56 protein-coding genes and 1 tRNA gene (2 of these 57 running past the window's edge) are annotated in these 57,671 nt (G+C 32.2%); 46 read left to right on the top strand and 11 right to left on the bottom strand.

From position 1 onward, the window contains the following. The 8 genes from ffh to rplS form a co-directional block, all read left to right on the top strand. Nucleotides 1-183: the 3' end of a signal recognition particle protein gene (gene ffh, locus FC55_RS01140; RefSeq protein ID WP_035149716.1), read on the top strand. It extends 1,257 nt beyond the left edge of the window; only the last 183 of its 1,440 coding nucleotides appear in the window; the start codon falls outside the window, past its left edge; the stop codon is at nucleotides 181-183. A gap of 94 nt (nucleotides 184-277) precedes the next feature. Continuing rightward, nucleotides 278-553 (top strand): 30S ribosomal protein S16, encoded by a 276-nt coding sequence (gene rpsP, locus FC55_RS01135; RefSeq protein ID WP_003699989.1) that lies wholly within the window; start codon nucleotides 278-280, stop codon nucleotides 551-553. Between the two features lie 9 nt (nucleotides 554-562). After that, nucleotides 563-808: a KH domain-containing protein gene (locus FC55_RS01130; RefSeq protein ID WP_003699990.1), complete on the top strand. Its 246-nt coding sequence runs from the start codon at nucleotides 563-565 to the stop codon at nucleotides 806-808. A gap of 84 nt (nucleotides 809-892) precedes the next feature. Then, nucleotides 893-1,399: a ribosome maturation factor RimM gene (gene rimM, locus FC55_RS01125; RefSeq protein WP_003699991.1), complete on the top strand. Its 507-nt coding sequence runs from the start codon at nucleotides 893-895 to the stop codon at nucleotides 1,397-1,399. 2 nt (nucleotides 1,400-1,401) lie between these two features. Continuing rightward, nucleotides 1,402-2,154, top strand: a complete 753-nt coding sequence (gene trmD / locus FC55_RS01120; RefSeq protein WP_003699993.1) for a tRNA (guanosine(37)-N1)-methyltransferase TrmD — start codon at nucleotides 1,402-1,404, stop codon at nucleotides 2,152-2,154. Beyond that, nucleotides 2,141-2,737 (top strand): GNAT family N-acetyltransferase, encoded by a 597-nt coding sequence (locus FC55_RS01115; RefSeq protein WP_003699994.1) that lies wholly within the window; start codon nucleotides 2,141-2,143, stop codon nucleotides 2,735-2,737. Before trmD ends, FC55_RS01115 begins: the two co-directional genes overlap by 14 nt. Continuing rightward, nucleotides 2,734-4,164: an APC family permease gene (locus FC55_RS01110; protein ID WP_003699996.1), complete on the top strand. Its 1,431-nt coding sequence runs from the start codon at nucleotides 2,734-2,736 to the stop codon at nucleotides 4,162-4,164. The genes FC55_RS01115 and FC55_RS01110 overlap by 4 nt, the downstream gene beginning before the upstream one ends. Before the next feature lie 116 nt (nucleotides 4,165-4,280). Beyond that, nucleotides 4,281-4,637 carry a 50S ribosomal protein L19 gene (gene rplS, locus FC55_RS01105; RefSeq protein ID WP_003701743.1) on the top strand — a complete coding sequence of 119 codons (357 nt, stop codon included), beginning with the start codon at nucleotides 4,281-4,283 and terminating at the stop codon, nucleotides 4,635-4,637. Nucleotides 4,638-4,973: 336 nt separating this feature from the next. Here rplS and rpsT read toward each other — a convergent pair whose 3' ends face one another. Further along, nucleotides 4,974-5,228, bottom strand: coding sequence for a 30S ribosomal protein S20 (gene rpsT / locus FC55_RS01100; protein ID WP_003699999.1), 255 nt, complete (start codon nucleotides 5,226-5,228; stop codon nucleotides 4,974-4,976). A 303-nt stretch (nucleotides 5,229-5,531) separates the two neighbouring features. Here rpsT and rpsO point away from each other — a divergent pair, with 303 nt between their 5' ends. From rpsO to gndA, 8 genes are all read left to right on the top strand, one after another. Further along, nucleotides 5,532-5,801 carry a 30S ribosomal protein S15 gene (gene rpsO, locus FC55_RS01095; RefSeq protein ID WP_003701713.1) on the top strand — a complete coding sequence of 90 codons (270 nt, stop codon included), beginning with the start codon at nucleotides 5,532-5,534 and terminating at the stop codon, nucleotides 5,799-5,801. Between the two features lie 139 nt (nucleotides 5,802-5,940). After that, nucleotides 5,941-6,813 (top strand): 4-hydroxy-tetrahydrodipicolinate synthase, encoded by an 873-nt coding sequence (gene dapA, locus FC55_RS01090; RefSeq protein WP_003700003.1) that lies wholly within the window; start codon nucleotides 5,941-5,943, stop codon nucleotides 6,811-6,813. A gap of 18 nt (nucleotides 6,814-6,831) precedes the next feature. After that, complete coding sequence (locus FC55_RS01085) at nucleotides 6,832-8,529, top strand: ribonuclease J (protein ID WP_003700005.1); 1,698 nt, start codon at nucleotides 6,832-6,834, stop codon at nucleotides 8,527-8,529. 51 nt (nucleotides 8,530-8,580) lie between these two features. Further along, a complete protein-coding gene (locus FC55_RS01080) occupies nucleotides 8,581-9,468 on the top strand; it encodes an outer membrane protein assembly factor BamD (protein ID WP_003700006.1) in 888 nt (295 codons plus the stop codon). 347 nt (nucleotides 9,469-9,815) lie between these two features. Further along, entirely contained in the window at nucleotides 9,816-11,003 is a 1,188-nt protein-coding gene (gene tuf / locus FC55_RS01075) for an elongation factor Tu (protein ID WP_003700007.1), read from the top strand. Between the two features lie 199 nt (nucleotides 11,004-11,202). Continuing rightward, nucleotides 11,203-12,513: a trigger factor gene (gene tig, locus FC55_RS01070; protein WP_003700008.1), complete on the top strand. Its 1,311-nt coding sequence runs from the start codon at nucleotides 11,203-11,205 to the stop codon at nucleotides 12,511-12,513. A 214-nt stretch (nucleotides 12,514-12,727) separates the two neighbouring features. Next, entirely contained in the window at nucleotides 12,728-13,954 is a 1,227-nt protein-coding gene (gene clpX, locus FC55_RS01065; RefSeq protein WP_003700010.1) for an ATP-dependent Clp protease ATP-binding subunit ClpX, read from the top strand. A 108-nt stretch (nucleotides 13,955-14,062) separates the two neighbouring features. Next, nucleotides 14,063-15,484 (top strand): NADP-dependent phosphogluconate dehydrogenase, encoded by a 1,422-nt coding sequence (gene gndA / locus FC55_RS01060; protein WP_003700011.1) that lies wholly within the window; start codon nucleotides 14,063-14,065, stop codon nucleotides 15,482-15,484. A 78-nt stretch (nucleotides 15,485-15,562) separates the two neighbouring features. Here gndA and rnjA read toward each other — a convergent pair whose 3' ends face one another. Together rnjA and FC55_RS01050 are read right to left on the bottom strand one after the other, a co-directional pair. Further along, nucleotides 15,563-17,239, bottom strand: coding sequence for a ribonuclease J1 (rnjA, locus tag FC55_RS01055; RefSeq protein ID WP_003700012.1), 1,677 nt, complete (start codon nucleotides 17,237-17,239; stop codon nucleotides 15,563-15,565). A 4-nt stretch (nucleotides 17,240-17,243) separates the two neighbouring features. After that, complete coding sequence (locus FC55_RS01050; protein WP_003700013.1) at nucleotides 17,244-17,459, bottom strand: DNA-directed RNA polymerase subunit epsilon; 216 nt, start codon at nucleotides 17,457-17,459, stop codon at nucleotides 17,244-17,246. A gap of 206 nt (nucleotides 17,460-17,665) precedes the next feature. Between FC55_RS01050 and FC55_RS01045 the strand changes: the two genes are divergently transcribed. Beyond that, the gene (locus FC55_RS01045; protein WP_003700014.1) at nucleotides 17,666-18,169 is read left to right on the top strand and encodes a hypothetical protein; all 504 of its coding nucleotides are present in this window, start codon (nucleotides 17,666-17,668) and stop codon (nucleotides 18,167-18,169) included. 105 nt (nucleotides 18,170-18,274) lie between these two features. On the opposite strand, the gene def is transcribed toward FC55_RS01045, so the two are convergent. Continuing rightward, entirely contained in the window at nucleotides 18,275-18,835 is a 561-nt protein-coding gene (gene def, locus FC55_RS01040; RefSeq protein WP_003700015.1) for a peptide deformylase, read from the bottom strand. A gap of 155 nt (nucleotides 18,836-18,990) precedes the next feature. Here def and FC55_RS01035 point away from each other — a divergent pair, with 155 nt between their 5' ends. The 23 genes from FC55_RS01035 to FC55_RS00925 all read left to right on the top strand — a co-directional run bounded on the left by FC55_RS01035 (nucleotide 18,991) and on the right by FC55_RS00925 (nucleotide 44,884). After that, nucleotides 18,991-19,875: a Rossmann-fold NAD(P)-binding domain-containing protein gene (locus FC55_RS01035; protein WP_003700017.1), complete on the top strand. Its 885-nt coding sequence runs from the start codon at nucleotides 18,991-18,993 to the stop codon at nucleotides 19,873-19,875. Nucleotides 19,876-19,885: 10 nt separating this feature from the next. Continuing rightward, nucleotides 19,886-20,161: a UPF0223 family protein gene (locus FC55_RS01030; protein WP_003700018.1), complete on the top strand. Its 276-nt coding sequence runs from the start codon at nucleotides 19,886-19,888 to the stop codon at nucleotides 20,159-20,161. A 9-nt stretch (nucleotides 20,162-20,170) separates the two neighbouring features. Beyond that, the gene (locus FC55_RS01025; RefSeq protein WP_003700019.1) at nucleotides 20,171-20,950 is read left to right on the top strand and encodes an inositol monophosphatase family protein; all 780 of its coding nucleotides are present in this window, start codon (nucleotides 20,171-20,173) and stop codon (nucleotides 20,948-20,950) included. 126 nt (nucleotides 20,951-21,076) lie between these two features. Then, a complete protein-coding gene (gene typA, locus FC55_RS01020; protein ID WP_003700020.1) occupies nucleotides 21,077-22,918 on the top strand; it encodes a translational GTPase TypA in 1,842 nt (613 codons plus the stop codon). A 403-nt stretch (nucleotides 22,919-23,321) separates the two neighbouring features. Then, nucleotides 23,322-24,314, top strand: a complete 993-nt coding sequence (locus FC55_RS01015) for a mannose/fructose/sorbose PTS transporter subunit IIB (protein WP_003702191.1) — start codon at nucleotides 23,322-23,324, stop codon at nucleotides 24,312-24,314. Between the two features lie 20 nt (nucleotides 24,315-24,334). Further along, the gene (locus FC55_RS01010; RefSeq protein WP_003702189.1) at nucleotides 24,335-25,135 is read left to right on the top strand and encodes a PTS mannose/fructose/sorbose transporter subunit IIC; all 801 of its coding nucleotides are present in this window, start codon (nucleotides 24,335-24,337) and stop codon (nucleotides 25,133-25,135) included. 20 nt (nucleotides 25,136-25,155) lie between these two features. Next, on the top strand, nucleotides 25,156-26,076 hold the full coding sequence (locus FC55_RS01005; protein ID WP_003700025.1) for a PTS system mannose/fructose/sorbose family transporter subunit IID: 921 nt from the start codon (nucleotides 25,156-25,158) through the stop codon (nucleotides 26,074-26,076). Between the two features lie 298 nt (nucleotides 26,077-26,374). Continuing rightward, the gene (locus tag FC55_RS01000; RefSeq protein ID WP_003700026.1) at nucleotides 26,375-27,574 is read left to right on the top strand and encodes an FtsW/RodA/SpoVE family cell cycle protein; all 1,200 of its coding nucleotides are present in this window, start codon (nucleotides 26,375-26,377) and stop codon (nucleotides 27,572-27,574) included. A 30-nt stretch (nucleotides 27,575-27,604) separates the two neighbouring features. After that, complete coding sequence (locus FC55_RS00995) at nucleotides 27,605-31,030, top strand: pyruvate carboxylase (protein WP_003700028.1); 3,426 nt, start codon at nucleotides 27,605-27,607, stop codon at nucleotides 31,028-31,030. A 159-nt stretch (nucleotides 31,031-31,189) separates the two neighbouring features. After that, entirely contained in the window at nucleotides 31,190-31,468 is a 279-nt protein-coding gene (locus tag FC55_RS00990; RefSeq protein ID WP_003700030.1) for a YlbG family protein, read from the top strand. 10 nt (nucleotides 31,469-31,478) lie between these two features. Then, nucleotides 31,479-32,039, top strand: coding sequence for a 16S rRNA (guanine(966)-N(2))-methyltransferase RsmD (rsmD, locus tag FC55_RS00985; RefSeq protein ID WP_003700032.1), 561 nt, complete (start codon nucleotides 31,479-31,481; stop codon nucleotides 32,037-32,039). Between the two features lie 2 nt (nucleotides 32,040-32,041). Continuing rightward, complete coding sequence (gene coaD / locus FC55_RS00980) at nucleotides 32,042-32,524, top strand: pantetheine-phosphate adenylyltransferase (protein WP_003700034.1); 483 nt, start codon at nucleotides 32,042-32,044, stop codon at nucleotides 32,522-32,524. Then, nucleotides 32,521-33,555: a SepM family pheromone-processing serine protease gene (locus FC55_RS00975; protein WP_003700035.1), complete on the top strand. Its 1,035-nt coding sequence runs from the start codon at nucleotides 32,521-32,523 to the stop codon at nucleotides 33,553-33,555. The genes coaD and FC55_RS00975 overlap by 4 nt, the downstream gene beginning before the upstream one ends. 312 nt (nucleotides 33,556-33,867) lie before the next feature. Further along, nucleotides 33,868-34,581, top strand: coding sequence for a phosphoribosylaminoimidazolesuccinocarboxamide synthase (purC, locus tag FC55_RS00970; RefSeq protein WP_003700037.1), 714 nt, complete (start codon nucleotides 33,868-33,870; stop codon nucleotides 34,579-34,581). 18 nt (nucleotides 34,582-34,599) lie between these two features. Then, nucleotides 34,600-34,848, top strand: coding sequence for a phosphoribosylformylglycinamidine synthase subunit PurS (purS, locus tag FC55_RS00965; RefSeq protein ID WP_003700038.1), 249 nt, complete (start codon nucleotides 34,600-34,602; stop codon nucleotides 34,846-34,848). Continuing rightward, nucleotides 34,848-35,522 (top strand): phosphoribosylformylglycinamidine synthase subunit PurQ, encoded by a 675-nt coding sequence (gene purQ, locus FC55_RS00960; protein ID WP_003700039.1) that lies wholly within the window; start codon nucleotides 34,848-34,850, stop codon nucleotides 35,520-35,522. The genes purS and purQ overlap by 1 nt, the downstream gene beginning before the upstream one ends. A 1-nt stretch (nucleotide 35,523) precedes the next feature. After that, nucleotides 35,524-37,749, top strand: coding sequence for a phosphoribosylformylglycinamidine synthase subunit PurL (gene purL, locus FC55_RS00955; protein ID WP_003700040.1), 2,226 nt, complete (start codon nucleotides 35,524-35,526; stop codon nucleotides 37,747-37,749). Beyond that, complete coding sequence (gene purF, locus FC55_RS00950) at nucleotides 37,725-39,176, top strand: amidophosphoribosyltransferase (RefSeq protein WP_003700042.1); 1,452 nt, start codon at nucleotides 37,725-37,727, stop codon at nucleotides 39,174-39,176. The genes purL and purF overlap by 25 nt, the downstream gene beginning before the upstream one ends. Further along, on the top strand, nucleotides 39,177-40,214 hold the full coding sequence (gene purM / locus FC55_RS00945) for a phosphoribosylformylglycinamidine cyclo-ligase (RefSeq protein WP_003700044.1): 1,038 nt from the start codon (nucleotides 39,177-39,179) through the stop codon (nucleotides 40,212-40,214). A gap of 12 nt (nucleotides 40,215-40,226) precedes the next feature. Beyond that, a complete protein-coding gene (purN, locus tag FC55_RS00940; protein ID WP_003700046.1) occupies nucleotides 40,227-40,814 on the top strand; it encodes a phosphoribosylglycinamide formyltransferase in 588 nt (195 codons plus the stop codon). An 11-nt stretch (nucleotides 40,815-40,825) separates the two neighbouring features. Then, nucleotides 40,826-42,364 carry a bifunctional phosphoribosylaminoimidazolecarboxamide formyltransferase/IMP cyclohydrolase gene (purH, locus tag FC55_RS00935; RefSeq protein ID WP_003700048.1) on the top strand — a complete coding sequence of 513 codons (1,539 nt, stop codon included), beginning with the start codon at nucleotides 40,826-40,828 and terminating at the stop codon, nucleotides 42,362-42,364. Nucleotides 42,365-42,380: 16 nt separating this feature from the next. Further along, a complete protein-coding gene (purD, locus tag FC55_RS00930; protein ID WP_003700050.1) occupies nucleotides 42,381-43,637 on the top strand; it encodes a phosphoribosylamine--glycine ligase in 1,257 nt (418 codons plus the stop codon). Nucleotides 43,638-43,810: 173 nt separating this feature from the next. After that, nucleotides 43,811-44,884, top strand: coding sequence for an acyltransferase family protein (locus FC55_RS00925; protein ID WP_035149721.1), 1,074 nt, complete (start codon nucleotides 43,811-43,813; stop codon nucleotides 44,882-44,884). 66 nt (nucleotides 44,885-44,950) lie between these two features. Here the strand turns inward: FC55_RS00925 and cls are convergent, their stop codons facing one another. Further along, nucleotides 44,951-46,444: a cardiolipin synthase gene (gene cls, locus FC55_RS00920; RefSeq protein ID WP_003700053.1), complete on the bottom strand. Its 1,494-nt coding sequence runs from the start codon at nucleotides 46,442-46,444 to the stop codon at nucleotides 44,951-44,953. Between the two features lie 112 nt (nucleotides 46,445-46,556). Here cls and FC55_RS00915 point away from each other — a divergent pair, with 112 nt between their 5' ends. Beyond that, nucleotides 46,557-47,444 carry a LysR family transcriptional regulator gene (locus FC55_RS00915; protein ID WP_003700054.1) on the top strand — a complete coding sequence of 296 codons (888 nt, stop codon included), beginning with the start codon at nucleotides 46,557-46,559 and terminating at the stop codon, nucleotides 47,442-47,444. Between the two features lie 134 nt (nucleotides 47,445-47,578). On the opposite strand, the gene FC55_RS00910 is transcribed toward FC55_RS00915, so the two are convergent. The 3 genes from FC55_RS00910 to FC55_RS00900 form a co-directional block, all read right to left on the bottom strand. Next, nucleotides 47,579-47,649 (bottom strand) — tRNA-Gly (locus FC55_RS00910). 47 nt (nucleotides 47,650-47,696) lie between these two features. Then, entirely contained in the window at nucleotides 47,697-47,906 is a 210-nt protein-coding gene (locus tag FC55_RS00905; RefSeq protein ID WP_003700056.1) for a hypothetical protein, read from the bottom strand. A 67-nt stretch (nucleotides 47,907-47,973) separates the two neighbouring features. After that, nucleotides 47,974-48,663, bottom strand: a complete 690-nt coding sequence (locus FC55_RS00900) for a YjjG family noncanonical pyrimidine nucleotidase (protein WP_003700058.1) — start codon at nucleotides 48,661-48,663, stop codon at nucleotides 47,974-47,976. A gap of 388 nt (nucleotides 48,664-49,051) precedes the next feature. Between FC55_RS00900 and argS the strand changes: the two genes are divergently transcribed. The 5 genes from argS (at nucleotide 49,052) to holA (ending at nucleotide 55,370) form a co-directional block, all read left to right on the top strand. Next, nucleotides 49,052-50,743: an arginine--tRNA ligase gene (gene argS, locus FC55_RS00895; protein ID WP_035149723.1), complete on the top strand. Its 1,692-nt coding sequence runs from the start codon at nucleotides 49,052-49,054 to the stop codon at nucleotides 50,741-50,743. A gap of 111 nt (nucleotides 50,744-50,854) precedes the next feature. Then, a complete protein-coding gene (locus tag FC55_RS00890; RefSeq protein ID WP_003700061.1) occupies nucleotides 50,855-51,544 on the top strand; it encodes a helix-hairpin-helix domain-containing protein in 690 nt (229 codons plus the stop codon). Nucleotides 51,545-51,587: 43 nt separating this feature from the next. Then, nucleotides 51,588-52,064 (top strand): ComE operon protein 2, encoded by a 477-nt coding sequence (locus tag FC55_RS00885; protein ID WP_003706127.1) that lies wholly within the window; start codon nucleotides 51,588-51,590, stop codon nucleotides 52,062-52,064. Nucleotides 52,065-52,115: 51 nt separating this feature from the next. After that, nucleotides 52,116-54,338, top strand: coding sequence for a DNA internalization-related competence protein ComEC/Rec2 (locus FC55_RS00880; protein WP_003700065.1), 2,223 nt, complete (start codon nucleotides 52,116-52,118; stop codon nucleotides 54,336-54,338). A 9-nt stretch (nucleotides 54,339-54,347) separates the two neighbouring features. Beyond that, nucleotides 54,348-55,370, top strand: a complete 1,023-nt coding sequence (holA, locus tag FC55_RS00875) for a DNA polymerase III subunit delta (RefSeq protein ID WP_003700067.1) — start codon at nucleotides 54,348-54,350, stop codon at nucleotides 55,368-55,370. 18 nt (nucleotides 55,371-55,388) lie between these two features. Here holA and fni read toward each other — a convergent pair whose 3' ends face one another. The 3 genes in view from fni to mvaD are tightly spaced (at most 24 nt apart) and all read right to left on the bottom strand, a layout consistent with a single transcriptional unit that may run on beyond the window. Beyond that, complete coding sequence (gene fni / locus FC55_RS00870) at nucleotides 55,389-56,435, bottom strand: type 2 isopentenyl-diphosphate Delta-isomerase (protein ID WP_003700069.1); 1,047 nt, start codon at nucleotides 56,433-56,435, stop codon at nucleotides 55,389-55,391. A gap of 15 nt (nucleotides 56,436-56,450) precedes the next feature. Then, nucleotides 56,451-57,518, bottom strand: coding sequence for a phosphomevalonate kinase (locus FC55_RS00865; protein ID WP_003700070.1), 1,068 nt, complete (start codon nucleotides 57,516-57,518; stop codon nucleotides 56,451-56,453). A 24-nt stretch (nucleotides 57,519-57,542) separates the two neighbouring features. Next, on the bottom strand, nucleotides 57,543-57,671 hold the end of the coding sequence (gene mvaD / locus FC55_RS00860) for a diphosphomevalonate decarboxylase (RefSeq protein WP_003700072.1). Its footprint extends 840 nt past the window's final position; 129 of the gene's 969 nt are visible here — the last part of the coding sequence; the start codon falls outside the window, past its right edge — the gene reads right to left on this strand; its stop codon occupies nucleotides 57,543-57,545.

Raw genomic sequence — 57,671 nt, 5'->3', positions numbered from 1 at the left:
TTTAAGCAAATGCAAGATATGATGAAAAAGATGTCAAATGGTAACTTCTCAGGTATGGAAGGCCTTTTAGGTAGAGGTATGCAAGGTAAGTTGGCTAAGATGTCAATGAATAGAATGATTAGAAAAAATAAGAAATTAAAGCAAAAGAAGCTGAAAAAACTACTTAAAAGAAAAGGAAAATAAAAAAATTTAGTCTGTCAAGAAATTTTCCTTTACACCAGACAAAATAACTGGTATATTATTAAACGTTGAGATAATAATAGGAGGTGGAAATTTAATGTCAGTAAAGATTCGTTTAAAGCGTATGGGTTCTAAGAAGCGTCCTTTCTACCGTATCGTTGTGGCAGACTCACGTTCTCCACGTGATGGTCGTTTCATCGAAACAGTTGGTACTTACAACCCATTAACAGATCCAGAAACAGTTACTCTTAAAGAAGAAAAGGTTATGAACTGGTTAAACAATGGTGCTCAACCATCTGATACAGTACGTAACATTCTTTCACGTAACGGTGTTATGAAGAAATTCCATGAAGCTAAATTTTCTAAGAAATAAGGTTAAGAAATGACAGAAACAGATGTTAAACAATTAATTCTAACGATTGTTCAACCTTTAGTTGCTGAGCCTGATGAGGTTAAAATAGAAACTGAGCAGGATGATTATTTTTTAAACTTTAATTTAAGTGTTTCAAAAGAAGATGTTGGTCGTGTGATTGGTAAACATGGAAGAATAGCTCAGGCTATTAGAAATATTGTTTACGGCATTAGACTTGATAATAATCTTAAAGTACGCTTAAATATCGTGGATTGATTAGTATAAAGTTAAGAAACCTCAAAATAAGGAGTGTACATACCTTGTTTTGAGGTTTTTATTAATTTTTAAGGAGATGAGTTAATGAATTATTATGAAGTTGGAAAAATTGTAAATACACATGGTATTAAAGGTGAACTAAAAATTATTAGTAAGACGGACTTCCCTGAAGACAGATTTAAGCCAGGAAACATATTATACATTAGAGACAATGGAAAGATTAATAGTTATGAAATTAAAAGTCATAGAACCCATAAACAATTTGAAATGATAACTTTTAAAGGGTTGGAAAATATTAATCTAGTAGAAAATTTAAAGGGAAAGATACTAGAAATCTCTGAAGAACAGCAAGAAAATTTATCTGATGGTAATTATTATCATCATCAAATCATAGGTTTAGATGTCTTTAGTGAGGATAATAACTATATAGGGGTAATAAAAGAAATAATGTCTCCTGGAGCTAATGATGTTTGGGTAGTCAAACGTAAAGGCTCAAGTGATCTTTTATTACCAGCTATTAAAGATGTAATTAAAAAAATTGATTTAGAACAAAATAAAGTGATTATTGAATTATTAGATGGGTTGGATTAAAAATGAAGATAGATATTTTAAGTTTATTTCCAGAAATGTTTGGCCCTTTGACAGAATCAATTGTTGGTAAGGCAGTAGAAAAAGATATTTTAGACATAGAGGTAACAAATTTTAGGGATTTTACTACTAATAAACAAAATCATGTAGATGATTATCCATACGGTGGAGGAGCTGGAATGCTGTTGCAAGCACAGCCAATCTACGATGCTTTAGATAATATTGAAGAGAAAAATGGTAACTTAGGTAGAGTTATTTTACTTGATCCAGCTGGAAGAAAATTTGATCAGAGTGTTGCTGAAGAGCTATCTAAAGAAGATCATTTAACTTTTATATGTGGGCATTATGAAGGATATGATGAGAGAATACGAGCAAAGGTTACAGATGAAATTTCATTAGGTGATTTTGTCCTTACTGGTGGCGAACTCGGTGCAATGGTAGTTATTGATGCTACCGTAAGATTGTTACCAGATGTCTTGGGAAACAATGAATCGGCTTCAGGTGATTCTTTTTCAATGGGATTGTTGGAATATCCTCAATATACAAGACCATCTAATTTTAGAGGAATGGAAGTCCCAGAAGTTTTATTGAGTGGGAATCATCAAAAGATTGCTGAATGGAGAAAAAAAGAATCTTTAAGAAGAACTTATCAAAGAAGGCCGGATTTGCTGGAAGAGTATGAATTTTCTGATAAGGAAAAAGAATGGTTAAGAGAATTTGAACGGGATAAGGATGTGAAAATTCATGGAAAAGGCTAAAATTAGATTGGTTAATTTAAATGATGCTGAAAGAATTTTGCAAATTTATCGCCCATATGTGGAAAATACAGCTATTACTTTTGAATATACGGTGCCAACATTAGAAGAGTTTAAAAATAGGATAGCTAGTATAGTAAAAAAGTATCCTTATATAGTAGCAGAAATAGATGGTAAAATTATGGGATATGCCTATGCTAACACTTTTAAAAATAGAGAAGCGTATGATTGGTCCGTAGAAACATCTATATATGTTGATGAAAATAGTAGAGGTAAAGGGTTAGGTTTGCAATTATATAGAGCTTTGGAGAATCTTTTAAAGAAGCAAGGTATTTTAAATGTAAATGCTTGTATAACTAATCCAAGTAAAGAAAGCAAGTATGTAACCAAAGGAAGTATCTTATTTCATGAAAAATTAGGCTACAGACATGTAGGAACCTTCCATAACAGTGGATATAAATTTGATGAATGGTTTGATATGAGTTGGATGGAAAAATCTTTAGGAGAACATAATCTTAAACCTGGAAAAGTGATAGAAATTTCTAAATTATTGGAAAAATTTACTTTTGAGGAGTTAATGTCTTGAATAAGAAAACATTTTGGAAAAAAATAACGCAAAAGCAAAATCCTAAACTATATGCAGCGAAAGATTCAAAATTAATTCCTAGTTTAAGAACTCTAGATTTAATTGGTCTGGGAACTGGAATGGTAGTAGGCACTGCTATATTCACTTTACCAGGTATCGTGGCTGCTGAATATACAGGTCCTGCTGTCCCGTTGGCATTTATTATAGGAGCAATAGGTGCTGGACTTTCGGCACTTGCTTATGCCGAGATGGCTTCTGTTTTGCCGTTTGCTGGATCTGCTTTTTCATGGATAAGCGTACTCTTTGGGGAATTCTTTGGCTGGATTGCAGGCTGGGCGTTATTAGCAGAATATTTTATTTCTGTAGCGTTTGTTGCTTCAGGTTGGTCTGCATATATGCAAGGATTTTTAAAAAGTATGGGTATTTATTTGCCAGTAGCTCTTAGTGGGGGTTTTAATCCTAATACTGGACAGATTTTTGACGCTTTGGCGGCTTTTGCAATTTTGTTAGTTACTGTCTTATTGTCAAAAGGTGTAAAGCAAGTTGCCAGGATAGAAAATGGAATAGTAATGTTAAAATTAATAGTAATTATTATTTTTATTGCAGTGGGAGCAACGGCTATTCATCCTGATAATTATGTTCCATTTATTCCTGCTCATAAAGCTGGAACTCATTTTGGTGGCTTAACGGGTATTTTAGCAGGTGCATCACAAATATTCATTGCTTATGTTGGTTTTGATGCTATTGCAGCAAATACAGCTGAAACTATTAATCCACAGAAAACAATGCCTAAGGGATTATTAGGGACTCTATTTTTAGGAACAGGATTTTTTGTACTAGTTTCCCTAGTATTAGTCGGAATGTTTAAATATAGTATTTATGCTGGTAATGCTGAACCAGCAGCTTTTGCATTAAGAAAAGCAGGACATTATTTTACAGCAAATTTATTATCTTTAGTAGCTATAATAGGTATATTTTCTGCTTTAATAGGTATTTTATTGGCTTCATCTAGGTTGATTTATTCATTTGGTAGAGACGGGCTTTTATCCTCAAAATTAGGGAAAATTAATACTAAACATGTTCCTAAAAATGCTTTATGGTCAATTTCATTAGGTGCATTAATATTAGCCTCCTTTTTTTCATTCGATTTTCTTGCAACATTAGTATCAGCGGGAACTTTAGTGGCATTTATTTTTGTTTCAATAGGGATTTATGCTCTGAGAAAGAGAGAAGGAATTGACCTACCTGAAGCTAAATTTAAAATGCCAGGATATCCTTTGTTACCAGCTATTTCAGCATTAGTGTCAATTATAATATTTTGGAATTTAAATATTGATGCAAAACTACTAATGTTGGTTTGGTTTATAATAGGTATTGTTATTTATTTTGTATATGGGATGCATCATTCAAATTTGAATAAAAAATAAAATTTATTCTTTACTTTTATAGTAAATTATGGTATTTTATTAATTGGCTTATTTGCCATATAATAACGATATTCCGCTGCAACTGGACATGAATGTCGGTGAAAGGAAAGATTTTAATGTCAGTAAATCCATTAATCGCAAAGATTACGGAATCTCAATTACGTAATGATATTCCAGATTTCCGTGCTGGTGATTCAGTACGTGTTCATGCTCGAATCGTTGAAGGTTCACGTGAACGTATCCAAATTTTTGAAGGTGTAGTTATTAAGCGTCGTGGTGAAGGTATCAGTGAAACATATACTGTTCGTAAGATTAGTAACGGTATTGGTGTTGAACGTACTTTCCCATTACATACACCACGTGTTGATAAAATTGAAGTTACTCGTCACGGTCGTGTACGTCGTGCTAAATTATACTACTTACGTGCATTACACGGTAAGGCAGCTCGTATTCCAGAACGTCGTCGTGGCTAAAAACGTTAGAAACCTTGCTGTTGCAGGGTTTCTTTTTTTATTCTTTAATATAATGAATGGTAAAATTATTAAAAAATAAGCGAAAGGGGGGGTAATTTGGGGGCAAACTATAAAAAATCAAGTTTACTTTCAAGTTGTTTTTTGCTTTTTGGGTCACATGCAAATAAATTTGTCCTAACATCTTAGAGTCTTCATGACCAACAATAATGTAAGAAAATGATTTGATAATAAAACTAAAAATATCAGTAATAGAATTACTAAGATTAACATTTACAATTTTCTAAAAGAAAAAAACTGGCGAACCAAAAAATTCGGTTCGCCAGTTTTTTAAGTCAATTATTTAGCTAAACGAGCAGCCATACGTGACTTATCACGAGCAGCTTTGTTTGCTTTAATTAAACCTTTAGATTGTGCTTTGTCGATAGCAGAAACTGCTTCGTTGAAAAGTTGTTCAACGTTGTCAGCACCAGCAGTTTTAGCTTTTTCAAATTTCTTAACAGCAGTACGCATCTTACTTAATTGAGATGAGTTCTTTGCATTAGCTTTTTCAGTTGTTTTAACACGTTTAATAGCAGATTTGATAATTGGCATGAATTTTTCACCTCCGATTTATAGCTTCTAATAAAGACAAGCTAATTTTTCAACATTTATCATTATACAAGAGCGTTCAAAACAATGCAATAAAAAAATACGTAGATGTCAAGAAAAATTCCTTGACATGCTAATATAATAAATAATTTTTTAGAAGATAGCTTATAAGTATTGCATTTTTAATAAATATCTTGTAAACTATTCTAGTATGTTGAATACAAATATGACCTTTTTACTGAGTTTGGCGGGTCACCGTCGTCTTATCTCGGATTAAGGCAACTATTATGAAAGGTGGGAAATACATTGGCTATTTCACAAGAAAAGAAAAACGAAATTATGAAGAAGTATGCTCGTCATGAAGGAGATACAGGTTCTGCAGAAGTACAAATTGCAGTTTTAACAGCTGATATTAACGAATTGAACGATCATATCAAAGCTCACAAGAAGGATTATGCTTCTTACCGTGGTTTGATGAAGAAGATTGGTCATCGTCGTAACCTTTTAGCATACTTACGTAACACAGATGTACAACGTTACCGTGAACTTGTTAAGAGTTTAGGCTTACGTCGTTAATTTTTGAAAGTAATTGCATACTCTATAGAGCTAGTAGTTTTATACTAGCTCTTTTTTTATACGTCACGATATATAAAGTATGCTATAATTAACTATTAGAATATTAAAGAACGAATGAAAATTGGAGTGAGATTTTATCATGAATTTTAGAAATGCTCATATTTTGACTGCGATGGTTACACCTTTTGATGATGAAGGTAACTATAGTTCTAAAAGAACAAAAAATCTTATTAATTACTTACTTGATAATGGTACAGAAGGTCTTCTTGTTTCAGGAACAACTGGTGAAGCACCAACTTTAAGTGAAGACGAAAAATTACAATTGATAAAAGATTCTGTGAAATTTATTGATGGTAGAGTACCATTAATGGTGGGGACTGGATCAAATAATACACAACAAACAATAGATTATACTAATAAAGTGGCTGATATTGATGGTGTTGATGCTGCTTTAGTTGTGGTACCTTATTATAATAAACCTAATCAAAAGGGTATGATTGCTCATTTTAGAAAAGTCGCGGACTATAGTAATTTACCTATTATAATCTATAACATTCCTGGAAGAACAGGAGTAACCATGGAAGTTGATACTATTATTGAACTTGCTCAACATGATAACATCATAGGTATTAAAGATTGTACGGGTGTCGAAAATATAGCTAAAATAGTAGAAAATGTTCCAGAAGATTTTCTAGTTTATTCAGGAGAAGATGCTGAAGCACTATCTGCTAGAGTTTTAGGTGGGCAAGGTATTATTTCAGTTGCTAGTCATATCTATGGTGATAATATGAAGACAATGTATTCTAGTTTAGAATCTGGAGACGTATCCATGGCTGGAAAAATTATGAGAGATTTAATACCAAAGGCTGAAGCACTTTTTTCTTATCCTTCACCTAGTCCAGTTAAAGCTGCTTTGAATAAAATTGGTTATAACGTTGGAGGATGCCGTTTACCTATTGTTTCACTTGATAAGAACGAAGAAAATGAGTTATTTAAAAAATTAAAAATTTAATAATTAAGAGGTGGAAATATGAGTGATATAAAAATCATCTCGCTAGGTGGGGTACGTGAAAATGCAAAAAACATGTATGCTGTCGAAGTTGATGATGAAATATTTATTTTAGACTGTGGATTAAAATATCCAGAAAATGAATTATTAGGTATAGATTTTGTTATTCCTGATTTTTCATATTTAAGAGAGAATTCACGTAAAATAGTGGGTGTTTTCTTAACACACGGTCATGCAGATGCCATAGGAGCGCTACCGTATTTTGTTAGTGAATTTGATGTGCCAGTTTTTGGATCAGAATTAACAATTGAACTAGCTAAAATTGCATGTGAAAATGAAGAAGATGCTAGAAAATTCGATGATTTTCATGTAATTGATGAGAGTACAGAAATAGATTTTGAAAATGCAACGATATCATTTTTTCAAACTACACATTCTATTCCAGAGTCTTTGGGTGTGGTTATTAAAACAGAAAATGGAAATGTTGTTTATACTGGAGACTTTAAATTTGATCAGTCTGCAGAAAAAGGTTATCGAACAGATTATGCAAGATTAACTGAAATTGGTCGTGAAGGTGTGCTAGCTTTATTAAGTGAGTCAGCCAATGCTGAAAATCCTAGAGAAACAGTTAATGAGCGAGCAATATATGATTTTATTAGTGAAAATTTTGAATATCGTAAAGGAAGAATTATTGTAGCCTGCGTAGCTTCAAATATTTTACGAGTACAACAAATTTTTAATGCAGCTGCAGCTAATAATAGAAAAGTGGCTCTTACTGGACATGATGTAGAAAAAGTTGTTAAAACTGCAATGCGTTTAAATAAATTAGTATTGCCGGAAGAGGATTTACTCATACCTATTAAAAAAATTAACGACTACAATGATGATGAAATTGTAATTCTTGAAACTGGACGTTCTGGAGAACCATTAAAATCATTGCAAAAAATGGCTATGGGTAGACATAGATTTGTCAATCTACATGAAGGAGATTTGGTATTTATTACAACTACTCCATCTCATGCTATGGAAACTAAGGTTGCAAGAACTAGAGACATGATATATCGCTCAGGAGCAGACGTTAAAGCTATTTTTGATGAATTAAATTCTTCAGGTCATGCAAGTAAGAATGATTTGCAGTTAATGATGAACTTGGTAAAACCACGTTACGTCATTCCTGTTCAAGGTGAATATAGAATGTTGTCTGCGCATGCAGAATTAGCTAGAGAACTAGGGATTCCTAGTGAAAATATCTTTTTACTCAAAAAAGGTGATGTCTTAGAATATAAGAAAGATGAGATGACAATTTCATCAAGTGTAGAAGTAGGCAACACTATGATTGATGGAACTGGCGTTGGGGATATTGGAAATATTGTTTTGAGAGATAGAAAAATCCTATCAGAAGATGGAATTTTTATTGCTGTGGTTACTATTGATCGTAAAAAGAGGAAGATTGTTGATACTCCTAAAATAACATCTCGTGGTTTCGTATATATTAAAACAAGTAAAGATTTGATGGTTGAAAGTAGGGATATTGTAGCTAAGATTGTTCAAAGAGATTTGGATAATAAGGAATTTGACTGGAGCCAATTAAAACAAGATATTCGAGAAAATTTGAATAATTTCTTGTATGAGCAAACAAAGCGTCATCCAGTTATTTTACCAGTAATTATGGAAATAAATCAAAATAATCATTTTTCTAAGAAGAAAAAGAAAGGTTAATATTAAAAGTCGTTGAACAAATTTTCAACGACTTTTTTATAAGGTGATAATTTGAGTGAATTATATTTTCAAGCTGAAGAAGCATATAAAAATAAAGATTATACAAAAGCAAGAAAATTACTAGAAAAAGAGTATCTAGAAAAGAAAACATTTAGGACAAATTATTTTTTATTTTTAGTATTTCTTAAAATAGAGGACTATATTGCTGCATATGAAACAGCAAACGAATATATAAGACAGTATATTATTGACAATGAGAAATTCAAGAAGTATCAAAAAGCAGCAATTTTTGCAGGGATGAATGTAAAATTGCAAGAGTTATCAAATAATATATTTGAATATACAACAGAAAGTGAACAAAAAGAATTTGATAAGAATCAGCAAACACTATTAACAGATTACTTAAATAAGAATTCAAAACTTGAGCTAATGAAACAGCTAAGTTATCTAGGTATTTTTCCTTTATTTCAACAAAGAAAAATACTGAAAGATGCCTATGGATTAAGTGTAGATGATTTCTTCATAAATACTAAAAAAATATTAATAGATTCCAACATACATCCACTTTTAAAAAGTAACATACTAGATGATTATAGAAAATTAAATTTAGAAGAAACAGTACAATATACAGATTATAAAAATACTGTCAAAACATTAGATGTAAAAAAATTGAAAGAAATAAAAGAATATAAAATTTATAAAAAAATCTATAAAGAGTTTAAACAATTACCAATGAATGACTTTGAGAAAGATTTGAAATGGAAGGAGATAGTTTTAAAGTTAATGGTGTTGTATCCATTCAATGATATTGAACAGAATTTAGAACAAAACTTAATATATATATTACTATGTAATGATGAGTTTAAAGTTCTAAATGAACAGGAACTGGCTTTTTCGAAGAAATTAGAAGACTACATCGAACAATGGAATAATCTGTGAATCAACTAATTATGTATACATTATCAAAATAGATGAAAATAAAGTATGCAAAAAGATTGCATATTTTATTGTGTGATGATAAACTCATAACGTTTGATAAGTATGACTGAAAGTTTTTTAGGAATAGTAATAATACTTATCGAATGCTGGAGTTTGTAACAATGAATTATTTTCAAAAAAATTATAATTTTTTTGTTTACAAAATCATTCTATATATATATAATATTTAGAGAATTCTTCTTTAATAGATATCACACTTGGTTTTCTTTTAGAGAAGTAGTATAATAAAAACAAAGGTTTATCGTATTATACGATATTTCTTGCAAATTTTTAGGAGGTTTTCTTTAATGGCTAAAGAACATTACGAAAGAACAAAACCCCATGTAAACATCGGTACAATCGGACACGTTGACCATGGGAAAACAACTTTAACAGCAGCAATTACAAAGGTTTTAGCTGAAAAAGGTTTGGCTGAAGCTTCTGACTACGCTTCTATCGACGCTGCTCCAGAAGAACGTGAACGTGGTATTACAATCAACACAGCTCACGTTGAATATGAAACAGAAAAGCGTCACTATGCACATATCGATGCTCCAGGACATGCTGACTACGTTAAGAACATGATCACTGGTGCTGCACAAATGGATGGTGCTATCTTAGTTGTTGCTGCTACTGATGGTCCTATGCCACAAACTCGTGAACACATCTTACTTGCTCGTCAAGTTGGTGTTGAATACATTGTTGTATTCTTAAACAAGTGCGACTTGGTTGACGATGACGAATTACTTGACTTAGTTGAAATGGAAGTTCGTGATTTATTATCTGAATACGACTTCCCTGGTGACGATATTCCTGTTATTCGTGGTTCCGCTTTGAAGGCTCTTGAAGGCGACAAAGATGCTGAAGCACAAATCATGGAATTAATGGACACAGTTGACGAATACATTCCAACTCCACAACGTCCTACAGACAAGCCATTCTTAATGCCTGTTGAAGATGTATTTACAATCACAGGTCGTGGTACTGTTGCTTCTGGTCGTATCGATCGTGGTACAGTTAAAGTTGGTGACGAAGTTGAAATCGTTGGTTTGAAGGATGACGTTGTTAAGACAACTGTTACTGGTGTTGAAATGTTCCGTAAGACACTTGACGAAGGTGAAGCTGGCGATAACATCGGTGCTTTACTTCGTGGTGTTGACCGTACACAAGTTGAACGTGGACAAGTTTTGGCTAAGCCAGGTTCAATCCAAACTCACAAGAAATTCAAAGGTGAAGTTTACGTATTGACAAAGGACGAAGGTGGTCGTCATACACCATTCTTCTCTAACTATCGTCCACAATTCTACTTCCACACAACAGACGTTACTGGTGTTATCGAATTACCAGAAGGTGTAGAAATGGTTATGCCTGGTGATAACGTAACATTTACAGTAGAATTGATTGCTCCAGTTGCTATTGAAAAAGGTCTTAAGTTCACAGTTCGTGAAGGTGGCCGTACAGTTGGTGCTGGTGTGGTTTCTGAAATCGACGACTAATAAGATTTCACGTAATGTTGACATTTTGTTAACTTTCAAGAAAGAGGGTTGGTTTTCCAACCTTCTTTTTTTGTGTAAAAAGATGTATTTACTAACTTTTTTACACTCTAAACATTTACAATTTTGATTATCTACGTTAAAATTAATAGGTATGCAATTACTAAGTAATTATTAAAAATAATTATTCGGAGGGAATAAGATGTCTATAAAGTGGGAAAAGAAAGACGGAACAAACGAAGGTAAATTAACTTTTGAAATTGCTCCAGAAAAAATTAAAGAAGGCTTGAATTCTGCTTTCAATCGTGTAAAGAAATCTTTAAATGTACCTGGATTTAGAAAGGGTAAAGTTCCTCGCCAAATCTTCAACAAGATGTATGGTGAAGAAGCATTATATCAAGAAGCTTTAAATGATTTATTACCTGAAGCATATTCAAATGCTGTTAAAGAAGCAGATATCAATCCAGTTGATCAACCACAAATTGATGTTGAATCAATGGAATCAGATGCTGCATGGGTATTAACTGCAAAAGTTACTGTTGAACCTGAAGTTGAATTAGGTCAATATAAAGATTTAGAAGTTACAAAGCACCCAACACGTGTTTTGAAAGCTGATATTGAAAATGAATTGAATAGATTACAACAACAAGAAGCAGAATTAGTTCTTAAAGAAGATGAACCAGCAGAACAAGGTGACACTGTTGTTATTGATTTTGAAGGTAAGATCGATGGAGAAGCTTTTGATGGTGGAAAAGGTGAAAACCATTCTCTTGAATTAGGTTCTGGTCAATTTATTCCAGGTTTTGAAGATCAATTAGTAGGTCACAAAGCTGGTGAAGAAGTTGCTGTAACTGTAACATTCCCAGAAGATTATCAAGCAAAAGATCTAGCTGGTAAAGAAGCTGTTTTTGATACAAAGATTCATGAAGTAAAGACAAAAGAATTACCAGAACTAGATGATGAATTTGCAAAAGATGTTGATGAAGATGTTGCAACTCTTGAAGAATTAAAGGCAAAAATTAAAGATCGTTTGAAAGATCAAAAAGTTGCTGAAGCTAAAGCTGCAATTCAAGAAGAAGCACTTGATATTGCTGTAGAAAATGCAACAATTGGTGAAATTCCAGCTGTTATGATTGAGGACGACGTACATCGTCAAATGGATAACTTCTTAGCAGGTATGCAAAATCAAGGTATCAGTGCTGATATGTATTACCAATTAACAGGTACATCAGCAGATGATTTGCACAAACAATTTGAAGAAGGTGCTGAAAAGCGCGTTAAAACAAATCTTGTTCTTGAAGCAATTGTTAAGGCTGAAAAGATTGAACCATCTGAAGATGAAATCAATGCTGAAATTAAGAGTTTAGCTGAACAATATCAAATGGATGAAGCAGCAGTTCGTTCTGCTTTATCTGATGATATGCTGAAGCATGATATTGCAGTTAGAAAAGTAGTTGATGAAATTGCTGATTCTGCAAAGCAAACTCGTGATGCTAAAAAGGATGAAGAATAATTAAGACTTCCTTAGTGATTTTCTGTAGGTGAAAGTATAACTTTTACAGAACTAATTAGTTATAGAAGTGCTGATGGATGAAAATCTATTGGCACTTTTTTTATTAATAAATTAAGATAAGTAGCTTTTAAGTCATGTTAATGGCGTTTAGCACTATTGTTTGCTAAAATAAAGGCAGTCTTATGAAATAAAAAACACGTAGGGAGATTTTTAGATGTTTGAAAATGAAGATAATAAGACTCCTGCGACATGTTCTTTTTGTGGAAAAACAGAAGATCAAGTTAAAAGTATGATTTCTGGACCAGGAGTGTATATATGTAATGAATGTGTAGAATTAGCACAATCAATTATTGATACAGAAACAAAAGCAGAAGCACAAAAAGATTTTACTAATGTTCCTACTCCTCATGAAATTGTTGATACTTTAAATCAATACGTTGTTGGACAGGAAGAAGCTAAGAAAACATTAGCAGTTGCTGTATATAATCACTACAAACGTGTTAATGCTTCATTGTCAGATGATGATGGAACAGAATTACAAAAGAGTAATATTTGTCTTGTTGGACCAACAGGTTCTGGTAAAACATTCTTAGCTCAGAATTTAGCTAGAATTTTGAACGTACCATTTGCAATTGCAGATGCAACAACTTTAACAGAAGCAGGTTATGTTGGTGAAGACGTTGAAAATATTTTATTGAAACTTTTACAAAATGCTGATTATGATGTAGAAAGAGCTCAAAGAGGCATTATTTATATAGATGAAATTGATAAAATTGCTAAGAAATCTGAAAATGTATCAATTACGCGTGATGTTTCTGGTGAAGGTGTACAACAAGCGTTACTTAAGATTCTTGAAGGTACAATAGCTAATGTTCCTCCTCAAGGTGGCCGTAAGCACCCACAACAAGAATTTATACAAATTGATACTACAAATATTCTATTTATTGTTGGTGGAGCTTTTGATGGTATTGAAACAATGGTAAAAAATCGTTTAGGAGACAAAACAATAGGTTTTGGTGTAGATTCTAAGCAGGAATATGATCCTGATAAGAGTTTAATGCAACAAATCATTCCTGAAGATCTATTAAAGTTTGGATTAATCCCTGAATTTATTGGTCGTTTGCCAATTCTTACAGCACTTGAAAAACTTACTGAAGAAGATTTAGTGAGAATTTTAACAGAACCTAAGAATGCATTAATTAAGCAATATCAAAAATTAGTATCGTTTGATGATGTATCATTAAAATTTGAAGATGATGCTGTTAAGGAAATTGCGCATTTAGCTATTGAAAGAAACACAGGTGCCAGAGGTTTGAGATCCATTGTTGAAGCTACTATGAGAGATATTATGTTTGACATTCCTAGCGAAGATAATATTAAAGAGGTAGTTATTACAAAAGATACTGTTGATGGTAAGAGTAAACCTGAAATAGTAAAATAAGCATTTTTATGTATATTTAATTAATTGCACCATGATATGATATTTGTTAGAATACTATTGTAATTTACATGTTGAAATTGTATATGATAATTTAGGAGGATATTTATTATGAGCAAACCACAAATTGGTGTTGTTGGTATGGCTGTTATGGGTAAAAACCTAGCCTTAAACATTGAAAGTCGTGGATACAGTGTTGCTATCTATAACAGAACAGGATCAAAAACTGAAAAGGTAGTTGCTGATCATCCTGATAAGAATTTAGTACCTAGTTATACGATTGAAGATTTTGTTAATTCTTTAGAAACACCTCGTCGAATTATTTTGATGGTTAAAGCGGGTGCTCCAACAGATGCAACAATTAAGTCATTATTGCCTCATTTAGATAAAGGTGATGTTTTAATTGATGGTGGAAATACATTCTTCCAAGAAACTATGCGTCGCAATGAAGAACTAGATAATTCTGGTATTAACTTTATCGGTATGGGTGTATCTGGGGGAGAAAAAGGTGCGTTAGAAGGACCTTCTTTAATGCCAGGTGGACAAAAAGAAGCATATGATTTAGTAGAACCAATTTTGAAGAAAATAGCTGCTAAGGCTGAAGATGGTGAAGCCTGTGTAACTTACGTTGGACCTAACGGAGCAGGTCACTATGTTAAGATGGTTCATAACGGTATTGAATACGGTGATATGGAACTTATTGCTGAAAGCTATAACTTGATGCGTAACTTACTAGGTTTATCAAATGATGAAATTTCTGACGTATTTAATGAATGGAAAGATGGCGAGCTGAAGAGTTATTTAATTGATATAACTGCCGATATTTTAACTCGTAAAGATGATTTGGGTACGGGTAAACCAATTGTAGATGTTATTTTAGATCGTGCTGGCAACAAGGGTACTGGTAAGTGGAGTTCTCAAAGTGCTTTAGAATTAGGAGTACCTCAATCATTAATTACAGAATCTGTATATGCTCGTTATATTTCAGCAATGAAAGATGAACGTGTGGCTGCTAGTCAAGTTTTACCTAATCCGGAATTTGATTTAGGTGACGTAAATAAGAAAGAATTAGTAGAAAAAATTCGTCGTGCATTATACTTTAGTAAGATTATGAGTTATGCTCAAGGTTTTGAACAATTAAGAGTAGCATCTGAAAATTATGACTGGAACCTAAATTATGGCGATATGGCTAAGATTTGGCGTGAAGGTTGCATTATTCGTGCTCAATTCTTACAAAAGATTACTGATGCATATGAAAAGAATCCTGAATTAAAGAATTTGATGTTAGACGATTACTTCAAGAAAATCGTTGAAGAATATCAAAATGATGTCCGTGATATTGCTGCTTTAGCAATTAAAGCAGGTGTTGCTTGCCCAGGATTTTCTAGTGCTATCACATATTATGATCAATATAGATCTGCACATCTTCCTGCAAATATTATTCAAGCACAACGTGACTACTTTGGGGCACATACTTATGAACGTACTGATCGTGAAGGTATTTACCATTACGAATGGTATCATGAAGAATAATTATTAAGATGTATAGTATAAAATAACGGTATAAGGACTATTAACAATAGTTCTTATACCGTTTTTAATATATCTAAATTATATTGTAACAAGCATTGGTAAAATCATAGGATGTCTTTCTGTTTGTTCAAATAAAAATTCTTGCAGATCAGAGATAATAGTATTTTTAATTTGAGCTTCAGAAACTTTATCATTTTTAAGTTCTCTCTTAATAGAACGATAAAGATGACGACGACCTTGATTAATTAAATCGCCAGATTCACGCATGTAGATAAAACCTCGTGATAATAAATCTGGGCCGGCAATAATTTGGCGCTTTTGCATATCTATGGTTGCTACAACAACTACTAGACCTTCTTCTGAAAGTAAACGACGATCTCGAAGTACAACATTTCCAATATCTCCAACGCCAGAACCGTCAACATAGACATCACCAGCATTAAAGTGGCCTGCATATCTTGCTGAATCCTTTGTAAGTGCTAAAACATCTCCATTTTTTAGAATAAATGAATTTTCTTTAGGAACATCACACTTCTCAGCTAACTCAGTATGAATTTTTAACATTCTGTATTCACCATGGACAGGCATGAAGTACTTAGGTTTCATCAAGCGAAGCATAAGTTTTTGTTCTTCTTGACCACCATGTCCAGAGGCGTGAATATTATTAACTTTACCATGAATAACAGTAGCTCCAGCTTCTTCTAACTCATTAATAACTTTATTTACACTGGTAGTATTTCCTGGAATAGGAGAACTAGAGAATACTACAGTATCACCGGGTTGAATAGATACTTGACGGTGAGTACCATTAGCTATACGACTCAAAGCTGCCATAGGTTCTCCTTGAGATCCTGTACATAGAATCATAATTTTATTAGCGGGTAAACTACTTATTTCTCTAGCATCAACTAAAGCATCGTCAGGAATATCTAAATAACCAAGTTCTCTACCATTTACAATTGCAGCTTCCATACTACGTCCAAAAACAGCTATTTTACGACCACGAGCAATAGCTGCAGATGTAGCTTGCTGTACACGCGAAATGTTAGAGGCAAAAGTAGCAAATATTATACGGCCTTCGACTTTTTCAAATATACGACGAATAGAACGGCCAACCCAGCGTTCTGACTTAGTAAAGTTAGGAACTTCAGCATTAGTACTATCAGAAAGTAGGCAAAGCACACCTTCATCACCTAATTTTGCCATTTTTTGTAAATTAGGTGGCTGATTTGTAACAGGAGTAAGATCGAACTTATAATCTCCTGTACATACAATTGTTCCAGAAGGTGTTTTGACAGCCACACCTAAAGTATCAGGGATAGAATGTGTTGTTCTAAAAAAAGATACTGTCGTTTTTCTAAATTTTAGAATAGAGTCTTCATCTATTTCATGAAGTTCAGTTGTGCGAAGTAGTCCATGTTCTTCTAGTTTGCTTTTAATCAATGCAAGTGCAAGAGGGCCAGCATAGACAGGTACATTTATTTTTTGTAGTAAATAAGGAATACCGCCAATATGATCCTCATGTCCATGTGTGATAACTAAAGCTTTAATTTTTTGTTGATTTGCAATTAAATATGAGTAGTCAGGTATAACATAATCAATACCTAACAAATCATCTTCTGGAAATTTGATACCAGCATCCACTACGATGATTTCATCTTGAAATTGGATACCGTAAGTATTCTTTCCAATTTCTCCAAGACCACCGATTGCAAAAACAGCAGTCTCATTATTTTTAACATTTAGTTTTTTCATTTAACTAAAACTCCGTGAGTTTGAAGTTAACACTTTGTTTTTCATATTCAAGTGTAGCTTCGTCCAAAGCTTCAATAAATTCAACATTGCATTCTGGAAAATGTGTTTCAACAAGATGACGAGCTTCAACTTCGTCTTTAGCTTCAAAATACATAACATGAGTATTTTCACGCTTTGGATTAGATTTTTTTGATGGTTGATAATATACTTTAAAAGTCATTAAAACTTCTCCTTTAAAATGAATTTACACAATAGTGTATAACAAAAAATTATTTAACCGAACAAAGATTGCTTTACACAATAGTTAAGTACATTTTAGCATAACAAGCAAATTAAGTATAGAACTTAGACAAAACATATAAAAATTAGACAATAGACTGTGATATACTTAAAAATGAGGAAGCTTTGTAGAAAGAGGCTGATGATATGAAATTTTGGTTAGTTATATTAACTGCGATAGTTTTCATTGTAATTATTGTTGTTATACAGTATTACATAAAAAACAAGGAATTGAAAAGATTACAAGCAAGAAGTAGAAAGCTTACTGACGACGCTATGTATAAATCGATAAATGAGATAGATCTAGAATGGTTTAATCAGAATAATCACAAAAATATAAGGGATATAGCAGTAGTATCTGACGTTTGGGGAAAAGATGTGATGGTTTTTGAATATTCAGTAGAATTGATTCAGAATCAAAAATTTTCCAGTGAGAAACTAAATGCTTTGAAGGAATTACTAGAAAAGAAATTATTTGATTATGCAAAACAGAAAAAAATTCAAAATATGGCTAATAAACCTCCATTTATAGTATCAGATATTTGGCAGCTAGAAAATATACTGCATATAGATGTAGCGTATATAATGAATGAGGCAACGTATAAGTATTTAAATGATATTGAAAAGTTAGAGCCTGGTTTTAAGAAATAGTGGAGAATCATCAAGTAAAAAATAAAAGATCGATAAAGATTAAGTTATTAAAACATTAATCTTTATCGATCTTTTGCTTGTATAAAATTATTTTTGAGATTTATTTTATTCTAAAATAATAGTACCTTCTGGAACGGTTAAAGGTTGTTCCTTATTAATATGATCATAGAATAAAATACCATTTAAGTGATCAATTTCATGTTGAACTACAATTGCAGGGTAGTCACGAAGTCTTTCAACATGCTTATTTCCATCTAGGTCATACCAGCGAAGTTTAATACGATCGTGTCGAGGGACATATCCTGGAATATCACGATCAACTGAAAGGCAACCTTCACCTTCACCAAGTGCTGCTAATTGAACGGATTCACTTAAAATTGTAGGATTGATCAGAACATGTTTAAAAATTGGTTCGTCATCATCTTCAATACCTGGAACCAAAACAGCAGTCATTCTTTTAGAAACATCTACTTGAGGAGCTGCTAAACCAACACCCGCACGAAGATGATATTTTTTGGCAATTTCAGGATTTTGACTATTTTCGAGAAACTCCATCATATCGTGTGCTAATTTTTTATCTTCTTCGCTTAATGGAAATTCGATAGCTTTTGCTCTGGCTCTTAGAGTTGGATTTCCATCACGAATAATGTTATCCATTGTAATCAACAGAAAAGACCTCCAATAATATGATTTAATACACTTATGATATCACAATTTTTCTGTAATAGCATATTAATAGTTTTAAGTCAAAAAAAGTTACTATATCTAATTATATGGTAGAATAGTAGTAATAAAATATAAAGAAAGGAGTAAAATGATTAATGCAGAAGATAGTATATTATGGATATAATGAAAGCGTACTGGACTTTCTGAAAATAGGCATAAATAATAACACTAAGTTATATTTTAATTGGCAAATTAATGATACTGATATTCAGGATGAAATAAATAATTTGGTAGAGTGTTCACGTCTGCTATCACCTAATTTTTATTTTTATATAAATGAAACTGTAAATTGGGATGAAATTGACATGATGCTACTTTCAATTGATGTGGATAGAGATAATTTTGCTCAAAAGAATAGTTGGATCCAAAAAGTGGTCACTGAAGCTGTAGCCAATGGATTTAATGGTATAGTTGTATTAGATAGTAATAAGGACTATTTATTGATTAATGAAATTTTAAAATACACAGGGCTTTCATCTAGACAAGTGTTGGGATTAGGAACTTCTATAGAATCAGAAGTTGTAGCTAGAATGGTTGCAAAGAAATTAGGAATTAATAGTAATTATATTCAGACGAGTGTAATTGGAACTAGAGATAAGTCTTTTGTTTTGTGGAGTAAGGGTAGAGTCGCTGAAGCATCACTTATGAGTTTAATAGTGCAAGAAAAAAATATGTTTAGTATAAAAAATATGCAAGAGATATCTAAAGAGTATAAAGGATTAGCTGAAAAGACTCGAAAGTTAATTTTTTCTTCTGTATTAAATAAGATATTAATGGCGATGGATACTTCCGAACAGTTTATAATACCTCTGGTTCATAGTAGGAATGAAGAGATTGAAAGTTATAGTTCACCTGTATTAGTTGGAAAGATGGGAGTTATAGAATTAATAAAAGTGAATTATACAGAAGATGAGCAAGATGCTTTAAATGAGGTAAAAAAAGCTATTAATGATGAGTTAGATAGATATAAATTAAGATGAGGTTTAACAAATGGTAAAAGAAAATTACAGTTATCCGTTACTACCTGATTGGAGTACGGAGGAAATTATAATTGCTTGTGAATTTTATGCAGAAGTTGAAAAATATAATACTAATGGGGTGAATAGGGAGAAATTTCTGGAGAAATATCAAGATTTTTTGAAAGTAGCCCCATCTAAAATGCTTCAAAAAAGTCTAGATAGAGAATATGAAAAACTTTCGGGTTATAGTATTTATCAATCAGTAAAGAAAGTTAAAGAAAACGAGAAAAAATTTGTAAAAGGATAGTGGAATTTTATGAGAGATTTTCAAGGCATTGATGCTAACGTTAAAGATTGGCTAAGAAAAGCTCGGGAAATAATATTAGATAGTTTCAATTTAAGCTTGGATGTTGAAACGAAAAGTGGACCGACAGATTTAGTGACGAATGTTGATAAAGAGGTTGAGAGATTTTATATTCAACAAATACAAAATGCATACCCAGAAGCTAAGATTTTAGGAGAGGAAACTTCAAAAATACATCCGCTTACAAATATGGAAGGGCTAGTTTTTATTTTAGATCCAATTGACGGTACGATGAATTTTGTTAAGCAAAAGCGTAATTTTGCAAGTATGATTGCCGTATATTATAATAACCGTCCGCTTTTAGGATATATATATGACATTATAAGGGATGAACTATATTGGGGTGGACCGGTATATGATGCCGTTTATTGCAACGATTATCAGCTTGCAACTCCAACAGATAGTATTTTAAGTGAAGGTTTAGTACAACTTTGTAGACCTTTTGTCATGAATGATAGCTATGGTTTTAGAAGAGTAGTAGATGCTAGTGCTGGTTTAAGAATGTACGGTTGTGCTGGTCTAGAATTTATTAATGTTTTAACAGGAAGATGTATTTGTTATGCGTCAGCATTACGCCCTTGGGATTTGGCTGCTGGAAAAATTTTAGCTGAAACATTAGATTTAGTTGTTGAAACAATTGACGTAAAAGAAACTAATATGTTATCATCAAAAGTTGTATTAGTAGCTACAAAGAATGCTGAAAAAGATATTACAAAACTCATTTCTATATAGATAAGAGTAAGTCTGTGGTTGAACCACAGCATTTTTAATATAAGTAAATGAAAGTAGAGTAATTTGTTTTCATGAATTAATGAAAGCTTTTTGTGCTAAAAAATTTTTTGAAGGGAAGAAATAGCTTTGAAAAGACGTGAAGATATTCGTAACGTTGCAATTATTGCCCACGTTGACCACGGTAAAACAACCTTAGTTAACGAATTACTTAAGCAATCAGATACATTAGATGAACATACTGACATTGGCGATCGTGCTTTGGATTCCAATGATCTTGAAAAGGAACGTGGTATTACAATTCTTTCCAAGAATACAGCTGTTAAGTATGGAGATAAACAAATTAATATTTTAGATACACCTGGACACGCTGACTTTGGTGGAGAAGTTGAACGTATCATGAAAATGGTTGATGGTGTACTTTTAATTGTTGATGCATTTGAAGGTACTATGCCACAAACTCGTTTTGTATTGAAGAAAGCTCTTGAACAACATTTAACACCAATTGTTATTATTAATAAAATTGACCGTCCAGGTGCTCGTCCAGAAGAAGTAGTAGACGAAGTATTGGATTTATTCATTGAATTAGGAGCAGATGAAGATCAATTAGATTTCCCAGTTATCTACGCTTCTGCAATGAATGGTACAACTTCTCTTGATTCTGATCCTGAGACACAAGAACATACAATGAATCCAATTTTTGATACAATTATCAATACGATTCCTGCTCCTATTGATAACTCAGATGAACCACTTCAATTCCAAGTGGCAATGCTTGATTATAACGAATTTGTTGGTCGTGTAGGTATTGGTCGTGTATTCCGTGGAAAGATCAAAGTTGGTGATCAAGTAACAGTTATGAAACTTGATGGTTCTCAAAAGAACTTCCGTGTAACCAAGTTATTTGGTTTCTTTGGTTTGAAACGCTTGGAAATTCAAGAAGCTAAAGCTGGCGATTTAATTGCAGTTTCTGGTATGGAAGATATTTTCGTTGGTGAAACTGTATGTCCTGTTGATCATCCAGAAGCATTACCATTGCTTCGTATTGATCCTCCTACATTACAAATGACATTTATGACTAACACATCTCCATTTGTTGGACGTGAAGGTGATAATGTTACTGCACGTAAGCTAGAAGATAGATTGAAAGTTCAACTTCATACTGATGTTTCATTAAAAGTTGAAGATACAGAATCTCCAGATGCTTGGACTGTATCAGGTCGTGGGGAATTACATTTATCTATCTTAATTGAAACATTGCGTCGTGAAGGATTCGAATTAGCTGTATCTCGTCCTAAGGTAATCTATCGAGAAATTGATGGTAAGCTTTCTGAACCATTTGAAAGTGTTGTTATTGATACACCTGATGAATATTCTGGTGCGGTTATTGATTCTATGGCTCAACGTAAAGGTGAAATGTTGAACATGGAAACTGGTAATAATGGTCAAACACGTTTAGAATTCTCTACGCCAACACGTGGCTTAATTGGATACGATTCACAATTCTTGTCAATGACTCGTGGATACGGTATTTTAAACCATACATTCTCTGAATATAAACCAGTTATTAGAGGATGGGAACCAGGTCGTCGTAATGGAGCATTAGTATCAATTAATCAAGGAAAAACAACAACATATGCAATTATGGGTGTTGAAGGTCGTGGAACTATTTTTGTAGATCCAGGTACAGAAGTTTATGAAGGTATGATTATAGGTCAATCTTCACGTGAACGTGATATTTCTGTCAACGTTACAAAGGGTAAGAACATGACTAACGTTCGTTCTGCTACAAAAGACCAAACAGCAACAATTAAGAAACCAACACATTTGACATTGGAAGAATCTCTAGAATTCTTGAATGAAGATGAACTTCTAGAAATTACACCAGAATCCATACGTTTACGTAAACGTATTTTGGAAACAAATGCGCGTGAAAAGGCTGCTAAAAAAGCTAAGAAAGCAACAGAATAATATAGAAAAAAGCTCGTAAGTATTTACGGGCTTTTTCTTATTTATACGGATATAAAATTATAATAATATAAGTAACTATAATGTATAGAAGTAAAGCATTAGATTGATGAAATGTTTGATACACAATGTATTTACGCGACATAAAGCGTTTTCTTAATTGGGACGTACCAATCACATGTTTAAGTTAAGAAACAATTAGAAACTAAGTTTTTTTGATTATTTTTAATTATTTTTAAAGAAATTGATGACAATAATCACATTTCATGATATTATAGTAAGTGTTTTCAAGGGAACAACATTTCCAACATGAGCACTTATAATGTTTTTATTTTTTGCTATTGAATGAAAAGGCTTTATTAGTTTGGAGATGTGGTTTCACTTTATTTTATAGGAGGTAAGACAAATGGTAGGGATTATCCTAGCTAGTCATGGTGGCTTTGCCGATGGTATTTATCAATCTGGTGAAATGATTTTTGGCAAGCAAGAAAACGTAGCACATGTTATTTTAAAGCCTGATGAAGGTCCAGATGATGTGCGTGCTAAGATGGAAAAGGCTATTGAATCTTTTGATAATCAAGATGAAATCCTTTTCTTGGTTGATCTTTGGGGAGGAACTCCTTTCAATCAAGCAAACAACTTGGTTGAACAACACAAAGATAAGTGGGCAATTGTTGCAGGCATGAACTTGCCAATGGTTATCGAAGCTTATGCATCACGTTTCTCTATGGAGTCTGCACATGAAATTGCTGCTCATATTATTGAAACAGCTAAAGATGGTGTTAAAGTAATGCCTGAATCATTACAACCTAAAGAAGCACCTAAACAAGCAGCAGCTTCTGGTCAACCAACTGGAGCTATTCCTGAAGGCACTGTTATCGGTGATGGTAAGATCAAATATGTTTTAGCACGTATTGATACACGTTTACTTCATGGACAAGTTGCTACAGGATGGACTAAAGCAATGAATCCAAATCGCATCATTGTTGTATCTGACAGTGTTGCTAAAGATAAATTACGTAAGAACATGATTGCTCAAGCTGCCCCAAGTGGTGTACATGCTAATACTGTTCCAATTAAGAAGATGATTGAAGTAGCTAAAGATCCTCGTTTTGGTAACACAAAGGCAATGCTTTTATTTGAAACACCTCAAGATGCTCTTGAAGCAATTAAAGGTGGCGTTGATATCAAAGAAATCAACGTTGGTTCAATGGCTTATAGCGATGGCAAGGTTAACGTTAACCAAGTTCTTGCTATGGATCAAAAGGATATTGATACATTTAATGAACTCAAGAAATTGGGCGTAAAATTTGATGTCCGCAAAGTTCCTTCTAGTTCTCCAGAAAATATGGATAACTTATTAAAGAAGGCACAAGACCTTGTAAATCAAGGTAATTAAAATTAAGGAGGAAATATCTCATGTCTGCTATTTCAATGATTTTAGTTGTTATTGTAGCGTTCTTTGCAGGATTGGAAGGTATTTTGGATCAATTCCAATTCCATCAACCATTAATTGCATGTACATTAATTGGTTTAGTTACAGGTAATTTAACTGCCGGAATTATGTTAGGTGGATCTTTGCAAATGATCGCTTTAGGTTGGGCTAACATTGGGGCTGCTGTTGCTCCTGATGCTGCTTTGGCTGCTGTTGCATCTGCTATTATTTTGGTTAAAGGTGGTCAAGGTACAGCAGGAATCAGTACAGCTATTGCTGTTGCTATTCCTTTAGCTGTTGCTGGTCTATTCTTAACAATGATTGTTCGTACAATTTCTGTTGCTATTATTCACATTATGGATAAAGAAGCTGAAAAAGGTAATTTCCGCGGTATTGAAGTTTGGCAATTTATTGCCTTACTATTACAAGGTTTACGTATCGCATTACCAGCTGCATTCTTATTAGTTATTCCAACAAGTGCTGTACGTTCATTCCTAGAATCAATGCCAGCTTGGTTAACAGATGGTATGGCAATCGGTGGTGGTATGGTTGTTGCCGTAGGTTATGCTATGGTTATCAATATGATGGCATCTCGTGAAGTATGGCCATTCTTCATCATTGGTTTTGTTATTGCTGCAGTTTCTCAATTGACATTAATTGCTATTGGTGCTTTAGGTATTGCTTTTGCTTTAATCTACTTAGAATTAGAATCTAAGGGTGGTTCAGGCAATGGTGGTTCAAGCAATACTGGAGATCCACTTGGCGATATTTTAGATGACTACTAAGATGAAGGAGGAAGAGTATAATGGCTGAAAAGAAAGTTACATTAAGTAAAAAAGATCGTATGGCTGTTTGTTGGCGTTCAACATTCCTTCAAGGATCATGGAACTACGAACGTATGCAAAATGGTGGCTGGGCTTACTCGATGATTCCAGCTTTAAAGAAATTATACACTACTAAAGAAGATCGTGCTGCAGCTTTAAAGCGTCACTTGGAATTCTTTAATACTCATCCATATTTAGCAGCTCCTATTTTAGGTGTTACATTAGCTCTTGAAGAAGATCGTGCTAATGGTGCTCCAGTTGATGATGTTGCTATTAACGGTGTTAAAGTTGGTATGATGGGACCATTGGCTGGTGTTGGTGATCCAGTATTCTGGTTTACAGCTCGTCCTATTATTGGTGCATTAGGTGCCTCCTTAGCTATTTCAGGAAACATTGTTGGACCTATCTTATTCTTCGTACTTTGGAATGTTCTACGTATTGCATTCTTATGGTATACACAAGAATTTGGTTACCGTGCAGGTTCTAAGATCACAGACGATCTTTCTGGTGGATTATTGCAAAAAGTTACTCGTGGTGCTGCCATGATGGGTATGTTTGTTCTAGGTGCTTTAATTGAACGTTGGGTAAGTATTAAATTTACACCAGTTGTTTCAAAGACTCCTGTGCAAAAAGGTGGTTACATTGACTGGGATCACATTCCTAGTGGTGCTAAAGGAATCAAGGAAGTTCTAACTCAATGGAATATGGGTAAGGGCATGTCCTTAGATAAGATTAAAGTTACAACATTGCAAGATAACTTGGATCAATTAATTCCTGGTTTAGCAGCTTTACTTCTAACATTCTTATGTATGTGGTTATTGAAGAAGAAAGTTTCTCCAATTGTTATCATCTTGGGAATTTTCATTGTAGGTATTATTGCACACGTTATTGGTTTAATGTAATTTCATAATTAATTTAAGAAAGATAGGTTTTATACCCTATCTTTTTTTGTAGTTTATTTTTTGATTATCTTTATATTAATACTGATAAAAGCGAAAATATATGCTAACATAATAGTGTTAAGTCATTTAAATGCGAAAAAATAAAGACTTATATGATAAAAATATCGTTAACTTGCGAATTATCTAATTCTTTATACTTTTCTTATAGAATCATTTTATTGCATAGTATTACGTTATGTTATAATAAATCTAAGGGTAAAGGAGGAATTTAAATCGTTAAGGATTTGAAGAATTGATAATGAAGAATAAGTTAAAAGAAAAGTTAAAATATTTCGACTATGGATTATTTATACCGTATTTAATTTTATGTCTTATTGGCATTGTAATGGTTTACTCTGCTAGTGCGATTAACCTTACTTATGTCGGAGTTAAAGCAACTTCTTATCTCTTTAAGCAAATAATTTTTGTTGGAATAGGGATTACATTAACTTTAATTTTTAGTCATATGAATCCAAAATTTTGGGTTAGTAAAAATGTCCTAAGATTTGGATATTGGACTGTAATAATTCTCCTGATGATGGCTAAGTTTTTATTTGGTGCTATTAATGGTGCTAACGGTTGGATTACATTAGGTTCATTTAGTATTCAGCCAGCAGAGATAGCTAAGCTTTACTTGGTAGTTGCGATTTCTAAAGCTTTTTCAAAAAGAGAAGCTGATATTTATTTAGGAAAACATAAACGTACGACTACGCGAAAAAATTTGGCAGTAAATATCTTACCAATTTTGGCCTTAATTGCAATTGAACCTGATACTGGTGGCGCTACAATTTGTGCTGCAATTTGTTTAGTTCTTATTTTGGCCAATTCTAAAAATTGGAGAGCAAGTATAGGAATTTTGGGAGTAGCAATTTCAATAATAGCACTTACAGTTATGGCTATCCATGCAATTAATCCATTTAAGGGAAGTAAAGTTGAGTATATGTATAAGCGTTTTGAGGGTTATTTTGATCCATTTACATATGCAACTACAAGTGGTAAACAGTTAGTTAATTCTTTTTACGCTATCAGTAACGGAGGATTGTTTGGAGTAGGACTGGGAAATAGTATTCAAAAAAGAGGATATTTACCAGAACCCTATACAGATTTTATATTGGCAATCATTGCAGAAGAACTAGGATTTATAGGAGTTTTAGTGGTTTTAGGGTTACTATTTTTTATAATTTTAAGAATAATTTTGATTGGTATAAGATCTAATAATACTTTCAATACCTTAGTTTGTTACGGAGTAGCGACATTTTTTACAGTAGAATCAATATTTAATATTGGCGCTGTTAATGGACTACTACCTATTACAGGTGTTACATTGCCTTTTATTTCTTATGGTGGTTCAAGTATGGTGGTATTGTCTATGGCTTTAGGAATGGTAATGAATATTTCAGCAAATGAGAAGAGACATACAGCAAGAAACATGTTTTTAAATATGGAGTTGAAGAAATAGTTTAAGTTTTCGGAATAGGAGTGAAGACGAGTGGAAAAAGTATTAATTGCTAATCGTGGCGAAATTGCAATTCGTATTATTAGAGCATGTCATGAACTAGGATTAAAAACGGTAGCTATTTATGCCAAGGAAGATGAATATGGTGTTCATCGTTTTAAAGCTGATGAAGCTTACTTAGTAGGTAGTGGTAAAAAACCTATTGAAGCTTATCTAGATATCAATGACATAATTCGAATAGCTAAAATGACCAATGCTGATGCAATTCATCCAGGTTATGGATTTTTAGCTGAAAATGAAGAATTTGCTCAAAAATGTGAAGAAAATGGAATTACATTTATTGGACCATCAGTGGAACATCTACGTATTTTTGGTGATAAAGTAGAAGCTCGTAATGTTGCTAATTCTGCTGGTTTACATACTATTCCGGGAACGAATGATCCAGTAAAATCACTTAAAGATGTTGAAAAGTTTGCAGATAAACACGGTTATCCTATTATGATTAAAGCAGCAATGGGTGGCGGTGGCCGTGGTATGAGAATTGTTAAACGTAAAGAAGAATTACGCGAGGCATATGAACGCGCTAGAAGTGAAGCTAACCAATCATTTGGTGATGATGAACTTTATGTTGAAAAAATGATTGTTAACCCTAAACATATAGAAGTTCAAATTTTAGCAGATAAACATGGAAATGTAATGCATCTTTTTGAAAGAGACTGTTCTGTACAACGTCGTAATCAAAAGGTTATAGAATTTGCCCCAAGCATAACTTTGTCACAAGAACGTCGCAAAGAAATTTGTGAAGCTGCAGTTAATTTGGCGAAATCTGTAAACTACTATAATGCTGGAACAGTAGAATTTTTAGTAACTGAAGATGATTTTTACTTTGTTGAAGTAAATCCACGTGTTCAAGTAGAACATACTGTTACAGAAATGATCACAGGTGTTGATATTGTACAATCACAAATTCAAATTGCTGAAGGTAAAGACTTGTATAATGATTTAGAGTTACCAAAACAAGAAGAATTAACAAGCCAAGGTATAGCAATCCAATGTCGTATTACAACTGAAGATCCAGAAAATAATTTTATGCCAGATACAGGTAAATTGGAAACATACCGTTCACCAGGTGGTTTTGGTGTTCGCCTAGATGGTGGTAATGTATATGCTGGAGCAGTAATAACACCTTTTTATGATTCTTTATTGGTTAAGGCTTGTGTTCAAGCACGAAACTTTAAAGAAGCTATTAAGCGTATGAACAGAGTGCTTAATGAATTTAGAATTCGAGGTGTTAAAACAAATATTAAATTCATGCGTAACGTGTTGAACCATCCTGTTTTCGTTGCAGGCGATGCACGCACTACATTTATTGATAACACACCAGAGTTATTTGAATTTAATCGTAGCAGTAACAATAATAACCAATTATTGAAGTATATTGGTGATGTTACTGTTAACGGATTCCCAGGCACAAAACATCATCGTAAAGTATTTGTCCCTGATATTAAATTGGATAAGAATTTTGTATCTGAAAGTAAAGTAGAAAATGCAAAATCAGTATTTGATAATGGTGGAGTTGATGCTTTAGCCAATTGGGTAAATAAACAAGAAAAGGTATTAATAACAGATACAACAATGAGAGATGCCCACCAAAGTTTATTTGCAACTAGAATGCGTACTAAAGATATGCTTCCGGTAATTGAAAAATATGATACAGCTTTACCTCATGTATTTTCTGCTGAGGTTTGGGGTGGAGCTACTTTTGATGTAGCGTATCGTTTCTTAAATGAAAGCCCATGGGATAGATTAGATATTATTCGTGAGAAAATGCCTAATACTTTGCTACAAATGCTATTGAGAGGTTCTAATGCTGTAGGATATAAGAATTATCCTGATAATGTATTAAGAGAATTTGTCAATGAAAGTGCAAAACATGGAATTGATGTATTTAGAATTTTCGATAGTCTTAACTGGACAGATCAAATGGAAAAGAGTATAGAGTTTGTTCGCGATGCTGGAAAGATAGCAGAAGGGACAATGTGTTATACTGGAGATATTTTAACTCCTGAGAATAATAAGTATAGTTTAGACTACTATGTCAACTTAGCTAAGGAATTAGAAGCAATGGGTTCGCATATTATCGGTATTAAAGATATGGCAGGACTTCTAAAACCAAATGCTGCTTATGAATTAATTAGTACATTGAAAGAACAAGTTAATGTGCCAATACATTTACATACACATGATACAACAGGTAATGGTGTAGCAACATATGTGCAAGCTGTTCGCGGTGGAGTTGATATTATTGATGTTGCAACTAGTTCACTTTCTGGTACAACAAGTCAACCAAGTATGAGTAGTTTGTATTACGCATTAGAAGGGAACGCTCGTCAGCCAGAACTAAATATTGATAATGTTGAAACATTGAATCGTTATTGGAGTGGAATTAAGCCATTCTATCAAGACTTTATGAATGGAACTACATCTCCACAAACGGATATTTATCAAACAGAAATGCCGGGTGGACAATATTCTAATTTACAACAACAAGCAAAGGCAGTAGGTATTGATGATTTTGAACAAGTTAAGTCAATGTACAGAACTGTTAATAAGTTATTAGGTGATATCATTAAAGTTACTCCAAGTTCAAAAGTTGTGGGTGATTTTGCAATCTTTATGATTCAAAATAATTTAGACGAAAAGTCAATCTTTGAAAGAGGTAAAACTTTAGATTTTCCTAAATCAGTTGTAGATTTCTTTGCAGGCGATTTGGGCCAACCAGTTGGTGGATTTCCTAAGAAACTGCAAGAACTTGTGCTTAAAGGTAAGAAGCCAATCACAGTGCGCCCAGGTAGTTTAGCTAAGCCAGTTGACTTTGATGAAGTAGCTGATGAATTAAAAGATAAGATTAAACGTAATCCTACAAAGGAAGAAGTTTTAAGTTATATCCTATATCCAGAAGTCTTCATAGATTATATTAACAACGTAAAACGTTTTGGTTCTATGCATGATTTAGATACAATTACTTTCTATCAAGGAATGCGTGAAGGGGAAACAATTCATGTTGACTTTAAACCAGGACGTAGTATTATAATTCGTCTAGATTCTGTTTCAGAAGCTGATGAGGAAGGAAATCGTAGCTTATTTTTCTCATTAAATGGTCAAAATATTCAAATTATTGTTCATGATAAGAGTAAGGAAGCTAAGATTAAGAAGATTCCTAAAGCAGAGCCAACTAATGAAAGTCATATAGGTGCAACTTTAAGTGGATCAGTACTAGAAGTATTAGTACAAAAGGGTCAAGAAGTTAAGAAGGGTGAAGCATTAATTGTTACTGAAGCTATGAAGATGGAAACAACAATTAAGGCTCCATTTGATGGAAAAGTTAGTCATGTATATGTTAAAAATGGCGATGTTCTTGAAAGTCAAGATTTATTATTGGAATTGGACAAAAACTAATAATCATTTTAGAAGTGGGAAGAAGTTTCTTCTCACTTTTTTAATTTCATATGGAATTAAAAGATTTTTTCACTGAATTTTTAGCATATATCAAGTATAATTTGATATGATTGTATTAAAACCTGAAAACTTTTATTTTAAAGTGAGGTGTGTAAAATAATGGAATTTAAAAGAGTAGAACGCCAGGGAGTAATTGTTTATTTGAAACATTTAAAACAAAGTAAACAATTACGGAAATTTGGAACTATTCACTATGTATCTCGAAAGATGAAATATGTTTTAATTTATATGAACGCTGAGGATGTTAATGAAGCTTTGCATAAACTAAAAAGCATGAAATTTGTATCGAAGGTTGAAATTTCACCTCGTAAAGAAATTGATAAGGATTTAGAACAAGTTAGAGGTACAGCAAGAGAAAATTTAGAAGATTTTGATTGAGGTAATTAGAATGAGAATTGTAGCAGGTGAATATGGTGGACGACGTCTAAAGGCAGTTTCAGGAATGAAAACTCGTCCAACTACAGATAAAGTTAAAGAAGCAATGTTTAATATTATTGGTCCATATTTTGAAGGTGGAAAGTCGTTAGATCTATTTTCTGGAAGTGGTGGATTAAGTATTGAGGGAGTTTCTCGTGGTATTGAAGAAGCAACCCTTATAGATAGACAATATCAAGCAATAAAAACTATTAAAGAAAATGTAGCAGTAACAAAGCATTCAGAAAAATTTAAAATCATAAAGGGGGATGCTAATAAAATAATTCATGTGCTAGCTAAAAAGCAATTGAGTTATGATTTAGTTTATTTTGATCCACCTTATAAGGAACAAAAAATAGTAGAAATGATGTTAAAATTAGCAGAATTATCTTTACTTAATAAAAACGCGATTATTGTGTGTGAGACAGATCAGGAAGCTAATTTACCAGATGAAATATCAGGATTTAAGTGGATAAAAAAAGCAGATTATGGGATTACACAACTAAATATCTATGAGTTTGAAGGCGGTGAATAGTAATGAAAGTTATTTTTCCAGGAAGTTTTGATCCTATTACAAATGGTCATATGGATTTAATTAGTCGTACAAGTAAGTTATTTGATCAAGTTGTAGTAGTTATTTCCAATAATACTAGTAAACACTCATTATTTACTCCTGAAGAAAAATATCATCTAGTCACTGAAGCATTATCAAAATTTAGTAATGTATCAGTTGAGCTTATTCAAACTGATTTAACTATCAATGTAGTAAAAAAATTTAATGCTGATGCGATTATTCGTGGAATTAGAAATACAAGAGATTTCACATATGAACAAGAAATAGCTTTAATGAATAAAAAGTTAGATAGTGATATTGAAACAATTACTTTATTTTCAAATCCAGAAGTAAGTTTTATTTCTTCAACCTTAGTTAGAGAAATTTCACAGTTTAATTTAGACAAATTGGTTGGGACGGTGCCAGATAATGTTATTGAGGCATTAAGAAAGAAGGTTAAGAATTGAAAAAAGTAAATAAATACATTGTTACTTTAACTATATTGGTAATAGTAGCTATTTTAATGTTTTTACCAATTCCTGTTTACTTAGAGCAGCCAGGTGCAGCTGAAAGTATTAATCAATATGTAACGGTTAATGGAAAGACTAATAAACAAAAAGGTGATTTCATGCTAGTTTATGTTGCTGTTCAAAAAGCAACACCACTAACATACTTATGGAGTTTTTCGCAAAAACATATTGATAGAGTGTCAGCTGAAGAAATGACGGGTGGTAGTTCAGATGCAGAATTTGACAGAATTCAAGAATATTATATGCAAGATGCAGTGAACTCTGCCAAATATGTGGCCTTAAAACATGCAGGGAAAGAAGTTAGCCAAAAATATATTGGAATATATGTTATGTCTGTCTTAGATAAATCCGATTTTAAGAATAAAATTCAAGTTGGCGATACAATAACAAACGTTAATGGAAAGCATTATAGTAATGCTACAGGATATCAAAATGCTTTAGCAAAAATTAAAGCCGGAGAAAAAGTAACTATCACTTATCAGCGTGATGGAAAGAATCATAAGGCTATTGGTAAGACAATGAAATTACCACAAACTAAGAGAACAGGTATAGGGATAACACTGGCTAACCGTTCGAAAGTAAAAACCAATGAAAAGATATCCGCTAATATGGAAGGGATAGGAGGCCCATCTGCAGGTTTAATGTTGTCTTTACAAATGTATTCGCAATTATCGAAAAAAGACTTATTAAAAGGTAGAGATGTTGCAGGTACAGGTACTATTGATGCAGATGGAAAAGTTGGAGATATTGGTGGAATTGACAAGAAGGTTATCTCCGCTTCTAAAGCACATGCTAAAATATTCTTTGCTCCTGATAATCCTGTAAGTAAAGTGGTTAAAAAGTATGACCCGAATGCCAAATCAAATTATGAAGAAGCAGTTGAGACTGCAAAAGAAATTCATACAAAAATGAAAATTGTTCCAGTAAGATCATTTAATGATGCAGTTAATTATTTGGAAAATAATTAGTATAAATGACGTTATAAAGATTGAAGAAATCTTTATAACGTCATTTTTTTGCGAATTATCATATTATATATGTTTGTTAATTAAAAAACGTATTATAAGTCTTTATATAAACTTAATTATACGTAATATATAAAAGATGGAGTTTATATAATAGACTCAATTATTGTATTTTTCGTTAAAAATGAAATCGTTTTTTAAAAATAAAGTTCATTTTATTTGTTGCATTATTCGTGTTTAATTGATAATATATGGTTTGTAAGGTTTATAAAATATGTTTTTTGTTTAAAAGACGAACAATAAGGAGATAGAATAATGTCTGAACTGTTATATGAAGGTAAAGCTAAGCAAATGTGGAGTACAGAAGATGAAAATGTATTAAGAGTAGTGTATATGGACCAGGCTACTGCACTCAATGGTAAGAAAAAGGATGTCATTAAAGGTAAGGGTCATGTTAACAATCAAATTTCAAGTTTAATCTTTGAATATTTGATAAAGAATGACATTCCTACACATTTTATAAAGAAGATTTCTGAGAACGAAGAATTAGTAAAAAAAGTTAAAATCTTCCCACTTGAGATAGTTACACGAAATGTTGCGGCAGGACATTTTTCAACTAGATATGGAGTGGAAGAAGGAAAGAAATTCAATAAACCTGTAGAAGAAATGTACTTCAAGAGTGATGAATTAGATGATCCATTCATTAACGAGTCACAGGCATTAGCATTAGAAATTGCTACTAAGGAAGATTTAAATAGAATCTGGGATTTATCTAGAAAAGTAAATGCATTATTGACAGATTTATTTAAACAAGCAGGAATGAAATTAGTTGATTTTAAGCTCGAATTTGGAACTTTAGAAGATGGTACATTAGTTTTAGCTGATGAATTTTCTCCAGATAATTGTCGTTTATGGGATTTAGAGGATAATCGTCATTTAGATAAAGATGTCTATCGTAGAGATATTGGTGACTTAACACCTGTATATGAAGAAGTATTAAATCGTTTGAAGAAAGTGTTAAACAAATAATAGGAGGAACACAACACCATGACAAAGGTACGTATTTTCGTAACATATAAGCAATCTGTTTTTGATCCACAAGGAGAAACAATTACTGAAGCTGTTCATTCTTTAGGACATAATGAAGTAAAAGAAATTAAAGTGGGAAAATTTTTCGATGTAACTATTGATAGTAGAGAAAAAGAAGTTGGAGAATCTGTAAAAGAAATTTCAGAACAATTATTGGTGAACTTTAATCTTGAAACATATCGTTATGAAATTATGGAGGAAGATTAATGAAAATAGCAGTTATTGTTTTTCCTGGCTCAAATTGTGATATAGACTTATACGAAGCATTACACACTGTATGTGATGCAGATGTTGAATATGTTTCATATAAGCAAGATAACTTAGATGGTTTTGATGCTGTAATGTTACCAGGAGGATTCTCTTATGGTGATTATCTTCGTTGTGGTGCAATAGCACGGTTCTCACCTATTATGCCAGCAGTAATAGAATTTGCAAAAAATGGTAAGCCAGTTTTTGGTACTTGCAATGGATTCCAAATTTTAACAGAGGTTGGTCTATTACCAGGAGCTTTGAAGCGAAATAACAGTTTGAAGTTTGTATGTAAAACAGTAGAATTAACTGTTGAAAATACTAATACACCATTTACTTCTTTATATAAAAAAGGAGAAAAAATAAACTTACCTATTGCTCACGCTGATGGAAGTTATTATGCAGACGAAGAATTATTAGCAGAGCTTGAAGAAAATGGACAAGTTGTTTTTAGATATTCAAAAGAAAATCCTAATGGTAGTTTGAATGATATTGCTGGGATTACAAATAAGCAAGGAAATGTTTTAGGAATGATGCCACATCCTGAAAGAGCTGTTGAAATGTTATTAGGCAATGAAGATGGCTTAAGGGTATTCAAATCATTACTAGAAGAAGGAAAGGTAAAAGGCTAATATGAATAAGGAATTAACACCTGAACAAATAAAAGAACAAAAGGTTTATCTAGAATGGGGCTTAACACAAAAAGAATACGAATATATTTGTGATAAATTATTAGGTCGCTTACCTAATTATACAGAAACTGGTCTTTTCTCTGTAATGTGGTCAGAACATTGCTCATATAAGAAATCTAAACCAGTGCTCAAACTATTTCCAAATAAAAATGAACGTGTTTTGCAAGGCCCTGGTGAAGGTGCTGGTATCGTAGATATTGGCGATAATCAAGCGGTAGTTTTCAAAGCTGAAAGTCATAATCATCCCTCAGTTGTAGAACCTTATGAAGGTGCAGCAACAGGTGTTGGGGGAATTTTACGTGATATTTTCAGTATGGGAGCTAGACCAATAGCATCCTTAGATTCATTACACTTTGGCGAAATTGATAATGCTAGAACTAAGTATCTTATCAATGAAGTTGTAGCTGGAATCGGTGGTTATGGTAACTGTATGGGTATTCCAACTGTTGCTGGAGAAATAACTTTTGATGATTGCTATGCTGGAAATCCTTTAGTAAATGCAATGAGTGTTGGTATTTTAGATCAAAGTCATATTCAAAAAGGACAAGCTAAAGGTATTGGTAATGCAGTTATGTATGTGGGGGCTAAAACTGGTCGTGATGGTATTCATGGTGCAACATTTGCCTCTGCAGATTTTGCTGATGATAAGGAAACTCAACGTTCAGCTGTTCAGGTAGGTGATCCATTTATGGAAAAACTACTTATGGAAGCATGTATTGAATTAACAAATAATCACCAAGACTGGTTAGTTGGTATTCAAGATATGGGAGCTGCAGGTATTGTTTCATCTAGTTGTGAAATGTCTTCAAAAGCTAACAGTGGTATGGAATTAAACTTAGATATGGTTCCACAACGTGAAGAAGGAATGTCTGCTTATGAAATCATGTTGAGTGAGTCCCAGGAAAGAATGTTATTATGTGTCAAAAAAGGTCATGAAAATGATGTTAAAAAGTTATTTGAAGACTACAATTTAGAAGCTGTAGTTATAGGTAGAGTAACAGAAGGACATGATTACATATTACATCATAAAGGTGAAGTAGTTACAAATATACCAGTATCTACTCTAACGGATGATGTTTTAGAAGAACCTAGTGAAGAAAGAGTTCCTCAACGTATTTTAGATAATAAAAATAAAGATACTTGGGTACCACAATTATCTAGTGCAAAAGAGACATTAGAAGCTTTATTGCAACAACCAACAATTGCTTCAAAGAAGATGTTTACAGAAACTTATGATTCACAAGTACGAACAAGTACAGTTGTAGGACCAGGAAGCGATGCTGGTGTAATTCGTATTCGTGGAACTAAAAAAGCTTTAGCAATGACAACTGATGGAAATGGTCGCTTCATTTATTTAAATCCAGAAGTTGGTGGAAAAATAGCTGTTTTAGAAGCTGCAACAAATATTATTTCAAGTGGTGCTTTGCCATTAGCTATAACTGACTGTTTGAATTATGGTGATCCTAATGATCCTGAAATCTACTGGGAACTACATCAATCTATTAATGGGATGGCTGAAGCTTGCAGAACTTTAGATACACCAGTTATTTCCGGTAACGTTTCTTTGTATAACGAAAATAACGGAGAAGCCATTTATCCTACTGCTATGATTGGTATGGTTGGATTAATTAAAGATGTTTATCGCACAGTACCATCTTTTGTTCAAAATACAGGTGACAAACTTTACTTGGTAGGTAAAACAGGTAATGATTTTAATGGTTCTGAATTGCAAAAATTATTAAATAATAAGATCTCTGGAGATCTAAATGATTTTGATTTAGAAAAAGTTAACTCATATTTGAAGAATCTTTTAGTAACTATGGAACAAGGTTTAGTTTCATCTTCTCATGACTTGAGTGAAGGTGGCTTGGGTGTTAGCTTAGCTGAAATGGTTTTTGGAACTGATAAGGGGATCAAAGTTAGTTTAGATATGAAAAAAGAACTATTATTCAGTGAAACTCCTGGACGATTAGTTGTTAGTGTTTCAAAAGATAATGTAGCAGCCTTTGAAGAAATTATGGGTGAAGATATTACGGAAATTGGTGAAGTTCAAGTTGATCATCAATTAGATATAACTTTAACAGATGACAACTTTGTTGCAGAGGTATCAGAATTAGAAAAACTATGGGAGGAGGCAATCCCATGTCTTATGAAATCAAAGGATTAAACGAAGAGTGTGGAGTCTTTGGAGTTTTTGGAGCTGAAAATGCAAGTCAATTGACTTATTTTGGTCTACATAGTTTACAACATCGAGAACAAGAAGGAGCAGGAATTGTTTCAAGTGATGGCGATAGACTACATCAACATCGCGATAGGGGATTATTAGCAAAAGTATTTGCTGACGAAAAAGACTTACTAAGGTTAACTGGAGATAGTGCTATTGGCCATGTTCGTTATGGAACAAGTGGCAATAATTCTATCAATAACATTCAACCATTTTTATTCAGATTTCATGATGGTGATGTTGCTTTAGCTCATAATGGTAATTTGACTAACGCTGTAACTTTAAAGCGAGATCTTGAAGATAGAGGAGCAGTTTTTCAGTCAAATTCAGATACTGAAATTCTAATTCATTTGATTCGTCAAAAACAAAATTGCACTTTTATTGAAGCACTTAAGCAAAGTTTAAACGAAGTAAAAGGTGGATTTGCTTTCCTACTATTACGTAAGGATAGCTTAATTGCAGCACTGGATCCGAATGGTTTTCGTCCTTTATCAATAGGACAATTAGATAACGGTGCATATGTAGTAGCAAGCGAAACTTGTGCGTTGGATACAGTAGGAGCAAAATTTGTTAGAGATGTGCAGCCAGGTGAATTAATTGTAATCAACAAAAATGGTATGAAGATAGATAGATATACTGATAAAACACAACTATCAATTTGTTCAATGGAGTATATATATTTTGCCAGACCTGATTCAATTATTCATGGTGTAACTGTGCATAATGCGCGAAAGAGAATGGGAAAACTTTTAGCCAAGGAACAACCAGCAGATGCTGATATGGTTATTGGTGTTCCTAACTCCTCATTATCGGCTGCTTCTGGATATGCAGAGGAATTGGGACTACCTTATGAAATGGGATTAATAAAGAATCAGTATATTGCTCGTACATTTATTCAACCGACACAAGAATTACGTGAACGTGGAGTAAAGATGAAGTTGTCAGCTGTTAGAGGGGTAGTTGAAGGCAAGCGAGTTGTTGTTGTAGATGATTCAATTGTTAGAGGAACAACTTCAAAGCAATTAGTAAAATTATTGCGAGAAGCTGGAGCTAAAGAGGTTCATATGCGAATTTCATCTCCACCATTTAAGTTTCCTTGTTTCTATGGAATTGATATTTCAACTCGTTCAGAGTTAATGGCTGCAAATCATACTGTAGAAGAAATGTCAGATTTAATAGGTGCAGATAGTCTAGGTTTTTTGAGCATACCATCCTTAATTAAGGCTATTTCGGTTAAAGGCGGTGCTGATTATCCTAATGGTGGATTAACGGTTGCTTATTTTGATGGTAAGTATCCAACTCCTTTATATGATTATGAAGAAGCTTACTTAACTTCTTTGAAATCACAACAAGAAAGAGAGGAAAAGTAAATGAGTCGCTATCAAGAGGCTGGAGTAGATATTCATGCGGGTTATGAACTAGTTAATAAAATAAAAAAAGATGTTAAGTCTACTCGAAGAGTGGGAACAACAGGAAATATTGGTAGCTTTGGTGGAACTTTTGACTTAAGTGTACTAAATATTAAAGAACCTGTATTAGTTTCTGGTACTGACGGAGTAGGAACTAAGTTATTGATTGCACAAAAGATGGACAAGCATGACACTATAGGGATTGATTGTGTTGCTATGTGTGTAAATGATATTTTGGCTCAAGGAGCAGAACCTCTATATTTTCTAGACTATATTGCTACTGGAAAAAATGATCCAGATAAGATTGCGCAGATTGTTGCTGGAGTTGCTGAAGGTTGTAGACAAGCGGGTACTGCCTTAATTGGGGGAGAAACTGCTGAAATGCCAGATATGTATGCGAAAGATGAATATGATTTAGCAGGATTTTCCTCTGGTGTTGTAGAAAAAAGTAAGCTGTTAACGGATGCTAATCCTCAAGAAAATGATATTTTGATAGGCTTAGCTTCTAGTGGAATACATTCAAATGGTTTTTCCTTAGTTCGTCAAATTCTATTTAAAGATAATAAAATTGATTTATCTGAAAAAAGGGAAGAATTTGGTGGAAAAACAATCGGAGAAGTAATTTTAGAACCAACAAGAATTTATATAGATAGTGTTTTACCACTTGTAAAAGAAAATTTAGTAAATGGAATAGCTCACATTACAGGTGGGGGACTGATTGAAAATTTACCAAGAATGTTTGCTGATGATCTAACTGCTGAAATTGATGCAAGCTCTTGGAAAGTTTTACCAATTTTTGAATATCTCAAAAAATTAGGTAATTTATCACAAGATGATTGTTACGAAACTTTCAATATGGGTATTGGTATGGTTTTAGCAGTATCTGAAGATAAGTTAGAGTCAGTAAAGAAATTATTAAGTGATAAAGACGAAGATTTCTATATTATTGGAAACTTGAGGAAAAGAAAAGGCAATGAAGAAAAAATCATTGTACATTAAGGAGCATAGGTAATGAGAGTAGCAATTTTTGCTTCAGGAAATGGAACTAATTTTGAGGTATTAGCAGATAAATTTGCTAAAAAAGAAATTACTGGAAATTTAGTATTGCTTTTTTGTGATCATCCTAATGCTCCAGTTATTAAAAGAGCTGAAAAATTTAACATTCCCTATGAAACATTTACAGTTAAAGAATGCGGCAATAAATTAGATTATGAAAAACGAATTGTTGAAGTGTTAAAAGCTCATCAAATAGATTTTATCGCTTTAGCAGGATACATGAGAATTATTGGTAAACCAATACTAGATGAGTATGAAGGATCCATTATAAATCTTCATCCTGCATATTTACCTGAATATCAAGGTTTACATGCTATTGAAAGAGCATTTGCTGACCATAAAGAGCATAATAAGAATCAAACAGGAGTAACATTGCACTATATTGATTCTGGTTTAGATTCGGGACCAGTTATATATCAAGAACATGTACCCATTTATCAAGATGATACTTGTGAAACCTTAGAAGAAAGAATTCATGAGTGTGAACATCGTATATATCCTAAAGTTTTAAACGAAGTTTTGTTAAGTAAGTCAAACAATTAAGGAGAATAAAAATGAAACGAGCATTAGTTAGTGTATCTGATAAAAATAATTTAGTACCATTTGTAAAGAAATTAGTAGAACATGATTTTGAAATTGTTTCAACTGGTGGAACTAAGAAATACTTAGATGAAGCAGGTATTAAGACTATTTCTGTTGAAGAAGTTACTCATTTTCCAGAAATTTTAGATGGACGAGTTAAGACTTTGAACCCTTATATTCATGGTGGTTTACTTGCAAGACGTGAGTTACCAGAGCATATGGAAACTCTAAAAGAACAAAATATTACACCAATTGATCTAGTATGTGTAAACTTATACCCATTTAAGCAAACTATCGAAAATCCTGAAGTAACCTTAGAAAATGCTATTGAAAATATTGATATTGGTGGACCAAGTATGCTACGCTCAGCAGCTAAGAATTATCGCGATGTAGTAGTTGTTGTAGATGCAGATGATTATGAAGGATTAGAGAAAGAATTAGATGAAAATGGAGAAATTTCATTAGAAACAAGATTTAAATTATCTGCTAAAACATTTAGACATACAGCAGCATATGATGCTTTAATTGCAGATTACTTGAGTAAGCAAGCTGGTGAAGATAACCCAGAAAAATTAACACTAACATATGATTTGATTTCTTCAATGAGATATGGAGAAAATAGTCATCAAAAAGCATGGTTCTATGAAGATGCTATGCCTAAAGCATACTCTATTACACAAGCTAAGCAATTAAACGGTAAAAAGCTTTCATTTAATAACATACGTGATGCTGATGCTGCAATTAGAGCGGTCAGAGAATTTGATGGACCAACAGTTGTAGCTTTGAAACATATGAACCCTTGTGGAATAGGTCAAGCTGATAATATTGAATTAGCATGGGATCGAGCATATGAAGCAGATTCAATTTCAATTTTTGGTGGTGTAATTGCTTTAAATAGAAAAGTAGATTTGGCAACAGCAGAAAAAATGCATAAACTATTTTTAGAAATTATAATTGCTCCTGAATTCGATGCTGACGCTTTAGAAGTATTATCCAAGAAGAAAAATCTACGTTTATTACAACTTGATTTTACTAAGAAAGACGAAGATGTTCGTGATGAAACAGTTTCAATTATGGGTGGTTTGCTTCGTCAAGAACAAGACGTTATAGATGAAAATCCTAAGAATTGGGAAGTAGTAACAGAAAATGCCCCTAGTGATAGTCAATTAGAAACATTATTATTTGCTTGGAAAGCAGTTAAACATACTAAGTCTAATGCAATTGTTGTAGCAAACGATGAAAGAACATTAGGTATAGGAGCTGGACAACCTAACCGTATTGATTCTACAAAGATAGCAATTAAGCATGCTGGCGATTCACTAAATGATAAAGCTGTGTTAGCAAGTGATGCATTCTTCCCAATGGACGACTGTGTTCAATATGCTGCTGAACATGGGATTAAAGCAATAGTTCAACCTGGTGGATCAATTAGAGATAAGGATTCTATCGCTATGGCTAATAAGTATGGGGTAGCAATGGTATTCACAGGCGTAAGACATTTTAGACACTAATTAATGGAGTTATAAGATGAAAGAAAACGTAAATTTATTAGTTGTAGGTTCTGGTGGACGCGAGCATGCAATTTGTAAAGCTTTATTGAAAAGCGATAAAGTTGCTAAAGTTTACTGTGCACCAGGTAATCCAGGAATGACTTTTGATGGTATTGAAGTTGTAGCGATAGATGAGTTGAACTTTGATGCGTTAAAGGGTTTTGTTTACGATAATGATATAGAATGGACTTTTGTAGGTCCTGAAGATGCTTTAGTTGCAGGAATTGTTGATTCCTTTAGAGAAGATAATCTAAAGATTTTCGGTCCAGACAAACGTGCAGCACAACTAGAAGGATCAAAAAATTATGCGATGGAATTTATGGATAAGTATCATATTCCAACTGCTAAATTCAAAACCTATACTACCTCAGATGAAGCAATCGCAGGGTTGAAAGAATTTGATGAACCTGTAGTTATTAAAGAAGACGGATTAGCAGCAGGTAAAGGTGTTGTAATAGCCCAATCCTATCAAGAAGCTGAAGATGAAATTCGATTGATGTTTAGAAAAGGTCAGAAAAAAGTAGTACTTGAAGAATTCTTGGTTGGAAATGAATATTCTATGTTCTTGGTATTAAGTGATAAGGGCTATCGAATTTTACCAATGGCTCAAGATCATAAAAGAGCATACGATAATGATGAAGGTCTAAATACAGGTGGTATGGGTGCATATAGTCCTTTACCACAATTATTTGATGCAGAATACCAAGCAATGATTACAGATATTGTAGAACCAACAGTGAAAGGACTAGAAGCTGGGGATTATCATTATCATGGAATTTTGTACATAGGTATGATAATGACAAAAGAAGGTCCTAAAGTTATTGAATATAATGTTCGTTTAGGAGATCCAGAAACTCAAGTAGTCTTACCCCGTGTAGAAAGTGATTTTGCTGAGTTGATAGATGCAGCTATTAATGATAAACAATTGCCAGAATTGAAGATTTCAGACAAAGCATACTTAAATGTAGTAGTTGCAGGAGCAGGCTATCCTAAGCAAGCAGTGAAAGGGCAGGCTTTACCTAAGTTGGAAAGTCAAAAAGACATATACACCATTTATGCAAATGTTAAGATTGAAGATGAGGTTGTATATGGTAATGGTGGTAGAATTTTATCAATCGTAGGTGAGGCATCTACAATTGAAGAAGCACATAAATTAGTCTACAAGTATTTGGAAAACTACAAGTGGAATGACTGTTTCTATCGTCATGATATAGGTGTAAAAGCTTTTAAATAATTATAATATAGCAAAAGTTGTACAATTATGTTTGTACAGCTTTTTTAATTTTATTGATAGTTAGAATTGATTAAGAGATACTTATTAGGATTATATCTCAACTGATATTGACCTTTCTAACTTAACAACTTAAACTTGTAAATGAACATTTTTTAATTAAGGAGTTTATACTTGTGAAACGTAGAAATTATGGGATTGATTTATTACGAATAGTAGCGATGTATATGATTGTATTGTATCATTGCTTACTACTAGGTGGAGTCATTACTAAAGCAACACAAATTGGTATAGGAAGTATAAATTATGATATAAGCTGGCTATTAGATACATTATGCTATTGTGCAGTTAATTGCTATGCGCTAATATCTGGTTATGTAGGGGTAAAAAGTAAATTTAAATTACAAAATATAATAAAACTTTGGTTTCAGGTATTATTCTATTCTGTAGTATTAAATATAATAATATGGGTAACAATACCAAATGTGCCTATTAATAAAGGGTTATTAATACAAATGTTAATGCCGATTTCTTTTGAAAGATACTGGTACTTTTCAGCATATTTTATTCTCTTTGCATTTATGCCTTTCTTGAATCTATTACTGAATAAGCTGGATAAATCAATGGCGACTAAGTTATTAATAACATTAATATTAGTATGTTCTTTTGGGGAAACTTTCATTTTTAGGGCTAAAACCTTCCTAAGCCTCCAGAGTGGATATAGTGCACCATGGTTAATAATTCTATATTTAATTGGTGGATATATTAAATTGTATGGTTGGAAGTTTTGGAAACACGATAAAACAGTGTATTTTTCAATGGCAATCCTTTCTTTTGCAGTTTTCTTATTGTTAGGTGGAGAACAATCGCATGGACGTGTTCTAATAAATTATCCTGCACCAACAATGTTATTTATGGGAATAGCATTGTTAAATATTTTTAGTAAGTTATCACTGAACTCTAGAATTATACAAGGAGTAAAATTATTTGCCCCATTGACGTTTGGAGTATATTTGATACATATTCATCCCTTTGTAGCGGAGTATTTATTTAAAGATAGATTTGCTGATATAGCTCTGAATTCGCCTGTCATGTTTATTGGGAAAATTATAATTTTTAGTTTATGTATTAACCTGGTTTGTTCAATTATTGAGTTAGTACGTGCAAAACTATTTAAATTGTTGAAATTGAACGTATTGGCAGATGCAATAGCGGCTTATATACAAAGATATTTTGAAAAGTTAATTTAATGTATAAAAATACCCTCTAAGTATGCCAACATACAGCATATTTAGAGGGTATTTAATTGCAGATAATTATAGAGTTGGAGAAAGCAATCTTGAGAAATATTGCTTGAATTTTAACCAACTAGATTGATTATCAAAGAATTCAGTAGTTAACTCTGTACAATTATCCAAATCCTTTAAAAAGATAGCCTTTAAATCTTTTGATAACTTATCATCATAACAAAAAGCATTACCTTCAAAATTAAGTTTAAAACTACGAAAGTCCATGTTGGCAGAACCAACAGAGGAGATGTGGTCATCAGAAACAACGGTTTTAGCATGTAAGAAACCATTATCATATTGATAGACTTTAACCCCATTTTCAACTAAATACTTAGCATAGAATTGAGTGGCTCTATAAACAAAAATATGATCAGGCATGCATGGAATCATAATTCGGACATCAGTACCAGCTTTGGCAGAAATGATGAGTGCTTCTAAAACCGAGTCATCTGGAATTAAGTAAGGAGTTTGTATATAAACATAATCCTTGGCATTTGCAATGATGTATTGATATCCACGTTTGATTGATTGACGTTCACTATCAGGACCAGAAGAAACGATTTGTATTCTGGTAGAACCATGAGCTTGTTCGTTAGAAGCTATTGGCATATATTCTTTAGTTGAAATATCTAAGCGAGGTTTTTTAGTTTTACGACAAGTTGTATTCCAATCCATTGAAAAACGTGCTTGCATTTCAAAAAGAGCAAACCCTTTGATGCGAAGATGGGTATCACGCCAATAACCAAATTTTTTTGATTTTCCTAAATATTGATCTCCAATATTAAAGCCGCCAATATAGCCAATGTTACCGTCTATAATAACGAGTTTTCGGTGATCATGGTAGTTTAGTCTAGGAGTCGAAATTAACGCCTTAGATGCTGAAATAAAGGCTTGAGCATACCCGCCAAGTTCTTCTAAATGTTTAAAGAATTTATAGGTAGTTCCGTGTGAACCGAATAAATCGTATAAAACTCTAACTTCTACTCCCCGAGCAGCAGCTTCTTCTAGAGCTTTTAATATTTTATTACCAATATCATCAGCAATAAAAGAATAGTATTCTATGTGAATATGATGTTTAGCATTCTTTATATCACGAAGAAGAGATTCAAATTTTTCTTTTCCATCAGTAAAAATTTCTACCTGATTATCTTGAGTTATAAAGGCATCTTCTGATTCAAGGAAAAAATGAATTAGTGCACGACCAGTATCAGTAGTTTTTTCGGATGGAATTAGAGAATGCTTATTCCAGAGGCTTTTTTGTTCATTAGCTAACTTGGTAATTTGTTCCTGTTGTTCCTTCTTCATACTGAAAATTTGTTCATTAGAAATCTTTCTACCAGCAAAAAGATACAAAGTGAAGCCGATTATAGGTAGTAATGTTAAAACTAATAACCAAGCCCATGTGGTTGCAATATCTCGTTTTTCACGAAAAACTGTCCAAATGGCTGCTATCAAGTTAGCAAAGAAAATAATTGCAATAATCCATAATGGATGAGTAATAAAAATAATGATAGCACTCACACCTTTCTAAAGATTTTAAAGTAATTATAACATTATCTTGAGTTTACGTCTTGAATAAGTAAGAAATTAAATGTAACATAAAAGCAAATTTTAGTAATGAGGATTAAATAACATGACAAATTTTAGTTACGAAGTTTTTAGTGAGGTTGCTAGACAAAAAACATTTATTGCTGCTGCTAAACAATTACAAGTTACACCTTCAGCAATTAGTCATTCAATTAATAGTTTAGAGAAAGATTTAGGGTTTTCACTGTTTGTTAGGAGTAGAAGTGGCGTAAGACTCACACCTAATGGTCAAAGGGTATTACCGCTTATTCAAGATATTTTGAATGCTGAGGCTACTTTAAACGAAGAGGCTGCTCTAATTAATGGCTTAAATAAAGGACGTGTAAGAATAGGAGCATTTAGTAGTGTATGCATTAATTGGTTACCAGATATAATAAATAAATTTAAAAATATTTATCCTGATATAGAAGTAACGGTTTGGCAGGGAAATTTTAATGATGTTGTTGAACAAGTTAAATTAGGGATACTTGATATAGGCTTTAGTGCATTGCCAATTGAAGAAAATTTGGAAGTTATCCCATTATATAAAGACCCAATATATTGCATTACGCCACAAGACTTTAAACTTCATAGGGGAAAATCAATTACAAGAGATGATATAAAGAACGAAAAATTTATTTTACAACAAATTGATTATGATAGAGATACCAAAAGAGCTTTGGATACATATAATGTTTCTGTTAATTCATTACAGTACAGTATAGATGATGCTTCGATTATAGCGATGGTAGAAAGTGGTTTGGGACTAGGAATTTTACCAGAGCTTGCTTTGCAAAATTTAAGTGGAAATGTTAACAGATATATTTTTAGTGAACATTTTTATCGAACAATATGTTTAGTAACACATCAGAAGAAACAACAAACTCCATCCGTCAAAGCCTTTGTATCTATAATTAAAAACTATATTAGTGATAGATATGGAGATATTAATTAGAGATAGAATAAAAGCTCATCTATTTCCTAGGTAAAGGATTAGATGAGCTTATTTTCAATCCTCCGGGCCCTTTTTCGGACCTTAATGGATAATGATTATCACTAGTAATGCGTCAAAACCCTGATAAATTAATAAGCGGGTAACGAGAATCGAACTCGCGACACCAGCTTGGGAAGCTGAAGTTTTACCACTAAACTATACCCGCAAGACATTGATAAGTATAACATAAAAATTTATCAATGTCAGTATATATTAAGCTGCTACTTTTTTCATATCAGAAAGGCGAACTACAGCACGATTATGAAAATCAGTTACTACAACAGAGTCTGCTTTATCATGTTCTACAATTGTAACCATTGCAGAATTTTCATAAATTTTTTCAATTGTACCGATAAAATCATGAGTTAAAGAAGCAAATTTCTTACATTTAACGCGATCGCCAATTTCAAACTTAGTTTCCATAAAAATCTCCTTATATTACTAATTATCCTAAGAATATTAGCAAATTTTATTTGAATATGCAAGACAATTAACCAACAATTTGCAAAATATCCTGTAAATTATTTACTTGATAAGTAGGGGTAATTTTCTTATCAATAGGAGATAATTTTGGATTGTACCAAATAGAGTCTATGTTAGCATTGTGCCCACCTTGAATGTCAGATGTAAGTGAGTCACCAACAATAAGCGTATCATCAGGATTGAATTCAGATAGCTCATTAAATACGTTCTTAAAAAATCTAGCATCTGGTTTTTGATAGCCAATTTTTTGAGAAATAAAGATATCATCAAAAAATGAATTGAATCCGGTGTTGCGTAAACGACGTTCTTGAACAAAATCTATACCGTTTGTAACGACGTATAATTTATGCCCAGATTTTTTTAAAGTAGAAAGTAAATCTTTTGCTCCAGGAATAGTATCAGTACCAGTTGATAAGAACTCTAAGTATTCTCTATTCAAACTAAGTCCATCGATATTAAGATCAAATTCCTTTTTAAAGAAAGTAGTAAAACGGTTAGTCATGAGTTCTTGTCTACTAATTTCTCCCAATTCTAATTTTTTCCATAGACTTTGATTAAATTTTACATAATTATCTTTTACAGTATCAGTTAATTCAATACCATGCTTTTCAAAAAGTAATTCTAGAGCTCGATTTTCAGTAGCATGAAAATCCAATAAGGTATCATCAATATCAAATAATAGGGTCGAGTAGCTCATGTGAAACCTCCAAAAATAGAAAATTTTCTTACATATTAAATTAAACTTCAGTAAATTTCAAGAAATAAATAAAAAAATCATAGATAGATTGACCTATAGATTAAGTTTTGTTATCATGTCTTCAGTAGTTTATTATGATTTATAACAGAGAATGAGTTTTCCCTGTGGTTTTGACTATTCTATGATAGAAATTAGTAGTTTATGAAAGTTCTAAGCGAGTCCAAGTTGGTGTGAGTTGGATAATGGAAGTAAATGAATCGCGTTTCTTAGAATAACAATTTAATATTTTTTGAGTGGATTACTAATCAAGTAGAGTGGTACCGCGGGAATTTCTCGTCTCTTGCATATTATTATGCAGGAGTTTTTTATTTTTATATGGGAGGACAACATGGATTATAAAGTTAAAGTTGCTCAAGTTATTGAACAAGCTGTTGATGGAAAATTATCACAAGAAGATATTTTAGCTAAGATAGAAAAACCTAAGACACTTAATTTAGGGGATTATGCATTTCCAGCTTTTGTATTATCAAAAGTATTACGTAAAGCACCACAAATGATAGCTAGTGAATTGGTTGAAAAGATTGACCAAACAGGATTTGAAAAGGTAGAAGCAGTAGGACCATATGTAAATTTCTTTTTAGACAAAAAAGAATTCAGTAAAGATATATTATCTGAAGTTTTATCTGAAGGTTCTGCTTATGGTAACCAAGATTTAGGTCATGGTGGAAATGTTCCTATTGACATGTCTTCACCTAATATTGCTAAGCCAATGTCAATGGGACATCTACGTTCTACAGTTATCGGTAATTCTTTAGCATTATTACTTGAAAAAGTAAATTATAAGCCAATAAAAATAGATCATTTAGGTGACTGGGGAACACAATTTGGTAAATTAATTGTTGCATATAAACTATGGGGAAGTGAAGAAGAAGTTAAAGCTGACCCAATCAATAATTTATTGAAGTATTATGTTCGTTTCCATGAAGAAGATGTTAATAATCCTGAATTGGATGAAGAAGCACGTGAATGGTTTAAAAAGTTAGAAGATGGTGATGAAGAAGCACTTAAACTTTGGAAATGGTTCCGTGAAGAATCTCTAAAGAAATTTACTGAAGTATATGATCGCTTAAATATTACTTTTGATTCATATAATGGTGAAGCATTTTATAATGATAAAATGGATGAAATTACAGACTTGCTTCAAGAAAAGGGATTATTAAAAGAAAGTCAAGGGGCAGAAATTGTAGATTTAGAAAAATACGATTTAAACCCTGCTTTAATTAGAAAAACAGACGGAGCAACACTATATATTACTCGTGATTTAGCTGCTGCATTATATCGTTACCGTACATATGATTTCGTACAATCATTATACGTAGTAGGTCAAGAACAAACTAACCATTTCAAGCAATTGAAAGCTGTTTTAAAAGAAATGGGATACGACTGGTCAGATGATATTCATCATATTCCATTTGGATTGATTACATCCGGTGGTAAGAAGTTATCTACTCGTTCTGGACGTGTAATTTTATTAGAAGAAGTTTTAGATGATGCTGTTAAATTAGCTAATAAGCAAATCGAAGAAAAGAATCCAAACCTTGCTGACAAGGAAGAAGTAGCAGAAGCAGTAGGTGTAGGTGCTGTTGTCTTCCATGATTTGAAGAATGAAAGAATTAACAGTTTCGACTTTAACTTAGATGAAGTTGTCCGTTTTGAAGGAGAAACAGGACCATACGTACAATACTCACATGCACGTGCTATGAGTATATTACGTAAAGCAGGTGATTTAGAATTAGATTCTGATAACTTAGAAATTAGTGATCCAGAAGCATGGCAAACACTACGTTTATTGGCTGCTTTCCCTGAAACAGTAAAGAAAGCTGTTAGTGAATATGAACCTTCTGTTGTTGCAAAATATGCAATTCATTTAGCGAAAGCATTTAATAAATACTATGCACATTCTAGAATTTTGAATGATGATGCTGAAAAGAATGCAAGATTAACATTAGTACAAAGTGTTGCTACTACATTAAAAGAATCTTTACGTTTATTAGGTGTAAAAGCTCCTAATGAAATGTAATTTATATTTTAAACAAGTCTCAATGGAGGCTTGTTTTTTTGTATTTTTTTGAAAAATAATTTTTTTTGCGTATTTATTAATCTTAGAGGGAACTTAAGAAAGGAATAAGTGATGAAAGAAGAGATAAAAGAAAAACTTCAAGAGTTTCTAGAAAATAATAAATGGCAAATAGTAACCATTGTAATAGCAATAATTGTAACACTAATTTTTGTTTTACCTACTAAACACTCAGATAGTGATACTTTTGAAATATCTAGTAGCAGTACATCTCAAATAAGTAAAGTTTCTACATCTGTGCCGCAAGTTAAATCTAGTGTGACTAAGAAGGAAATATTTGTAGATATTAAAGGAGCTGTTAAACATCCAGGTTTGTATAAAGCAAAACCAAATCAAAGACTAGCTTATATTATTCAACAAGCTGGAGGATTAGAAAATAATGCGGATGTTAGTAAGCTTAATTATGCACATAAATTAAGTGATCAAATGATGATTTATGTGCCTAAGCAAGGAGAAAACTATACTGGTGATGTAATTATAGAATTACAATCGGAAAACACTATGAGTAGTGATACAAGTAATAGCAATACAACAGAGGAGGCCGGAGATAACAGTAAAATAAATCTTAATACTGCTACTAAAGAACAGTTAACACAATTGAATGGAATAGGAGACAAGAAAGCTGAGCTGATTATTTCATATCGCGATGAGCACGGAAAATTTAAAACAATTGATGAGCTAAAGAATGTTTCCGGTATAGGAGATAAAACATTTGCTGCAATCTCAGATAAATTAACAGTTTAAACTATGTTATACTAAATAAAAACATATTTGGATGGTGAATTTTATGACCGATAAAAGAATACCTTGGAATCAGTATTTTATGTTACAGGCAGTATTGCTTTCATTAAGATCAACATGCGAAAGATTATCAGTTGGAGCAATTTTAGTTAGGGATAAGCGTGTAATTGCTGGAGGATACAACGGAGCTGTTTCTGGCGATGATCATTGTATTGATGTAGGTTGTTACGTTGTTGACGGACACTGTTTACGAACAATTCACGCGGAAATGAATGCAGTATTACAATGTTCAAAATTTGGAATTCCAACAGATGGGGCAGAAATTTATGTTACAGATTTTCCTTGTTTGCAATGCACTAAATCATTGTTGCAAGCAGGTATAAAGAAAATATATTATATGCGTAATTATCATAATGACGATTATGCGATAAGATTATTGAAACGAAAAAAAGTAGCAGTTGAACAAGTTAAAGTTGAACCTAAATATTTAAATACAGTTTCAATAAATATTGCAGAAAATTAGGAATAAAAAGTATTGTACAGGATTGTTATTTTTTTCTGTGCAATTCTTTTAGTGGTTATTGAATTATTATTTTTTGAATTCAATTATATTTTTATAGTGGTACTATGTTTAATTTGTTTGAGAATTTTATGTACTAAAAGTATTTGTATAGTAAACATTTGTTTAATATGGTGCCTAGGATGTATAACATATATTTTTAATTACTATCAATGTAGTAAAAGTAGAGAAATAAAACAAGAATTAAGTGTTAAAAACCAGCATATTTTGGTATATGCAGATAATATAAAAGTTAACGGAGATTTACTGACATTAACAGGAAGATGGTTAGAAGGAAAACAACAGATATGTACTTATTATTATTTAAAATCTAAAGCAGAGCAGAATTATTTCAAAAAACAAATAAATAGTGATGTATATACTGTAACAGGAAAAATTAAAGGAATTTCTCCTCCTACTAATGAAAATGAATTTGATTATAAAAAATTTTGTCAAAGTAAAAAGATATATAATGGTTTAACTGTTAAACATATAAGTTTAGAAAACAATAAAGTTCCCTCTAAATATAAACTTTTATGTAAATTACATGATTTAAGAAAAAGTATAATATGTTATCTACAATTATTTCCTAAGTATTTACGAGGATACTCAACAGCCTTAGTAGTAGGATATAGGGATGATGGATTTGATGATATAAATAGTAGTATCAAAGAATTAGGCTTATTATATCTTTTCAGTTTATCAGGAATGCATGTTTTTTATTTAGTGAAAACTCTGCAAAAATTAGCACAAATACTACGGATAACAGCAGAGACGGTAGATATGTGGTTAATTATTTGTCTCCCTATATACATGATTTTAGCAGGTTCTTCATCAAGTATTATACGTGCAGTATTTATGGTATGGATACCTATATTTAGTAGATATTTTTTATCAATAAAGATAGATAAATTAACTTCATGGTCATTGACGATAATTATAAACCTATTATATTCACCAATGATATTATTCACTATGGGAATGCAGTTAAGCTATTTGTTGACGTTAGTTTTAATTCTAAATGAGGAAGAAAATAGTATAAAGATTGGTATAAAGATGAGTGGATATAGTATACCATTAATGTTATGGCATACATATCAATGGAATGTACTGACTACTTTTCTATCTATATGCATTATTCCAATTTTTGAATATATAATTCTACCATTTACAATAATAGGAGTACTATTAAATGTATTCTCAAAAATTAGTAATACTATTTTGTTTTTAATTTCTATCTTTTTTGAGAAATTAGCAGATAGTTCACCAATGATAACTTTTGGAAAACCGGATTTAACGGTAGTTATACTATTACTATCACTTATGATCTGTTTAGAAGTTAGCAGGAGAAAAAATGTAGTTATTTATCTACAAGTATTGGTATACATTTTTTCATATAGTCAAATACATCGAAATAAAGATGAATTAGTTTACTTTGACATTGGACAAGGTGATGCTACTCTAATCAGAGAAAAAAATAATAATCAAATAATTTTAGTAGATACAGGTGGAAAAGTTAGTTTTAAGCATGAAAAATGGAGAAGTAGGACAAGCCAGACTAGTGGTGAAAGGATTATAGTTAATTATCTGTTAAGTAAAGGAATTAATTCGATAGATAAGCTTTATTTAACACATCAAGATGCAGATCATGTTGGCAATTTTCCAAGTATTAGTCAAAAAATAAAAATCAAAAAAATTTTGGTTCCTTTAGGAATGGAGAAATTACCTAGTTTTAATAAAAGATTGAATGAATCGAATATCTGTAATGATAAAGTGGTAGAGCCTATTACTGATACTAGTGATTTTTCTAAAGAAAGAATAGATATTTTACATCCATTTGTTGAAGGAAAAGGGAAAAACGAAGATTCTATAGTTCTAAAATATACTATGGACAGGCTAATTTTTTTAATTACGGGTGATTTAGATCAAGAAAATGAAATAAAAGTAATAGAAAAGTACCCTGATTTACGATGTGATATTTTAAAAGTAGGACACCACGGGAGTAAAACATCAACTGCAGATCAATTTGTAAAAAGTTTAAAACCTCAATATGCTATTATTTCGGTAGGTCTTAATAATAGGTATGGACATCCTAATATTGAAACATTGAGGACATTAAATGCAAATGGTATTCCATATTTAATGACTTCCGATAAGGGAATGATAAAAGTAGTAAATGTGTCTAAAGACAAATTTTGTATGAGTACTAAATATGGAAAAATATTAATTAGAAAGTGAGATAGAAAAGTGAAAGTAGATGAGTTGCGCAAAGAAATAGAAAATAATAGTCTAAAAAATGTTTATTTAGTTTTAGGGGAAGATACATATCTTAATAATAAAGTTAAAGAATTATTTTGGAACTATATTCCTGAAAGTGATAGGGAATTTAATGCTGCAATTTATGATATGGAAACTACTTCGATTGCAACTGCAATAGCAGATGCAATTTCTGCTCCTTTTTTTAGTGAAAAAAGATTGGTGATTATTACTCATCCATATTTTTTAACAGGGGATACAAAGAAACATTCTATCGAACAAGATGTAAATGAATTGATAGGATATTTGCAAAATCCTTCTCCAGATACTTTGTTAGTAGTATTAGCAAGTTATGATAAGTTAGATTCACGTAAGAAAGTAGTTAAAGAGTTAAAGTCAAAAGCTGAAATAGTGGATACTTCCTCGTTGAATGAATCTGAGATAAGACAATATCTTATAAAATATTGTGATGGGAAAAAAGTTATAATTGAAAAAAGAGCAATAGACAGATTAATTCAATTAACTAATGCCAATTTCTCTAAAATAATGAATGAACTTTCTAAACTAATAATAGCAACTGTTGATACTAAAAAGATTACAGTTAGTGAGGTAGATGGATTAGTTACAAAATCGCTGGAACAAAATGTTTTTGACTTGGTAGATTTTGTTCGTGATAAAAAGATAAAAGAAGCATTTGAATTATATCATGAACTTTTAGAACAAAAAGAAGAGCCAATAAAAATAAATGCGATCTTAATTGGACAATTTAGATTACTTTTACAAGTTAAAATATTACAGAAGCATAGCTATGATCAAGGAAGTATTGCCTCAACTTTAAAAGTTCATCCCTTTAGAGTGAAGTTAGCTATGCAGAATGCTCGTAAATTTAGCAATAATAGTTTGAAATCTGCTTACTTAGGTTTGGCCGAAATAGAAGAAAAGTTAAAAACAAGTAGTCAGAATCCAGAATTGTTGTTTCAATTATTTTTAACAAAATATGCGTATAAAAAATAAAGGTTGGGATTAAAAATCTCAACCTTTATTTTTTAATAACTCAGTCATTTGCTTTTTAAAAACTAATAACTCAGAGCTTAAAATTACTGGTAATTTATGTAAGTCATCAATATTTTTACAACCTAGCATCAACATAATTTTTTTAATTTCAATTTTTAAATTAGTTATATATTCAATTAAACTCTCAGTTCCCTGACGTAATAAAATATGTAAAAATAGGCCAGAAATACCAACATTGTCAGCTCCTAAAACTAAACATTTTACTATATCAAGAGAATTTCTAATTCCCCCAGAGGCAGTGAAAGAAATGTCTTCATCTACAAGTTTAGCAGCTACTAAGGATTGAGCAGTAGTCATACCAATATCTTGCAAAAATGCTAATTCTTTTTGTTTACGACGACGATTTTCAATTTCTATAAAATTAGTACCACCTTTGCCAGAAAGATCGATATACTTAACACCAATATCAGCTAATTCTTTAATAGTCATAGGAGTTAATCCTTGTCCAACCCCCTTAACAAGTAAAGGAAATGATGAATTATTAACTATTTCACGAATATTATCTTTCCACACAAATTCAGTATCGCCTTCAGGCATGACTAATTCTTGAGAAACATTAAGATGCAGTTCCATTGCATTAGCATCAATCATTTGTTGAGCAACATTGAAGTTTGAGTAAGAATGACCTGCTCCAAGGTTGCCTAACAAAAAGCCATTTGGATTTAGTTGCCTTATTTTACTGAAATTTGGTGATAAACTAGGATATTTTAAAGCAATACTTTGAGAGCCACAGGCCATAGGTATATTTGTTTTAGCAGCGACAGTTGATAATTTATAGTTTATATCATCAGTTTGTGAACTTCCTCCAGTAATTGCGTTAATAAAAAAGGGTACAGGAATATCTTTACCGACTAACGTACTTCTTATATCTATATCTGATAAATTTAACTCAGGTAAGTTACTATAAATTAATTGCACTTCATCTAACTGATTAGATGATTGAGTTTTAAAAAATTTTTCAGCTAAAGAAAGATGTTCATTTTTGCGATGTTGATGAATTTTCATAATAATCTCCTGTAATTAATCTTGATAAACGTGCAATGATAATGGGACTATTCCATTTTCTTTCCAATAAGCAAATAATGGCTCAACATTCATAGATTTATCAATTAGAACAATACCACAATCTCCTCCACCAGCACCAGAAGTTTTTGCTGCTCCACCAAATTTTTCTGCAGAAGTGATAAGTTTAGTTAGTAGGGGAGTCTCGATTTCTACAGAACTCAAACTAGCTAAATTTCGGAGTAATTCACGATTATATATTAATGATTCTTGAATTTTGGATAGAGAATTTTCCTTAAAACCAGTAATCATTGTATCGATACATTTCCAACTATTTTCTAAAAAATGATTGTATTTATTTTGATTATTAGCCTTATGAAGGGCAACTGCATCTACTAGATGTGAAGTTGATGCAGGAGATCCAGTCCAACCTATTAGAAGGTTTAAGTTATCAGGTGGAGTCAATTGAGTAACTTTCAAATTAGGCCAATTTAAATCTAAAAGTTCGGAAATTGTATAGGATCTTTGAGCGACTTTAAGCCATTCTTTATCGAAAGAATGATAAGCTATCCAACCACCGTAAACACTAGCAGCGATATCCCCTAAAGAACCGTTTCCTTGAACATTTAAATGAGCAATAGAAGCTAGTTTAAAAAGATGCTCTTTTGATAAATTTAGTTCATAAAATTCAGATAGAGCTTTAATAGTTGCTACAGTGACTGCAGCAGAAGAACCAAGTCCATATTTCTTTCCATCAGGACTATCTAATTCACTATCAATTTTTAGATGATAGAATTCCATTTTTTTACCTAGACTTTGGGCATATTCTTCGACTAAATTAATAGCAGATAAAATATAATGAAATGGATTGTCTCGATTATCAAAAATAATTTGATTACCTTCTCGTTTCCAATATAAAGAATTTTCTTTATATTGTTTAGAAATGATTGACCCTAAATCATTACTCTTTTCCAAATTTACATATACAAATTGATCTAAAGCCACTAGAATAGCTGGTTGTCCAGTTTCAACAACAGCATATTCACCAGCAATGTATAATTTTCCTGGAGCTTTGACAGAAATCAAAACATCATAACCTTTCTTTGTAAATTAATCAAGATATTGTACACCTGGTCCCGCTGAAGAAACCAAAACTTCAGTGTTAGGAAGATTTTTTTGTAAAAAGGAAGTGATACTAGCAGTATCTTTTCCTAGACAAATAATTTTAACATTTGGACC

Origin of the sequence: Ligilactobacillus salivarius DSM 20555 = ATCC 11741, assembly GCF_001435955.1 — a bacterium.
GTDB classification, from domain to species: domain Bacteria; phylum Bacillota; class Bacilli; order Lactobacillales; family Lactobacillaceae; genus Ligilactobacillus; species Ligilactobacillus salivarius.
This window is presented reverse-complemented; position numbering and strand designations above follow the sequence as displayed.

Coding starts and splice junctions, on each gene's coding strand:
- rpsP (WP_003699989.1), top strand. CDS start 278: ATGTCAGTAAAGATTCGTTTAAAGCGTATGGGTTCTAAGAAGCGTCCT.
- FC55_RS01130 (WP_003699990.1), top strand. CDS start 563: ATGACAGAAACAGATGTTAAACAATTAATTCTAACGATTGTTCAACCT.
- rimM (WP_003699991.1), top strand. CDS start 893: ATGAATTATTATGAAGTTGGAAAAATTGTAAATACACATGGTATTAAA.
- trmD (WP_003699993.1), top strand. CDS start 1,402: ATGAAGATAGATATTTTAAGTTTATTTCCAGAAATGTTTGGCCCTTTG.
- FC55_RS01115 (WP_003699994.1), top strand. CDS start 2,141: ATGGAAAAGGCTAAAATTAGATTGGTTAATTTAAATGATGCTGAAAGA.
- rplS (WP_003701743.1), top strand. CDS start 4,281: ATGTCAGTAAATCCATTAATCGCAAAGATTACGGAATCTCAATTACGT.
- rpsT (WP_003699999.1), bottom strand. CDS start 5,228: ATGCCAATTATCAAATCTGCTATTAAACGTGTTAAAACAACTGAAAAA.
- dapA (WP_003700003.1), top strand. CDS start 5,941: ATGAATTTTAGAAATGCTCATATTTTGACTGCGATGGTTACACCTTTT.
- FC55_RS01085 (WP_003700005.1), top strand. CDS start 6,832: ATGAGTGATATAAAAATCATCTCGCTAGGTGGGGTACGTGAAAATGCA.
- tuf (WP_003700007.1), top strand. CDS start 9,816: ATGGCTAAAGAACATTACGAAAGAACAAAACCCCATGTAAACATCGGT.
- tig (WP_003700008.1), top strand. CDS start 11,203: ATGTCTATAAAGTGGGAAAAGAAAGACGGAACAAACGAAGGTAAATTA.
- clpX (WP_003700010.1), top strand. CDS start 12,728: ATGTTTGAAAATGAAGATAATAAGACTCCTGCGACATGTTCTTTTTGT.
- gndA (WP_003700011.1), top strand. CDS start 14,063: ATGAGCAAACCACAAATTGGTGTTGTTGGTATGGCTGTTATGGGTAAA.
- rnjA (WP_003700012.1), bottom strand. CDS start 17,239: ATGAAAAAACTAAATGTTAAAAATAATGAGACTGCTGTTTTTGCAATC.
- FC55_RS01050 (WP_003700013.1), bottom strand. CDS start 17,459: ATGACTTTTAAAGTATATTATCAACCATCAAAAAAATCTAATCCAAAG.
- FC55_RS01045 (WP_003700014.1), top strand. CDS start 17,666: ATGAAATTTTGGTTAGTTATATTAACTGCGATAGTTTTCATTGTAATT.
- FC55_RS01035 (WP_003700017.1), top strand. CDS start 18,991: ATGCAGAAGATAGTATATTATGGATATAATGAAAGCGTACTGGACTTT.
- FC55_RS01030 (WP_003700018.1), top strand. CDS start 19,886: ATGGTAAAAGAAAATTACAGTTATCCGTTACTACCTGATTGGAGTACG.
- FC55_RS01025 (WP_003700019.1), top strand. CDS start 20,171: ATGAGAGATTTTCAAGGCATTGATGCTAACGTTAAAGATTGGCTAAGA.
- FC55_RS01015 (WP_003702191.1), top strand. CDS start 23,322: ATGGTAGGGATTATCCTAGCTAGTCATGGTGGCTTTGCCGATGGTATT.
- FC55_RS01010 (WP_003702189.1), top strand. CDS start 24,335: ATGTCTGCTATTTCAATGATTTTAGTTGTTATTGTAGCGTTCTTTGCA.
- FC55_RS01005 (WP_003700025.1), top strand. CDS start 25,156: ATGGCTGAAAAGAAAGTTACATTAAGTAAAAAAGATCGTATGGCTGTT.
- FC55_RS01000 (WP_003700026.1), top strand. CDS start 26,375: ATGAAGAATAAGTTAAAAGAAAAGTTAAAATATTTCGACTATGGATTA.
- FC55_RS00990 (WP_003700030.1), top strand. CDS start 31,190: ATGGAATTTAAAAGAGTAGAACGCCAGGGAGTAATTGTTTATTTGAAA.
- rsmD (WP_003700032.1), top strand. CDS start 31,479: ATGAGAATTGTAGCAGGTGAATATGGTGGACGACGTCTAAAGGCAGTT.
- coaD (WP_003700034.1), top strand. CDS start 32,042: ATGAAAGTTATTTTTCCAGGAAGTTTTGATCCTATTACAAATGGTCAT.
- purC (WP_003700037.1), top strand. CDS start 33,868: ATGTCTGAACTGTTATATGAAGGTAAAGCTAAGCAAATGTGGAGTACA.
- purS (WP_003700038.1), top strand. CDS start 34,600: ATGACAAAGGTACGTATTTTCGTAACATATAAGCAATCTGTTTTTGAT.
- purQ (WP_003700039.1), top strand. CDS start 34,848: ATGAAAATAGCAGTTATTGTTTTTCCTGGCTCAAATTGTGATATAGAC.
- purL (WP_003700040.1), top strand. CDS start 35,524: ATGAATAAGGAATTAACACCTGAACAAATAAAAGAACAAAAGGTTTAT.
- purF (WP_003700042.1), top strand. CDS start 37,725: ATGTCTTATGAAATCAAAGGATTAAACGAAGAGTGTGGAGTCTTTGGA.
- purM (WP_003700044.1), top strand. CDS start 39,177: ATGAGTCGCTATCAAGAGGCTGGAGTAGATATTCATGCGGGTTATGAA.
- purN (WP_003700046.1), top strand. CDS start 40,227: ATGAGAGTAGCAATTTTTGCTTCAGGAAATGGAACTAATTTTGAGGTA.
- purH (WP_003700048.1), top strand. CDS start 40,826: ATGAAACGAGCATTAGTTAGTGTATCTGATAAAAATAATTTAGTACCA.
- purD (WP_003700050.1), top strand. CDS start 42,381: ATGAAAGAAAACGTAAATTTATTAGTTGTAGGTTCTGGTGGACGCGAG.
- FC55_RS00915 (WP_003700054.1), top strand. CDS start 46,557: ATGACAAATTTTAGTTACGAAGTTTTTAGTGAGGTTGCTAGACAAAAA.
- FC55_RS00905 (WP_003700056.1), bottom strand. CDS start 47,906: ATGGAAACTAAGTTTGAAATTGGCGATCGCGTTAAATGTAAGAAATTT.
- FC55_RS00900 (WP_003700058.1), bottom strand. CDS start 48,663: ATGAGCTACTCGACCCTATTATTTGATATTGATGATACCTTATTGGAT.
- argS (WP_035149723.1), top strand. CDS start 49,052: ATGGATTATAAAGTTAAAGTTGCTCAAGTTATTGAACAAGCTGTTGAT.
- FC55_RS00890 (WP_003700061.1), top strand. CDS start 50,855: ATGAAAGAAGAGATAAAAGAAAAACTTCAAGAGTTTCTAGAAAATAAT.
- FC55_RS00885 (WP_003706127.1), top strand. CDS start 51,588: ATGACCGATAAAAGAATACCTTGGAATCAGTATTTTATGTTACAGGCA.
- fni (WP_003700069.1), bottom strand. CDS start 56,435: ATGAAAATTCATCAACATCGCAAAAATGAACATCTTTCTTTAGCTGAA.